Source organism: Mesorhizobium sp. M4B.F.Ca.ET.214.01.1.1 (genome assembly GCF_004791545.1).
Lineage (GTDB): Bacteria > Pseudomonadota > Alphaproteobacteria > Rhizobiales > Rhizobiaceae > Mesorhizobium > Mesorhizobium abyssinicae.
The window spans coordinates 438,443-493,918 of record NZ_SRUX01000002.1; the positions used below are offsets into that span (position 1 = coordinate 438,443).

51 protein-coding genes and 1 pseudogene (2 of these 52 only partly in view) are annotated in these 55,476 nt (G+C 65.3%); 21 read left to right on the top strand and 31 right to left on the bottom strand.

Annotation, left to right across the window (positions count from 1 at the left end):
• Positions 1-652: the end of an aminopeptidase N gene (gene pepN, locus EN857_RS05435; protein ID WP_128346632.1), read on the top strand. Its footprint begins 1,994 nt before the window's first position; only the last 652 of its 2,646 coding nucleotides appear in the window; its start codon lies beyond the left edge, outside the window; it ends in the stop codon at positions 650-652.
• A 177-nt stretch (positions 653-829) separates the two neighbouring features.
• The gene (locus EN857_RS05440) at positions 830-3,151 is read left to right on the top strand and encodes a PAS domain-containing sensor histidine kinase (protein WP_127391059.1); all 2,322 of its coding nucleotides are present in this window, start codon (positions 830-832) and stop codon (positions 3,149-3,151) included.
• A 141-nt stretch (positions 3,152-3,292) separates the two neighbouring features.
• On the opposite strand, the gene EN857_RS05445 is transcribed toward EN857_RS05440, so the two are convergent.
• From EN857_RS05445 to EN857_RS05505, 13 genes are all read right to left on the bottom strand, one after another.
• A complete protein-coding gene (locus tag EN857_RS05445; RefSeq protein WP_127391058.1) occupies positions 3,293-3,772 on the bottom strand; it encodes a hypothetical protein in 480 nt (159 codons plus the stop codon).
• A gap of 143 nt (positions 3,773-3,915) precedes the next feature.
• Positions 3,916-6,885: a bifunctional [glutamine synthetase] adenylyltransferase/[glutamine synthetase]-adenylyl-L-tyrosine phosphorylase gene (locus EN857_RS05450; RefSeq protein WP_187331252.1), complete on the bottom strand. Its 2,970-nt coding sequence runs from the start codon at positions 6,883-6,885 to the stop codon at positions 3,916-3,918.
• On the bottom strand, positions 6,885-8,360 hold the full coding sequence (locus EN857_RS05455) for a HAMP domain-containing sensor histidine kinase (protein WP_127391056.1): 1,476 nt from the start codon (positions 8,358-8,360) through the stop codon (positions 6,885-6,887). Before EN857_RS05455 ends, EN857_RS05450 begins: the two co-directional genes overlap by 1 nt.
• A gap of 8 nt (positions 8,361-8,368) precedes the next feature.
• Complete coding sequence (locus EN857_RS05460; protein WP_187331196.1) at positions 8,369-9,043, bottom strand: response regulator transcription factor; 675 nt, start codon at positions 9,041-9,043, stop codon at positions 8,369-8,371.
• Positions 9,044-9,252: 209 nt separating this feature from the next.
• Positions 9,253-10,803: a Do family serine endopeptidase gene (locus tag EN857_RS05465; RefSeq protein WP_127391055.1), complete on the bottom strand. Its 1,551-nt coding sequence runs from the start codon at positions 10,801-10,803 to the stop codon at positions 9,253-9,255.
• Between the two features lie 119 nt (positions 10,804-10,922).
• Positions 10,923-11,387, bottom strand: coding sequence for a cytochrome c-type biogenesis protein (locus EN857_RS05470; protein WP_127391054.1), 465 nt, complete (start codon positions 11,385-11,387; stop codon positions 10,923-10,925).
• Positions 11,384-13,375: a heme lyase CcmF/NrfE family subunit gene (locus tag EN857_RS05475; protein ID WP_127391053.1), complete on the bottom strand. Its 1,992-nt coding sequence runs from the start codon at positions 13,373-13,375 to the stop codon at positions 11,384-11,386. Before EN857_RS05475 ends, EN857_RS05470 begins: the two co-directional genes overlap by 4 nt.
• Positions 13,375-13,818: a cytochrome c maturation protein CcmE gene (gene ccmE, locus EN857_RS05480; RefSeq protein ID WP_127391052.1), complete on the bottom strand. Its 444-nt coding sequence runs from the start codon at positions 13,816-13,818 to the stop codon at positions 13,375-13,377. The genes EN857_RS05475 and ccmE overlap by 1 nt, the downstream gene beginning before the upstream one ends.
• Positions 13,819-13,821: 3 nt before the next feature.
• Entirely contained in the window at positions 13,822-14,958 is a 1,137-nt protein-coding gene (ccmI, locus tag EN857_RS05485) for a c-type cytochrome biogenesis protein CcmI (RefSeq protein WP_127391051.1), read from the bottom strand.
• A gap of 177 nt (positions 14,959-15,135) precedes the next feature.
• Positions 15,136-15,573, bottom strand: coding sequence for an RT0821/Lpp0805 family surface protein (locus EN857_RS05490; protein WP_127284047.1), 438 nt, complete (start codon positions 15,571-15,573; stop codon positions 15,136-15,138).
• A gap of 175 nt (positions 15,574-15,748) precedes the next feature.
• Positions 15,749-17,170, bottom strand: a complete 1,422-nt coding sequence (locus tag EN857_RS05495) for an ATP-binding protein (protein WP_127391050.1) — start codon at positions 17,168-17,170, stop codon at positions 15,749-15,751.
• Entirely contained in the window at positions 17,154-17,819 is a 666-nt protein-coding gene (locus EN857_RS05500) for a response regulator transcription factor (RefSeq protein ID WP_127284049.1), read from the bottom strand. The genes EN857_RS05495 and EN857_RS05500 overlap by 17 nt, the downstream gene beginning before the upstream one ends.
• A gap of 70 nt (positions 17,820-17,889) precedes the next feature.
• Positions 17,890-18,189 (bottom strand): hypothetical protein, encoded by a 300-nt coding sequence (locus tag EN857_RS05505; RefSeq protein ID WP_127284050.1) that lies wholly within the window; start codon positions 18,187-18,189, stop codon positions 17,890-17,892.
• Positions 18,190-18,414: 225 nt separating this feature from the next.
• Here EN857_RS05505 and EN857_RS05510 point away from each other — a divergent pair, with 225 nt between their 5' ends.
• Positions 18,415-18,801, top strand: a complete 387-nt coding sequence (locus EN857_RS05510) for an ester cyclase (protein ID WP_127284051.1) — start codon at positions 18,415-18,417, stop codon at positions 18,799-18,801.
• A gap of 9 nt (positions 18,802-18,810) precedes the next feature.
• On the opposite strand, the gene EN857_RS05515 is transcribed toward EN857_RS05510, so the two are convergent.
• From EN857_RS05515 to EN857_RS05525, 3 genes and pseudogenes are all read right to left on the bottom strand, one after another.
• Positions 18,811-19,218 carry a DUF3168 domain-containing protein gene (locus EN857_RS05515; protein WP_127284052.1) on the bottom strand — a complete coding sequence of 136 codons (408 nt, stop codon included), beginning with the start codon at positions 19,216-19,218 and terminating at the stop codon, positions 18,811-18,813.
• A gap of 187 nt (positions 19,219-19,405) precedes the next feature.
• The gene (locus EN857_RS05520) at positions 19,406-20,959 is read right to left on the bottom strand and encodes a trimethylamine methyltransferase family protein (protein ID WP_128346657.1); all 1,554 of its coding nucleotides are present in this window, start codon (positions 20,957-20,959) and stop codon (positions 19,406-19,408) included.
• Positions 20,960-21,077: 118 nt separating this feature from the next.
• Positions 21,078-21,440, bottom strand: a pseudogene (locus EN857_RS05525) (glycine cleavage T C-terminal barrel domain-containing protein); the annotation flags it as partial.
• A gap of 124 nt (positions 21,441-21,564) precedes the next feature.
• On the opposite strand from EN857_RS05525, the gene EN857_RS05530 reads away from it, so the two are divergent.
• The 4 genes from EN857_RS05530 to EN857_RS05545 all read left to right on the top strand — a co-directional run bounded on the left by EN857_RS05530 (position 21,565) and on the right by EN857_RS05545 (position 25,750).
• Positions 21,565-22,203: a TetR/AcrR family transcriptional regulator gene (locus EN857_RS05530; protein WP_127284054.1), complete on the top strand. Its 639-nt coding sequence runs from the start codon at positions 21,565-21,567 to the stop codon at positions 22,201-22,203.
• Positions 22,204-22,364: 161 nt separating this feature from the next.
• The gene (locus EN857_RS05535) at positions 22,365-24,521 is read left to right on the top strand and encodes a penicillin-binding protein 1A (protein WP_127391048.1); all 2,157 of its coding nucleotides are present in this window, start codon (positions 22,365-22,367) and stop codon (positions 24,519-24,521) included.
• A gap of 103 nt (positions 24,522-24,624) precedes the next feature.
• The gene (locus EN857_RS05540; protein WP_127391047.1) at positions 24,625-25,209 is read left to right on the top strand and encodes a DUF1214 domain-containing protein; all 585 of its coding nucleotides are present in this window, start codon (positions 24,625-24,627) and stop codon (positions 25,207-25,209) included.
• Positions 25,202-25,750: a DUF1254 domain-containing protein gene (locus EN857_RS05545; protein WP_127283109.1), complete on the top strand. Its 549-nt coding sequence runs from the start codon at positions 25,202-25,204 to the stop codon at positions 25,748-25,750. The genes EN857_RS05540 and EN857_RS05545 overlap by 8 nt, the downstream gene beginning before the upstream one ends.
• 53 nt (positions 25,751-25,803) lie before the next feature.
• Here the strand turns inward: EN857_RS05545 and EN857_RS05550 are convergent, their stop codons facing one another.
• A complete protein-coding gene (locus EN857_RS05550; protein WP_187331197.1) occupies positions 25,804-25,983 on the bottom strand; it encodes a hypothetical protein in 180 nt (59 codons plus the stop codon).
• Positions 25,984-26,171: 188 nt separating this feature from the next.
• Between EN857_RS05550 and EN857_RS05555 the strand changes: the two genes are divergently transcribed.
• Positions 26,172-27,227: a DUF2336 domain-containing protein gene (locus tag EN857_RS05555; protein WP_127391046.1), complete on the top strand. Its 1,056-nt coding sequence runs from the start codon at positions 26,172-26,174 to the stop codon at positions 27,225-27,227.
• Here the strand turns inward: EN857_RS05555 and EN857_RS05560 are convergent.
• The 3 genes from EN857_RS05560 to EN857_RS05570 form a co-directional block, all read right to left on the bottom strand.
• On the bottom strand, positions 27,222-27,572 hold the full coding sequence (locus EN857_RS05560) for a DUF1491 family protein (protein ID WP_127283106.1): 351 nt from the start codon (positions 27,570-27,572) through the stop codon (positions 27,222-27,224). The genes EN857_RS05555 and EN857_RS05560 overlap by 6 nt on opposite strands.
• 83 nt (positions 27,573-27,655) lie before the next feature.
• Positions 27,656-28,426 carry a peptidoglycan-binding protein gene (locus tag EN857_RS05565; protein WP_127391045.1) on the bottom strand — a complete coding sequence of 257 codons (771 nt, stop codon included), beginning with the start codon at positions 28,424-28,426 and terminating at the stop codon, positions 27,656-27,658.
• Positions 28,401-30,143 carry a HAMP domain-containing sensor histidine kinase gene (locus EN857_RS05570; RefSeq protein ID WP_127391044.1) on the bottom strand — a complete coding sequence of 581 codons (1,743 nt, stop codon included), beginning with the start codon at positions 30,141-30,143 and terminating at the stop codon, positions 28,401-28,403. Before EN857_RS05570 ends, EN857_RS05565 begins: the two co-directional genes overlap by 26 nt.
• Before the next feature lie 532 nt (positions 30,144-30,675).
• Between EN857_RS05570 and EN857_RS05575 the strand changes: the two genes are divergently transcribed.
• Both EN857_RS05575 and EN857_RS05580 read left to right on the top strand, forming a co-directional pair.
• Positions 30,676-31,044, top strand: a complete 369-nt coding sequence (locus EN857_RS05575) for a DUF5330 domain-containing protein (protein ID WP_128346432.1) — start codon at positions 30,676-30,678, stop codon at positions 31,042-31,044.
• Positions 31,045-31,154: 110 nt separating this feature from the next.
• Positions 31,155-31,583 carry a SufE family protein gene (locus EN857_RS05580; RefSeq protein ID WP_127393555.1) on the top strand — a complete coding sequence of 143 codons (429 nt, stop codon included), beginning with the start codon at positions 31,155-31,157 and terminating at the stop codon, positions 31,581-31,583.
• 116 nt (positions 31,584-31,699) lie between these two features.
• On the opposite strand, the gene EN857_RS05585 is transcribed toward EN857_RS05580, so the two are convergent.
• Together EN857_RS05585 and EN857_RS05590 are read right to left on the bottom strand one after the other, a co-directional pair.
• Complete coding sequence (locus EN857_RS05585) at positions 31,700-32,125, bottom strand: MucR family transcriptional regulator (RefSeq protein ID WP_127283102.1); 426 nt, start codon at positions 32,123-32,125, stop codon at positions 31,700-31,702.
• A 419-nt stretch (positions 32,126-32,544) separates the two neighbouring features.
• Positions 32,545-32,913, bottom strand: coding sequence for an SH3 domain-containing protein (locus EN857_RS05590; protein ID WP_127393558.1), 369 nt, complete (start codon positions 32,911-32,913; stop codon positions 32,545-32,547).
• A gap of 116 nt (positions 32,914-33,029) precedes the next feature.
• Between EN857_RS05590 and EN857_RS05595 the strand changes: the two genes are divergently transcribed.
• The 3 genes from EN857_RS05595 (at position 33,030) to EN857_RS05605 (ending at position 36,486) form a co-directional block, all read left to right on the top strand.
• Positions 33,030-35,156: a S9 family peptidase gene (locus tag EN857_RS05595; RefSeq protein WP_135858080.1), complete on the top strand. Its 2,127-nt coding sequence runs from the start codon at positions 33,030-33,032 to the stop codon at positions 35,154-35,156.
• A gap of 64 nt (positions 35,157-35,220) precedes the next feature.
• The gene (locus tag EN857_RS05600; protein WP_127393557.1) at positions 35,221-35,847 is read left to right on the top strand and encodes a LysE family translocator; all 627 of its coding nucleotides are present in this window, start codon (positions 35,221-35,223) and stop codon (positions 35,845-35,847) included.
• Between the two features lie 249 nt (positions 35,848-36,096).
• Positions 36,097-36,486 (top strand): SET domain-containing protein-lysine N-methyltransferase, encoded by a 390-nt coding sequence (locus tag EN857_RS05605; RefSeq protein WP_127283099.1) that lies wholly within the window; start codon positions 36,097-36,099, stop codon positions 36,484-36,486.
• A 36-nt stretch (positions 36,487-36,522) separates the two neighbouring features.
• Here EN857_RS05605 and EN857_RS05610 read toward each other — a convergent pair whose 3' ends face one another.
• The 5 genes from EN857_RS05610 to EN857_RS05630 all read right to left on the bottom strand — a co-directional run bounded on the left by EN857_RS05610 (position 36,523) and on the right by EN857_RS05630 (position 42,443).
• Complete coding sequence (locus tag EN857_RS05610) at positions 36,523-39,120, bottom strand: AMP-binding protein (RefSeq protein WP_128346433.1); 2,598 nt, start codon at positions 39,118-39,120, stop codon at positions 36,523-36,525.
• A gap of 123 nt (positions 39,121-39,243) precedes the next feature.
• Complete coding sequence (locus tag EN857_RS05615; protein ID WP_127392297.1) at positions 39,244-40,194, bottom strand: cytochrome c; 951 nt, start codon at positions 40,192-40,194, stop codon at positions 39,244-39,246.
• A gap of 9 nt (positions 40,195-40,203) precedes the next feature.
• Positions 40,204-40,641, bottom strand: coding sequence for a cytochrome c (locus tag EN857_RS05620; protein WP_127392296.1), 438 nt, complete (start codon positions 40,639-40,641; stop codon positions 40,204-40,206).
• Between the two features lie 149 nt (positions 40,642-40,790).
• Positions 40,791-41,393, bottom strand: coding sequence for a superoxide dismutase (locus tag EN857_RS05625; RefSeq protein ID WP_127392295.1), 603 nt, complete (start codon positions 41,391-41,393; stop codon positions 40,791-40,793).
• Positions 41,394-41,564: 171 nt separating this feature from the next.
• Positions 41,565-42,443, bottom strand: coding sequence for a branched-chain amino acid aminotransferase (locus EN857_RS05630; protein WP_127283095.1), 879 nt, complete (start codon positions 42,441-42,443; stop codon positions 41,565-41,567).
• 188 nt (positions 42,444-42,631) lie between these two features.
• On the opposite strand from EN857_RS05630, the gene EN857_RS05635 reads away from it, so the two are divergent.
• On the top strand, positions 42,632-43,291 hold the full coding sequence (locus EN857_RS05635; protein ID WP_127392294.1) for a haloacid dehalogenase type II: 660 nt from the start codon (positions 42,632-42,634) through the stop codon (positions 43,289-43,291).
• A gap of 246 nt (positions 43,292-43,537) precedes the next feature.
• Positions 43,538-44,362 carry a L,D-transpeptidase gene (locus tag EN857_RS05640; RefSeq protein ID WP_127392293.1) on the top strand — a complete coding sequence of 275 codons (825 nt, stop codon included), beginning with the start codon at positions 43,538-43,540 and terminating at the stop codon, positions 44,360-44,362.
• A 13-nt stretch (positions 44,363-44,375) separates the two neighbouring features.
• Here EN857_RS05640 and EN857_RS05645 read toward each other — a convergent pair whose 3' ends face one another.
• Complete coding sequence (locus EN857_RS05645) at positions 44,376-45,881, bottom strand: PLP-dependent aminotransferase family protein (protein ID WP_245493351.1); 1,506 nt, start codon at positions 45,879-45,881, stop codon at positions 44,376-44,378.
• On the opposite strand from EN857_RS05645, the gene EN857_RS05650 reads away from it, so the two are divergent.
• Positions 45,880-46,503 (top strand): FMN-binding negative transcriptional regulator, encoded by a 624-nt coding sequence (locus EN857_RS05650; RefSeq protein WP_135858082.1) that lies wholly within the window; start codon positions 45,880-45,882, stop codon positions 46,501-46,503. The two genes, EN857_RS05645 and EN857_RS05650, sit on opposite strands and share 2 nt — an antisense overlap.
• Before the next feature lie 163 nt (positions 46,504-46,666).
• Here the strand turns inward: EN857_RS05650 and EN857_RS05655 are convergent, their stop codons facing one another.
• Positions 46,667-48,211, bottom strand: a complete 1,545-nt coding sequence (locus tag EN857_RS05655; protein WP_135858084.1) for a helicase HerA-like C-terminal domain-containing protein — start codon at positions 48,209-48,211, stop codon at positions 46,667-46,669.
• 287 nt (positions 48,212-48,498) lie between these two features.
• On the opposite strand from EN857_RS05655, the gene EN857_RS05660 reads away from it, so the two are divergent.
• The 4 genes from EN857_RS05660 (at position 48,499) to EN857_RS05675 (ending at position 52,746) form a co-directional block, all read left to right on the top strand.
• Positions 48,499-49,941 carry a methylmalonyl-CoA mutase subunit beta gene (locus EN857_RS05660; protein WP_128346297.1) on the top strand — a complete coding sequence of 481 codons (1,443 nt, stop codon included), beginning with the start codon at positions 48,499-48,501 and terminating at the stop codon, positions 49,939-49,941.
• Entirely contained in the window at positions 49,938-52,061 is a 2,124-nt protein-coding gene (gene scpA / locus EN857_RS05665) for a methylmalonyl-CoA mutase (RefSeq protein ID WP_127283089.1), read from the top strand. Before EN857_RS05660 ends, scpA begins: the two co-directional genes overlap by 4 nt.
• 71 nt (positions 52,062-52,132) lie before the next feature.
• Entirely contained in the window at positions 52,133-52,363 is a 231-nt protein-coding gene (locus EN857_RS05670; RefSeq protein WP_127283088.1) for an AbrB/MazE/SpoVT family DNA-binding domain-containing protein, read from the top strand.
• Positions 52,360-52,746, top strand: coding sequence for a type II toxin-antitoxin system death-on-curing family toxin (locus EN857_RS05675; RefSeq protein ID WP_127283087.1), 387 nt, complete (start codon positions 52,360-52,362; stop codon positions 52,744-52,746). Before EN857_RS05670 ends, EN857_RS05675 begins: the two co-directional genes overlap by 4 nt.
• On the opposite strand, the gene greA is transcribed toward EN857_RS05675, so the two are convergent.
• Entirely contained in the window at positions 52,743-53,225 is a 483-nt protein-coding gene (gene greA / locus EN857_RS05680) for a transcription elongation factor GreA (RefSeq protein WP_127283086.1), read from the bottom strand. The genes EN857_RS05675 and greA overlap by 4 nt on opposite strands.
• A 103-nt stretch (positions 53,226-53,328) precedes the next feature.
• Between greA and EN857_RS05685 the strand changes: the two genes are divergently transcribed.
• The gene (locus EN857_RS05685; RefSeq protein ID WP_127283085.1) at positions 53,329-54,705 is read left to right on the top strand and encodes a TIGR03808 family TAT-translocated repetitive protein; all 1,377 of its coding nucleotides are present in this window, start codon (positions 53,329-53,331) and stop codon (positions 54,703-54,705) included.
• Here EN857_RS05685 and EN857_RS05690 read toward each other — a convergent pair.
• A protein-coding gene (locus tag EN857_RS05690) for an asparaginase (RefSeq protein WP_127311124.1) crosses the window boundary here: on the bottom strand, positions 54,698-55,476 show its 3' portion. Its footprint extends 226 nt past the window's final position; 779 of the gene's 1,005 nt are visible here — the last part of the coding sequence; its start codon lies beyond the right edge, outside the window; it ends in the stop codon at positions 54,698-54,700. The two genes, EN857_RS05685 and EN857_RS05690, sit on opposite strands and share 8 nt — an antisense overlap.

Below are 55,476 nucleotides of genomic sequence, written 5' to 3' on the forward strand. Positions count from 1 at the left end.
CTTCACCGGCCTCTACGAGCGGCTTGCCGACAAGGGGCCATTCAGCCCCGATGCGGCGAGTGCGGGCCGGCGGGCGCTGCGCAACATCCTGCTCGACTATTTGGCGCTGCTGCCGGAAGGCGCCGCGCTTGCGGCAACTCACTTCCGCTCCGCCAGCAACATGACCGACCGCGCGGCCGCGCTGACCGTGCTGGCGCACCGCCATGCCGGGTCGGCCGAAGCGCAACAGGCGCTGGCCGATTTCGAGGCCAAGTACCGCAACGATGCGCTGGTGATGGACAAATGGTTCCAGATCCAGGCCGGCGTGCCCGGCCCCAAGACCGTCGAGACGGTGCGCGCGCTGACCGGGCATCCGGCCTTCTCGATGGCCAACCCGAACCGTGTGCGCTCGCTCATCGGCACCTTCTCTAGCGCCAACCAGACCGGCTTCCACCGCGCCGACGGCGAAGGCTACCGCTTCTTCACCGAGACCGTGCTCGAGGTCGAGAAACGCAATCCGCAGGTGGCGGCCAGGCTGGCGACCGCGTTGCGCTCCTGGCGATCGCTGGAGCCGGGGCGCCAAGCCAAGGCCAGGGAGGCGCTGCTTGCGATCGCAGGCACGGAAAAGCTGTCGGCGGATCTAAGGGATATCGTCGAGCGGACGCTGGCGTGACTAGCGATCTCCCCCCTCGTGGGGGGAGATTGGCAGTTTCGACGAATTTCAATCAACTTTTAATCTTTTTTGGCCGCGCCTCTGGACAACGCGAATCACCTTTGATTCTTTAATGACGATTCGGACGTGCGGCGTAACCGGATCATCAAGCAGAGGGAATTCGGGGAGTAGCCATTTATGGCCAAGGCGGACGCGTGGGGCGCGCCCGGAGGGAAGGCTTTTGAGCGTCGCAAGGCGCGGCGCGACGGCCTTGCCGGCAATACAAGGCTGATCGCCGAACCCGCCTATCGGCGGCTGCTGGCGGCCGAGCCGTGGCTGCGCCGCTCGATCCCTGCCCTCATCATCATCTTCCTGATCGTCATCGCCGCGCTGCGCGTCCTGTCGCTGATGAACGAGCGCGACGAGGTCGAGCGCGACGCCAAGGCAATCCTTTCGCTGGCGGTGGGCCAGATGGCGAGCGCGATCGCCGCCGACCCGAATGCGGCCACCGTCAGCGCGGCGGACCTGATGGAGAGCACCGGCCGCCAGGGCGCCATGGGCCGCAGCCATGTGCTGGCGATCACCGACGGCAGCTTCAAGATCATCGCCGTGTCGCCGCTGTCGAGCGGCTGGCAGGGGCGTTCGCTGGACAGCCTCGTTCTCGGCGGCCAGCCGCTGTTCATGTTCGGCGAGCGCGCCGGCGTCATGGAGGTCAGCATCGGCGGGCAGGACTGGTACGCGGCGGTGAGCCTGACGGCCAGCCGCAAGAACGCCGCCGCCGCTCTGGTGCCGAAAGACGCAGTCTTCGACAGCTGGCGCAAGACGGTCTCGCTCAACGTCACCCTGTTCGTGCTGACGGCCGGCGTGCTGATTATCATCCTCTACGCCTATTTCGGCCAGGCGGCGCGCGCCCAGGCCGCCGACCGCATTTACCTCGAGGCGCATCAGCGCATCGACATGGCGCTGGTGCGCGGCCGCTGCGGCCTGTGGGACTGGGACATGGTGCGCGGCAAGATGTACTGGTCGCGCTCGATGTACGACATGCTGGGCTACGAGCCCTGCGACACGATGCTGTCCTTCGGCGAGGTCGACGAGATCATCCATCCCGAGGACGGCGACCTGTTCGAACTCGCCAACCGCATCGTCGAGCGCGAGATCGATCATATCGACCAGGTGTTCCGCATGCGGCACGCCGACGGCCAATGGGTATGGATGCGCGCGCGGGCCCAGGTGATCGACCCCGAGGCGCCGGAGATCCAGCTGATCGGCATCGCCGTCGACGTCACCGAGCAGCGGCATCTCGCGCTGCGCTCGGAGGCGGCGGATCTGCGCTTGCGGACCGCCATCGAGAACATCAACGAATCCTTCGTGCTGTGGGATGCCGCCGAGCGGCTGATCATGTGCAATTCCAAATACCAGAAGGACAACGGCCTGTCGGACCGCGACGTGATGCCGGGCGCCGTCCGCGCCGTGCTGGAGGAGCGGATGCTGGCCTTCGCCTCGGAGCGCAGGCTGGCCAACGCCAACGGCCCACAGGGCGGCTCGACGTTCGAGCGCCAGCTTGCCGACGGCCGCTGGCTGCAGGTCAACGAATTGCGCACCAGGGACGGCGGCACCGTCTCGGTCGGCTCCGACATCACCCAGATCAAGCTGCACCAGGAAAAGCTGGTCGACAGCGAACGACGGCTGATGGCGACGATCCACGACCTCAGCCTCGCCCGCCGGGCGGAAGAGGAGCGCGCCAGGGAACTGGTCGAACTCAACCGCAAATACATGAAGGAAACCGAACGCGCCGAGGCGGCGAACCGGGCGAAGTCCGAATTCCTGGCCAACATGTCGCATGAGCTGCGCACGCCGCTCAACGCCATCATCGGCTTCTCCGAATTGATGGAACAGGGCCTGTTCGGGCCGCTCGGCTCGCCGCGCTACGAGGAATATGCCACCGACATCAACGGCAGCGGCAAGTACCTGCTCGGCGTCATCAACGACATACTCGACATGTCGAAGATCGAGGCCGGCCAGTTCTCGATGGACCGCGAGGAGATCGACCTCTGCCCTCTGATCAAGGAGACGGTGCGCGTCATCTCGTTGCAGGCGGCGGAGAAGTCGATCACGGTGGAGACCCGCATCGCCGATGCGATGCGGCTGTTCGCCGACCGCCGCGCCATCAAGCAGATCGCCATAAATCTGCTTTCCAACGCCGTGAAGTTCACCGGTCAGGGCGGGCACATCTCGGTGCGGGCGCGCAGCGCTTCAGGAGCGCTGGTTCTGACGATCGAGGACAATGGCTGCGGCATCCCCAAGTCGGCGCTGAGCAAGCTCGGCCGGCCGTTCGAGCAGGTGCAGAACCAGTTCTCCAAGAACCATGCCGGGTCGGGCCTTGGGCTCGCCATCTCGCGCTCGCTGGCCGAGCTGCAGGGCGGCGCGTTGAAGATCCGCTCGACCGAAGGCGTCGGCACGATCGTGTCGGTGCGCATCCCGCTGAAGAAGGCGACGCCTTCGGTAAAAGCTGCGGCTTAGTTTTTCAGCTTCGCGTGTTTCAGAATCCGGCTATGTCGGCGGGACAGCACCCCCTCTGTCCGGCAGGACAGAGGGGGGCGCGAAAGAACGTGGCCTTTCGAGAGTCCGGCACTCCAGTCGCCGGATCCAGATCATTCAGCCTCACTGCACGCCGTCGTCGCCGTCCCCGCCGTCCCACTGCCGATGACGTCCGAAGCGGCCGCCCTTCGGCAGTTCGCCCTTTTCGATCTTGCCGTCATTGTTCCTGTCCAGCATGGCGAACAGCTTCTTCTGGCGGCTCGTGATGTCGTCTGCGGTCAGCGTGCCGTCGCCCCTGCTGTCGAAGCGCGCGATGATGCGCCTTGCCATGCGCTCGAAGCGCGCCTTCTCCAGCGCGTCGGCGAGCTCGCCGACAGTCAGCCTGCCGCCATTCTCGGCGACGAGCTTCTTCAGCCGCGAGTCCATGGCGTCGGAGAACTGGTCGAAGGTGATGGCGCCGTTGGGGCCCTTCAGCGCCTCGTCGAGGCGCTGCATCATGTCGTCACGCATTTTGGCGCTGGCGTTGTTTTCGGCATAGGCCGTGGTGCCGACAGCGCCCGCGAGCGCCATGAAAGCAAGGGCAAGCTTGGTAGACTTTCTCATGGTCTTCTCCTGTTGCATCGTCACCCCCGATGCCAGGACGGCAACCTCTCAATCAGATTCAGGCCGCCATCCATCTCTTTGTTCGAGCATCGGATTTCCTCCGCATCGGGCCCGACGCTCTCGCCGTAACATTCATCCCTTCGTCATGAGTTCTTAGCACGAAGCAAGAGGTCGAAATCCTGTCTGACCTTTCGCGACGTGTCCTTGAGATGCGCTTCCAGAACAGCGAAATCCGGCAGGTCGGTCACCGCCAGAAGCAGATCCGAGAGCCCCGGCGGCACGTCGTCGCGCTGGAACTCACCGGTGAGGCAGAGCCTGATCATCTGGGTCAGCGCGAGATAGAGCGCGTAGGCATCGCACAGTTGCTGCCTGACATCGGCGCCGGCGAAATCGGGAGAAAGCCGCGCCAGGATGTCGGCCGTCGCGGTCACCCTGCGGCCAGCCTCGACGACATGGCCGGTGAGCACCGCCACCTGGGCGATGAATTCGAGATCGATCAGGCCGCCCGGGATCAGCTTGATGTCCCAGCGGTCGCGCGGCGGCTTTTCCTTCTCGATCAGCGCGCGCATCTCCGACGCCTCGGCCACCACCTTGGGGGCGTCGCGCTGCAGGGCCAGCACGGCGGCCACCTCCGTCTCCACCTCGGCGCAGAGTGCGGCGTCACCGCCTATGGCGCGCGCCCGCGCCAGCGCCATGTGCTCCCAGGTCCAGGCGTCCTGGCGCTGGTACTTCTTGAAGGCATCGACGTGAGTGGCGACCGGCCCCTTGTTGCCGGAGGGGCGCAAGCGAAGGTCCAGCTCGTAGAGCACGCCCTCCGCCGTCGGCGCCGAGACGGCGGCAATCAGGCGCTGCGTCATGCGGGTATAGTAGTGGGAGGGCGCAAGCGGCTTTTCGCCGTCGGACTCCTCTGCGTCCGGATCGTGGTCGTAGAGCAGGATCAGGTCGACATCGGAGCCCGCCGTCAGCTCGCGGCTGCCGAGCTTGCCCATGCCGAGCAGCGCCACCGTGCCGCCGGCGATGCTGCCGTGGCGCAGCGCGAATTCGGCGATGACCGCCTGCAATGCCGCCTCGATGGTGAGATCGGCAAGGTCGGAAAAGGCGCGGCCGGCGCGGGCCGGATCGATGGCGCCGGCAAGCAGCCTGACGCCGATCAGGAATTTTTGTTCCGAGGCAAAGATGCGCAAGCGATCGAGCACGTCCTCGTAGGCGCGGTCGCCCTCGATGAAAGCGGCGAGCCGCGCCGAGAGATAGGCGCGGTCGGGCAGTTCGGCGAGCAGAGCCGGATCGAGCAGGCCGTCGAAGACATGCGGCCGGCGTGTGATGATGGCGGCAAGCCTCGGGGCGGCGCCCATGATCGTCGCCATCAATTTCAGCAGAGCCGGGTTGGACTGCAGCAGCGAGAAAAGCTGGATGCCGGCAGGCAGGCCGGCAAGGAACTCGTCGAAGCGCATCACCGCCTCGTCGGCCCGCCGCGTCTGGCCGAAAGCCTTGAGCAGCGCCGGCGTCAGTTCGGTCAGCCGCTCGCGCGCCTCCGCCGACAGGGTGACGCGGTAGCGGCCGAAATGCCAGCCGCGGATGACGCGGCAGATGTCGCTCGGCCGCTGGAAGCCGAGGCGCTGCAAGGTCTGCAGCGTATCGGGATCGTCGACGTCGCCGGTGAAGACCAGGTTGCCGACGCCGGCCGAAAGTTCCGGCGCGGTCTCGAACAAAGCCGCATAGTGACGCTCGACCTGCTGCAGCGAGGCGCGGAAGGCCTCGGCGAAGCGCGCCTGGTCGACAAAGCCGAGCATGCGGGCGATGCGCTCCAGCCCCTCGTCGCTCTCGGGCAGGATATGGGTCTGCTCGTCCGCGACCATCTGGATGGCATGCTCAACGCGGCGCAGGAACCAGTATTGCCGGGCGAGGGCATCGCGCGCGTCGGCGGTGATCCAGCCGCGCGCGGCAAGCTGGCCGAGCATCGGCACCGTCTCGCGGCCGCGCAGTTCCGGGAAGCGGCCGCCGGCAATCAACTGCTGCGTCTGGACGAAGAACTCGATCTCGCGGATGCCGCCGCGACCGAGCTTGACGTTGTGGCCCTTGACCGCGATCTCGCCGTGGCCCTTGTGCGCATGGATCTGGCGCTTGATTGAGTGGACGTCGGCGATCGCCGCGTAGTCCATGTATTTGCGCCAGACATAAGGCTGCAGCTCTTTCAGGAACGCAGCGCCCGCGGCGAGATCGCCGGCCACGGGACGCGCCTTGATCATGGCGGCGCGCTCCCAGTTCTGACCGCGCCCCTCATAGTAGTGAAGCGCTGCCTCGACCGGTATCGCCAGCGGCGTCGAGCCGGGATCGGGCCGCAGCCTCAAATCGGTGCGGAAGACATAGCCATGCTCGGTGCGGTCCTGGAGGATCCGCACGAGGCGGCGTGTGAGGCGCGCAAACAATTCCGTCGCATCGAGCGGATCGACGATCGCCGGCGCGTCGGGATCGAAGAAGACGACGAGGTCGATGTCGGACGAAAAATTCAGCTCATGCGCGCCGAGCTTGCCCATGCCGAGCAGGATCCAGCCCGACTGGCGCGCCGGGTTTTCGGGGTTGGGCAATCTGAGCTTGCCCTGCCCGTGCGCGTCGCGCAGCAAAAAATCGACGGCGGCGCGGGTGCAGGCGTCGGCGAGGTCGCTGAGGCGCCGCACGGTCAGCGCCGGCTCGGCCTCGCCGGCGAGATCGGCCAAGGCGATCAGGAAATGCGACTCCGTCTTCCATTGCCTGAGCTCCATCATCAGGCTCTGTTCGGAGACCGTCTCGGCCCGCGCCGCCTTGCCTATGGCCTCGCCGATCGCTGCAAGCCGAGCCTTCACATCGGTGTCGAACAAGACATCGAGGATTTGCGGGCGGCGCCGCGCCACATCGCGCAGGAATGGCGACAGGTCGAAGACGGCGGCGAGGAGGTCCTGGTCCACGCCCTCGGCCGCCAGGAATGTTTCCAGGCGGGCAAGGCCTTCTTCCGCGGCCGCCGAAGCGATTTCCGACAATTCGCGTCTTGCGCGATCTGCGTCCAGCGGCAAAAGCGTTGCCGCCGGTTGCAGGCGCCATTCGGTATCAATGCGTTTCGCAGCCATCCTCACCGCCATCATTGGTTCTCCCGTGCGGGAAAACTCATGATAACGGACAATCCGGGATTGGCGGGCAGAAGATCAAGCCTGCCCTTGTGGAAAGTCATGATCGCCTTGGCGAGGCTCAGGCCTAGGCCCGACCCTGGCTGCGAGCGGCTCTTCTCCAGCCGCACGAAGCGCTCGGTCACCCTGGCGCGATCGGCATCGTCGGGAATGCCCTGGCCATTGTCCGTGACCGACAGCCTGACTTCCCTGTCGATGCGCTGCAGCGCCACGCGGACGGACGGCTTCGTCGTCGCGTCGGTCGAATATTTGATGGCATTGTCGACGATGTTCGAAAGCGCCTGGCCGATCAGTTCGCGATTGCCGTTGACGGCGAAATCCTCCTCGACGGAGGTCTCGATCGTCACGCCAGCCTCTTCGGCCACCGGCTCGTAGAGCTCGACGACGTCGCGGACGGCTGCCGCAAGGTCGACCGGGCTGGTGGTCTCCGAGGAATAGCCGGCCTCCAGCCTGGAGATCATCAGGATGGCGTTGAAGGTCTTTATCAGCTGGTCGGATTCGGCAATCGTGCTTTCCAGCGCCTGCCGGTAGTCGGGGGTCTTTTGCCGGCCGGCAAGCGTTGCCTCGGCGCGGTTGCGCAGCCTGGTCAGCGGCGTCTTCAGATCATGCGCGATGTTGTCGGAAACCTGCTTCAGCCCCTCGTTCAGCTTGGCGATCCTGGCCAGCATGGCGTTGAGGTTCTCGGACAGGCGATCGAACTCGTCGCCGGCGCCGGTGACCGGGAGACGACCGGTAAGGTCGCCGCCCATGATGCGGCGGCTGGCCTCGGACACACTGTCGATGCGCTTCAGCGCGGCGCGCCCGACGAAGAACCAGATCAGGAGCCCGCCAAGCCCCATCATGCCCAGCGCCAGCATCAGGGCGCGGCGGATGACGGCGCGGAAGCGCTCGGGCTCGCCGAGGTCGCGGCCGACCAGCATGATCATCTGGTTGGGAAGTCTCAGCACCAGCGCGATCGCGTTGTGGCCCTTTTCGCCCTCGGACTGCGTCTCGTTCTCGCCAGCCGGGGGCGTGGTCTGGTCGGGAGCCTGATTGCGCTGCCGTTCGAGTTCGCCCTCGCCGAAGCGCTGATATGAGAACGGCTCGGTCGTCCAGCCCTCGGTCTCGATCACCCCGGGCGCCAGGCTCTGCACGTTGCCGGTCAGGATCTGGCCGTTAGCGTCGGCGATGAGATAGAGATTGGCGCCGGGCTGGCGGGACCGGGCTTCGACAACGCGGACCAGAACCGGCAGGCCGCCGCGCTGATAGGCGCGGGCAAGCCCCAGTACCTCGTCGTTGATGGTCTCCTGCGTCTGCGCGGTCAGCATGCGCGCCGACAGCGAGGTCATGTAGAAGACCAGCAGCACGGCGCACAGGGCGAAGAGCAGGAAATAGAGCGCCGAGAGCCGCGCTGCCGTCGTCCTCATGATGGCGGGCACGGACAATGCCATGGCAGGTGCTACCCGCCCTTCAGCATATAGCCGGCGCCGCGAACCGTGTGCAGGATCGGCTTGTCGAAACCCTTCTCGATCTTGCCGCGCAGGCGCGAGACGTGGACGTCGATGACGTTGGTCTGCGGATCGAAATGATAGTCCCAGACATTCTCGAGCAGCATGGTCCGCGTCACCACCTGGCCGGCATGGCGCATCAGATATTCGAGCAGGCGGAACTCGCGCGGCTGCAGCGTGATCTCGCGCGCGGCGCGGCGGACCGAATGGGAGAGCCGGTCGAGCTCGAGATCGCCGACCCGGTAGACGGTTTCGGCTTCCCTGGCGCTGGCGCGGCGGTTCAGCACCTCGACGCGGGCGAGCAGTTCGGAAAAGGCATAGGGCTTGGTCAGATAGTCGTCGCCGCCGGCGCGCAGGCCGGTGACGCGATCGTCGACCTCGCCCAGCGCCGACAGGATCAGCACCGGCGTCGTGTTGCCCCTGGAGCGCAGGCCGGCGATCACCGACAGGCCGTCGCGGCGCGGCATCATGCGATCGACAACCATGACGTCATAGTCGCCGGCATCGGCGAGCGCGAAGCCGGTTTCGCCGTCGCCGGCGACATGGGCGGTGTGGCCGGCCTCGGCAAAGGCCTTCTGCAGATAGTCGGCGGCCTCGCGATCGTCTTCTATGACCAGAATCTTCATAGAGCCGTTATACGCAATTTCGCTCTGAGATTGAGTGGCCGGCATGAGCATCAGGGCCTTTGATGGTTGGGAGCGGCAGCGGGCGATGGGAAGCCCGCTGCCGCCGGGGTCGGAACACGGTGACTGACTAACGTATTCGGGCCCCGTGCTTTCCCCTGCGGCGGCTCGGGGGTGTTGAAACCGCCGCTTCGGGAAAAGTTGCGCGATCGTCAGCCCTTGGCGACGGGCAGCGCGACGAAGCGGTTCGCGTCGTCGCGGGTGATCTGCACCAGCACCGCCTTGCGGCCCGACTTCACCGCGTCGGCCATCGCCTTGTCGACATCTGCCGTGCCGCTCACCTCGGTCGAGTTGACCGAGGTGATGACATCGCCGGGCTGGATGCCGCGATCGGCGGCGTCGCTGTCGGGATCGACATCGGTGACCACCAGCCCTTTGCCGTTATCCGACTTGGTGACGGTGAGGCCGAGATCGGCCAGCGTATCGGCCTTTGGCGTCGCCGGCTGCTTGCTGTCATCGTTCGACGCCTGCTTGTCGCCCGCCGGCAGCTTGCCGAGGTCGACCTTGACGTTCTCGCTCTTGCCGTCGCGCCACACGGTGACATCCACCGACTTGCCCGGCGCATAGGCGCCGATCAGACGGGCGAGCTCTTTCGGCGAAGCGACGTCCTTGCCGTCGACCTGGGTGATGACATCGCCGGCGGCAATACCTGCCCTCTTGCCAGGGCCGTCGTCCTGGGCGCTCGACACCAGCGCGCCCTTTTCGGACTTCAGCCCGAGTGACTCGGCGATGTCGGAGGTGACCGGTTGGATCTCGACGCCCAGCCAGCCGCGCTGGACGGAGCCGCTCTTCATCAGGTCCTGCACCACTTCCTTGGCGGTCGAGGCCGGGATGTCGAAGGCGATGCCGACGCTGCCGCCCGAGGGCGAGAAGATCGCGGTGTTGATGCCGACGACCTGGCCGTTGAGGTTGAAGGTCGGGCCGCCCGAATTGCCGCGATTTACCGAGGCGTCGATCTGCAGGAAGTCGTCATAGGGGCCGGCGCCGATATCGCGGCCGCGGGCCGAGACTATGCCGGCGGTCACGGTGCCGCCAAGGCCGAACGGATTGCCGACGGCCACCACCCAGTCACCGACGCGAACCTTGGAATCGTCGGCGAAGTCGACATAGGTGAACTTGCCGTCGCCTTCGACCTTGAGCACGGCGAGATCGGTGCGCGGATCGGTGCCGATCAGCTTGGCGTCGAGCTCCTTGCCGTCGTTCATCACCACGGTGAAAGCGGAGCCCTCTTCGACGACATGGTTGTTGGTGACGAGGTAGCCGTCATCGGAGATGAAGAAGCCGGAGCCCTGAGCGACCGGGCGCGGCTGGCCGTCATTGTGGCCGCGGTGATTGAAACGGCGCATGCCGAACTGGCCGCCCTGATCGCCGAAGCCACGGAATTCCTTGAAGAAGCGGCGCAGCTGCGGATTGTCGGGCAGGTTGTTCATGCCGTCCTGATCGTCGGACTGGTCGGAACCGTCATCGGCGGCGGGCTCGATCTTGGCCTTGACTTTGACGCTGACGACGGCCGGGGAAACGCGCTCGACGACATCGGCGAAGCTTGGAACCTGCGGCGCCTCGACACGCACTGCATCGGCCAGAACGGGGGCGGTTCCGGTGGCGAGCGCGCCGACGCCGAGCGCGCCTATGACAGCCAGCGACGCAACGGTCGCGGTCAGCCGCTTGCGGGTGCCGAAATATGAATTGGGGGCAATATTCATGGGTCTCGTATCCTCTTTCACAAGGGATGCGCTCAGGCTGGCATCCTCCGGCAAGAGGAATAGAGAGCCGCACATTACGGCGCCATTTCCGGTACATGAAAGTTTTGTAATGTTGGTGCTCAGTCGCGCAGCATCTTGTCCAGCGCCGCCTGCTCCTCGGCGGTGAGCGTGTTCGCGGGGGCCGAGCGGCGTGAGCGGGCGCTGAGCAGGATGAACAACCCGCCGGCAAGGAGAAGAATGACCGGCGTGCCCCACAGCAGCGCGTTGCGCAGGCTGAAGCGCGGCTTCAACAGCACGAACTCGCCATAGCGAGAGACGATGTAGTCCATCACCTGCTGGTCGCTGTCGCCGGCAACGAGGCGCTGGCGCACCAGGAGGCGCAGGTCGCGGGCGAGGTCGGCGTCGGATTCGTCGATCGACTGGTTCTGGCAGACCATGCAGCGCAGCCCTTCCGACAGCGCGCGCGCCCTCGCCTCCAGCGCCGGATCGGCGAGCACCTCGTCGGGCTTCACCGCGAAGGCGCTGCCGGCGAAGAGCAGGCCCAGCAGCAACGCCAGCGAGGCGAGCGAAAGCCTGACCTTCATGGCGCGCTCGCGGCAGGCGCGGCGCCGGCCGGCTTGCGGCGGCGCGACGGCGCACCGACGCGCAGGCGGCGGTCCATCAGCGACATCAAAGCGCCCGCCATCATCACCAGGGCGCCGCCCCAGATCAGCGTCACCAGCGGCTTCCACCACAGCCGAACGACGACGGAGCCGTCATTGCCCTCGTCGCCGAGCGAAAGGTAGAGCTGACTGAACCCGATCGTCCTGATGCCGGATTCGGTCGTCGTCGTCTGCCGCACCGGATAGAAGCGCTTTGCCGAGCTGATCTCGCCCTTGGCGTTGCCGTCGGTGCCGATGACGAGGAAGCGGCCACGATCCTCGCTGTAGTTCGGTCCCTGCGCCGGGTAGAGGCCCTCGAAGCGCAGCGTGTTACCGGAAAGCTCCACCGTTTCGCCGGCGTGCATGGTCAGGATCTTCTCGGTGCCGAATGAGACCGTGCCGACGATGCCGAGCAGGGTCAGGCCAAGGCCGAGATGGGCAAGCGCGGTGCCGAACACGGAGCGCGGCAGGCCGGTAAAGCGGCTGAGCACAACCGCCGGCGCAACATTGCCGAGCCCGGACTTGACGGCGAGATCGGTGAGCGCGCCGCAGAGCAGCCAGACGGCGAGACCGACGCCAAGGGCGGCGAACACCGAGGCGCCGTCGATGAACAGCGCCGTCACCAGCACGGCGACGAGCGCTGCGGCGAAGGCCGCCATAAGGCGCTGGGCGGCCGCAAGGACATCGCCGCGCTTCCAGGCAAGCAGCGGCCCGAACGGCACGATCGCCAAGAGCGGCAGCATCAGCGGGCCGAAGGTGAGGTCGAAGAACGGCGCGCCAACCGAGATCTTGCCGCCGGTGACGGCTTCGAGCGCCAGCGGATAGAGCGTGCCGACGAGCACGGTTGCCGTGGCGGTGGTGAGAAACAGATTGTTGAGGACGAGCGCGCCCTCGCGCGAGATCGGATGGAACAGGCCGCCGGCTGTCAGCCTCGAGGCGCGCAGCGCGAACAGCGCCAGCGAACCGCCGATGAACAGCGTCAGGATGCAGAGGATGAAAACGCCGCGCGCCGGGTCAGTGGCAAAGGCATGCACCGAGGTGAGCACGCCGGAGCGCACCAGGAAGGTGCCAAGCAGCGACAGCGAGAAGGTGAGGATGGCGAGCAGCAGCGTCCATATCTTCAGCGCCGAGCGTTTTTCCATGACGATCGCCGAATGGAGCAGCGCCGTGCCTGCGAGCCACGGCATGAAGGAGGCGTTCTCGACCGGGTCCCAGAACCAGAAACCGCCCCAGCCGAGCTCGTAATAGGCCCAGTAGGAGCCCATGGCGATGCCGCCGGTGAGGAACATCCAGGCGACCAGCGTCCATGGCCGCACCCAGCGCGCCCAGGAGGCGTCGATGCGGCCCTCGATGAGCGCGGCGACCGAAAAGGAGAAACAGATCGAGAAGCCGACATAGCCGAGATAGAGCAGCGGCGGATGGATGGCGAGGCCGAGGTCCTGCAGGATGGGGTTGAGATCACGGCCCTCGATCGGCGCCGGATTGAGCCGGATGAAGGGATTGGACGTCGCCAGGATGAACAGGAAGAAGGCGGCGCCGATCGTCCCTTGCACGGCGAGCACATTGGCCCTGAGGGTTGCCGGAAGGTTGGAGCCGAACACGGCGACAAGCGCGCCGAAAAAGGTCAGGATCAGCACCCAGAGCAGCATCGAGCCCTCGTGGTTGCCCCAGGTACCGGTGATCCTGTAGATCAGCGGCTGCAGCGAGTGCGAGTTCTCCCAGACGCTCGCCACCGAGAAGTCGGACCCGGCATAGGCGCTGGCCAGCGCGGCGAAGGACAGCGCGGTGAGCGCGAAGCCGGTGACCGCCACCGGACCGCCAACCGCCATCATTTTCAGGTTGCCGACGCGCGCGCCATAGAGCGGCACCAGCATCTGCACCAATGACAGCGCAAAGGCCAGGACGAGCGCGAAATGTCCGGTTTCGACCATTATTGGCTCTTGCTTTCCTGCCAGACACCCTTGGCCTTCAGCCCGTCGGCGACTTCCTTCGGCATGTAGCGCTCGTCATGCTTGGCAAGCACGCTGTCAGCGACGAAAATGCCGTCCGCGCCAAAGCTGCCTTCTGTGATGACGCCCTGCTCCTCGCGAAACAGGTCGGGCAGGATGCCAGTATAGGTGACCTTGACCGATTTCTGCTTGTCGGTCACCGAAAAGGCGACCGTCGCGCCCTGCCCGCGCACGATCGTGCCCTTTTCGACGAGCCCGCCAAGGCGGATGCGCTGGCCGGGCTGGACAGTCGCTGTTGCCAGATCGCCGGGCATGTAGAAATAGGACGCCTTCTGGCCAAGCGCGTAGAAGGTGAGACCGGTCGCGGCGGCGAGGAATGCCAGCCCGGCCACGATCACCGACAGTCGCTTCTGCTTGCGCGTCATCGTCTACTCCGTCGCCGCCAGGCCGAGCGTGGCGGCAAAGGCGGTGAATTTCTTCGCTTCCTCGCTGTCGGCGCCAAAGGCGGCAATGGCGCGGCCGAGCGCATCGCGCGCCTGGTCGGCCTTGCCCAGCACCGCATAGGAACGAATGAGCCGCATCCATCCTTCCACATCGCGCGGGTTTTGCTTGAGCTTTTCGTCGAGGCTGGCGACCATGGTCTCGATCATCGCTTGCCTGTCCTGGGGCGACATCTGCTGCGCGGCGTCCACGGCTTGCGCATCCGGGCCGTTGGCGGGTGCGCCCGCCGCAGCGGACTTGCTTGCCGTGTCGGCCAGCGCCTGCTCGACCGCGCCGCGCCACGGAGAGTCCGGCGGCAGCGCGGCCAGCATCTTTTGCCAGGCCGCCGTCGCCTCGCCGGTGCGGCCCTCCTGCGCCAAGCCCATCGCCAGATAGAAGCTCGCCTTCGCATTGGCGGGGTCCTGCTTCAGCGCCGCCTCGAAGGCAGCCTGAGCCTCGGCCGACACGATGCCGCCGGCGGCGTTGGCGATCGCCTCGCCGAGACCGGCCTGGCGGGCCGCGCTGTCGCCGTCGAGGCGGATGGCGTTGCGGTAGGCGCTGACCGCGTCGGAATAGCGCTGCAGCCGCAGATAGACCGGCGCCAGCACGTCCCAGCCCCTGCCATCGGACGGGTTGGCGGCAAGATGCGCCTCGGCGCGCGCCACCAGTTCGTCGACCGAGGAGTCGGCGGGGTTCTTGGCGAGCCTCTCCGTCAGAGGCTGCGACGGCAGGTCGGGCGAGCCGAGCTTGATATAGAGGCCCCAGCTGACCAGTGGCACCGCCAGCACGGCCGCCGTCGCGACCAGCCTGGTCGCCATGGATGACCGCCGGGCGGCCGGGCCGGACTGACCAGCAGCGCCCAGGCGCAGGATGCGACGACCGATTTCGGCGCGCGCTTCCTCAGCCTCCGCCGGCTGGATCAGGCCACGCGCCACGTCGCGGTCGAGTTCCGACAACTGGTCGCGATAGACTTCGAGGTCATGCTCGCCGGCGCTGGACGCGCCCTTGGTGCCGCCGGCCAGCGGCAGCAGCACCGCCAGGCTGGCGCCCAGCGTGAGGATCGCGGCTATGACCCAGAACAGCATGGTTCTTCCAATAACGGCAGAGCCCTGCCCTGCCAACACAGGCACGCTGCGACGCTTTGACGGCCAAGCGTCCGCCCGTCATTGATCGACGTCAACCCGACAAGCCTCTGGCCGGTTTCTTCTTGATGCATGTCGTTGTCCCAAAACCGCTTCACACTTTTGGGCGACATGCATTGGTCAGGTCAGCGGCGTCCAGCTGCCGTCGCCGTTGCGGCAGGCGGTACCGCGCGCGGTGGCGCTGGCGGTGCCGGTGAAGACCGTATGGGTGTACTGCCGGCAGTCCTGCGAACCCACCCTATACGGCTGAGCTGCGACGACTTCGCCGGAATGGCCCGTGCTGTCGCCCTTCCAGGTCACCTTCTGGCCGCTCGCCGTGTATTCGAGCGCCTTGTATTCGGCTTCCAGCGCCTTGCGCTTGTCGGTGTCGTCGAGGCCGGAGCCGATCGATCCGCCGACAAGGCCGCCGTGCATGGCCGAAATGATCGTGGTGGCCACCTTGCCGCCGGCCGGCGGCGTAGCGGCCGGCGTGACGCCGGCGTCCGGGCCGCCCCGGCTCAGCGTCGTGCAGCCGGAAACGGCCAGCAGTGCGGAAACGAGCGCGACGCGAATCTTCATGCCAACAACCGGTTTTCTCGAGCAGGATGTGCTGGGGGCGGCGCCATCGGGAAAGTTGGCGTGGCCATAGTGTTGATGTTTGTCGGAAATTTGGCCGCGGCCGCCGACATCGGGAGCAATCGACGTGGCGCATACCATGCTCCGCCCATCGATGTCGACCGGCCCGGGCAAGGCATCACTGAAGGCTCCGCAACCGCACCACCGCCTTCAAGCCGCCCGTGGCGGAGCGTTCCAGCGCCAGCACGCCGCCATATTCGTTGACGAGGTCGGCGACAATGGCGAGGCCGAGCCCGGTGCCGGGCTTGGTTTCGTCGAGGCGCCGGCCCCGCTTCAGCGCCTCGCGCGCCTTGTCCTCGGGAATGCCCGGGCCGTCATCCTCGATCGATATCTCGAACAGGCCGACGCCGGGAACCGGCGCCACCGAGACGGCGACCGCACCCTTCGCCCATTTCAGGGCGTTGTCGAGGAGGTTGCCCAGCAGTTCCTCCAGATCCTCGCGCTCACCGCCGAAGATGATCTCGGCCGCCGGCAGCGACAGTGTAAGCTTGATCTCCGGCTTGAGCTTCTGCAGCACCCGCACCATGCGCTGCACCAGCGGCGTGACCGGCGTGCGGTAGACTACGCTGTCGCGCTGGGCGGCGACGCGCGCCCGCTGCAGATAGTGGTCGACCTGCTTCTGCATCGAGGCGGCCTGTTCGGCGATGAGCTGGCCCTTGGCGCCGCCGAGCGCCCGGCCCTCGTTGAGCAGCACCGCGAGCGGCGTCTTCAGCGAATGGGCGAGGTTGCCGACCTGCGTGCGCGAACGCTCGACGATGCGCTTGTTGTTCTCGATCAGCGCGTTGGTTTCGTTGGCAAGCGGCTCGATCTCGGCCGGGAAGCGGCCGTCGAGCCGCTGCGCAGTGCCCTCGCGCACCATGGCCAGCGCGTTGCGGACACGGCGCAGCGGCTGCAGGCCGATCAGGATGGCAATGGCGTTGATGGCTATCATGCCGACGCCGAACAGCGACAGATAGGTGAGCAGGCGGCGCTGGAAGGTAGCGATCTCCTGTTCCAGCTCGGTCTGATTGCCCATGACGCGGAAGCGCGCGGCGCGGTTCTTGGCGTCGAGGACGAATTCGCTCTCGAACACTTCAAGCTCCTCGCCCTTGATGCCTTCGGCCGAGTAGCTGCGCTGGAAGTTCGCGTTAAAGGGAACCTCGGCGACGGAAGGCGACAGGACCGACGTCGTCATCGAGGAGGAGTGGATCTCGCCGTGGACGCCCTCGGAGGCCGGCTCCACGGACCAGTACCAGCCGGAATTCGGTTCGGAAAAGCGCAGGTCGCCAAGATCCGGCGCGCCGGTGAGCGCCCCGTTGTCGGAAATGCCGACCGACCCGATCAGGTTGAACAGATGCGCCGACAGCAAGCTGTCGAAGCCGCGCTCGCTCGCCTGACGGTAAAGCGTTGTGATCAGGGTGAAGATGACGACCAGCGTCAGGATCGCCCAGAGGGTCGAGAACGCAATGACGCGGAAGGCCAGCGAGCGCGGCCAGAGCCGCGCCGCGAAAGGCTTCCTTGCGATTGTAGCGAGCGGTTCCGCCTTACGCCTCCGGCTCACGCATGCGGTAGCCCATGCCGCGCACGGTTTCGATCATGTCGATGCCCATCTTCTTGCGCAGCCTGCCGACGAAGACTTCGATGGTGTTGGAATCGCGATCGAAATCCTGGTCATAGAGGTGTTCGACCAGTTCGGTGCGCGATACCACCTCGCCCATATGGTGCATGAGATAGGCAAGCAAACGGAATTCGTGCGAGGTCAGCTTCAGCGGCACGCCGTCGACATCAGCTTTGGATGCCTTGGTGTCGAGGCGCAGCGGCCCGCAGGTCAGTTCCGACGAGGCATGGCCGGCGGCGCGCCGGATCAGCGCCCTGACCCGCGCCAGCACCTCCTCGATGTGGAAAGGCTTGGTGACATAGTCGTCGGCGCCGGCATCGATGCCGGCCACCTTGTCGCTCCAGCGGTCACGCGCGGTGAGGATCAGCACCGGCATCTTGCGGCCGCCGCGGCGCCAGCGCTCGACCACGCTGATGCCGTCCATCTGCGGCAGGCCGATATCGAGGACGACGGCGTCGTAAGGCTCGGTGTCGCCGAGGAAATGCCCCTCCTCGCCGTCGAAGGCGCGGTCGACGACATAGCCGGCGTCGACCAGCGCGTCCGACACCTGCCGGTTGAGATCCTTGTCATCTTCGACGACGAGCACACGCATGCCGGAGTTCAAACCTCTTGACGTTCAGGGCGGATATACAGCGATTCCAATAGTTTGGGAAACTTCGATATCAATTCAGCGGAACGACGATCTCGGTGCGGCGCGGGCGCTGCCCATCCTTGCCGGGCACCAGCACGACGATGACGCAGACCGCCTGGCCGCCACGCGTCGCCTGCGAGGCCTTGGCCAGCGTGCCGCCATTCTGCGCCGCCACCTGCTGGCCGATCGCGTAGCAGTCCGATGCGGCGACCACGAACGGCTGCGTGTCGTCAGGCGCGATGGCCGGAGCCGACATTGCCTGCGACGCGAGCAGGCCCGTCGCTGCGAGCGCCAGTGTCGCGGTTCGGAGATGGGAGCGAAACGTATTCATGGCAGGCGTTGTAACGCATCGGTGCTGAACGTGAAATGAACGGTGAACGCCCGAAAAACCATGCCCGCAACACCCCCTGAAACGCAACTGCGATCGCGCCGTTCCCCTCAGGCCCGACCCCAGACTCATAACCGGAAAACGGCGGTGGCGGCTAATGGTTTCGTTGCAGACCTTTCGCCTTGCCCCGGGTAGAGTACGAAGACCCGATGAGGAGAGTAGCAGGCGATGGGACGCGAGGAACTTGCCGAACTTTACCGTGGCTACATCGCGTGTCTCAACGCCCAGGACTGGGCCAATCTCGGCCGGTTCGTCGGCGAGGCGGTGCAGTACAATGGCGAAACGGTTGGACTGTCGGGCTATCGGCGCATGCTCGAAGGCGATTTCCAGGCCATTCCCGATCTCCGTTTCAGCATCGAACTCCTGGTTTGCGAGCCGCCGCGCGTGGCTGCCCGCCTGCATTTCGACTGCACACCCAAAGGCAGGTTGTTCGGATTGCCCGTGAACGGCAAGCGGGTCAGCTTCGCCGAGAACGTGTTTTACGAATTTCGCGACGCGCACATATGCGAGGTCTGGTCGGTCATCGACAAGGCCGAGATCGCGGCTCAGCTTTAATGCGATCCGTCAGGCGTCTTCCCGCGTGACGGCGCGGAAGCGCTGCAGTCCATGATGGACCGCAAGGTCCTCGTCGTAGCGAGCCTCGGCGAACTCCAGCGACAGGCGTGTTTGCCCGCGCGGGCCGATGGACAGCGCCGCTCCCGCAAGGCGCGCCTCGATGCGGTTCATGATGAGGCGCGTTTCAGCCTCGCCATGGGCCTTCGACCAGACATGCAGCGTGACAAGCTGGTCGGCGTCGTTGTCGGCGCCGGTGTCCTGGTCGAACGCGCTGGTGTGGCCGTACGTGACATAAGGAAAGGCGGCGTTCTCGGTTGCCCGCTCGAGCAGGCCGGCGCCGCCCAGCAGCGCCGTCAGCTTCGCGTCACTCTTCAATCTCTGGAACAAGGCCTGCAGCAAATCGTCGGGCGCCGTCATCGTCGTCTCCGCTCGCCAGTCACGCCTTGGACAATCCCTTGCGCCGCCAACAGTCTTCACATGCAGCGTAGCCGCGTCGCAAGACCCGCGCCAGACCGCATGACACTTCCTGTCCGGATATGACTGGCCTGGCGTCAGGAATGCCTTGTCGCCTTGCGGCAGTTCCGCAAGGCTGGACTGATCTCCGTCAAGACACCGGCGCAGCGCCGCCCTCCTCGGTGCGTCGGGCGATGAACTCGTCGAGCACGCCGGCCGTGGCGGCGGCCGAAGCCGGGGGCTGGAAGTCGGCGAGCAGCCGCTTCCAGATGCCGGTAGCGCGCTCGGTGGCACTCTTCGAACCGGCCTGCGTCCAGCTACCGAAGTTCGACCAGTCGGCGACCAGCGGCTCGTAGAAGGCGGTGCGGTAGCGCGCCATGGTGTGACCGGCGGAGAAGAAATGGCCGCCCGGTTGCACCTCCGCGATGGCCTCGAAGCCGATGGAATCCTCGTCGCCGGGTGTCCTCGAGCAAAGCTCGGCGACCGTCTGCAGCGCCTCGATGTCGGTGATCAGCTTCTCGTAGGAGACGCTCAGCCCCCCTTCCAGCCAGCCGGCGGCGTGGATGCAGACGGTGGCGCCGGCCAGTACCGAGCCCCACAGCGCGAACTGCGTCTCATGCGCGGCCTGAGCGTCGGAAATGTTGGCGGCGCTGCCGCCGCCGGAGCGCCAGGGCAGTCCGGTGAAGCGGGCGAGCTGGCCGGCGCCGAGCGTCGCCTTGACGTGCTCCGGCGTGCCGAAGGCCGGCGCGCCCGACTTCATGTCGACATTGGAGGAGAAGGAGCCATAGACGACCGGCGCCCCGGGTCGCACGATCTGTGCCAGCGTCAGCCCTGCCAGCGCCTCGGCATGCTGCAGCGTCAGCGCGCCGGCAACGGTGATCGGCGCCATGGCGCCGGCCAGGCAGAAGGGCGTGATGATCGACACCTGGCCGGCCCTGGCGAAATCGATGATGCCTTGCGCCATCGGGATGTCGAGCTGGCGCGGCGAGTTGGTGTTGATGACGGTGTAGCAATGAGCGCCGGCGCGGAACTCGTCCTCGGAGAGGCCGCGCGCCAGGCGGACCATCTCGAAACTGTCGTCGACCTGCGGAGTGCCGCGCGCGAAGACGAACGGGAACTTGTCCGAGAGCGTCAGCTGCGCCCGGTTGACGGCATAGTGACGGAAGCGATTGTCGACATCCTGCGGCTCGATGCTGGGACAAAGCATGTGCAGCACGTCGAAATGCTGGATGAGCTTGGTCAGTTCCTCGTAGGCGGCCAACGTGCCCGGCCGCCGGCCGCGTTCGAGATCGGTGACGTTGGGCGCGCCGGCCCCGGCGAGGAAGGTCATCGAGCCCAGTTCGAGCATCAGATCGCGATCGCGCGCGCCGCCATGGGCTTTGATCGAGCGCGGCGCCGAGGCCAGTGCCGCCTCGACCAAGTCGCGGCCGATGCGCACCATCTGGCTGTCCTCGTCGACCAGCGCGCCGGCGCCGGCCAAGACATGCCGCGCTTCCGGCAGCAGCACCTTGATGCCGAGTTCCTCCAGCACGCGCAGCGCCGTGTCGTGGATGGCCGCGACCTGGTCCTCCGAGAAGATCGGCTGCGGCAGGAACGGGTTCTTGAGCGACCGGTAGTCCGGCCGGCGGCTTGACTCGCTGCCCGCCTCGCCGGTGCGTCCACGCCGGCGTTCGCGCCTCAGATCGCGGGCGACATCTTCAACCATGTCATATCCTCCTTGGAACAGGATGACTTTTCTTCGAAGCGTCATCCCGTTCCATCTTATCCTCTTGTTTGGGCATGATCTTTTCCGAAAACCGGTTCCCACTTTTCGGGATCATGCTCTATTGCCGCATCGCCTTGCCGTCGGGGTCGTGGGGTGAGGCGGGGATGACGCGCGCCGGCCGTTCGACGCCGACAATGTGCACCGAAAGCTCCGTCCCCTCCCCGGCGAAATCGTCGTCCACCAACGCCAGCGCGACGCTCTTGCGAACCGTGTAGCCAAAGCCGCCGGAGGTGACGAAGCCGACGCGCCGACCCTTGTGCCAGACCGGCTCGAAACCGCTGGCGTCGGCATCGACGGCATCGATCTCCAGCGTCACGATCCGCCGCGAGACGCCGGCGTCACGTTCCTTCAGCGCCGCGTCACGGCCGATGAAGTCGCGCTTGGAGACGGCGATGAAACGGTCGAGGCCGGTCTGCCCCGGCGTACGACTTCACGAGCCTCTCCCTCTCGTTGGAAGCCGTGACCATATACCCACTGTACATATGTGTCTAGACACTTATGTGCAGAGCTTGCGCGAGGCAACTGGCCGTGCCACTTGTGTGTCCATGATCATGATTGCTCCGCAGGACGAGCCGGCGCCCGGCAACATCAAGGTGACGCGCCAGGACTGGATCAAGCTCGCGCTCGAAATCCTGATTTCCGACGGTATCGAGAGCGTGCGCGTGCTGTCGCTCGGCCAGAAGTTGGGCGTGTCGCGATCGAGCTTCTATTGGTATTTCGAAAGCCGGCAGGATCTGCTCGACCAGTTGCTGAAGCATTGGCATGAGACCAACACCAAGGCGATCGTCGAGCGCGCCCGGCGCCCGGCCGCAACCATCATCATGGGCGTGCTCAACGTGTTCGAATGCTGGGCCGACGAGCGCATGTTCGACCCGAGGCTCGATTTCGCCATCCGCGAATGGGCACGCCGTTCCGACGACGTGCGGCGCATGATCGACCAGGCCGACGACGATCGCCTCACCGCCATCCGCGACATGTACCAGCGACACGGCTATGACGCGGAGAATGCCTTCATCCGGGCGCGCGTTCTCTACTACATGCAGATCGGCTACTATGTGCTCGACCTGAAGGAACCGGTCGAGGCGCGCGTCAGCCATCTCGCTGCCTATCTGCGCGCCTTCACCGGCCAGGAGCCGAGCGATGCGGACGTGGCGCATTTCATGCGCTTCATCGCGGCGCGGTGATATCGCTGAGTCCGCATTATCAACCTTAGCGATCAACAAAGCTTGTGTGTGGCTTCGCTGCCCTTGTGAGCGGTGGTAAAATGGTCGAATAGTCGCGCAGGGTGCCACTCTCCGAAACTACCGATGCTGTTTCGGGCAGTGCGCTGGGGCGGAATTCTGCAATGGCAAGTCCTTTGAGACCACGCAAGAGAAGGGGCCGCATCGCCTCGGCGCTGCTTGCCATCGACGCCTGGCTCGATTCCTCGCTCTACGAGATCGGCTTCAAGGCGCGGGAATTCTGGGAATCGGCGACCATCTTTTCCCGCCGCTTCCGCGTCAAGGGCTGGCGGCGCGGCATCATCGAGGTGCTCAGCGAAGGCTTCACCATGGGCGCCGGCGGCGTCGTCGTCCTGCTTGCGCTGGCCATGCCCGCCTTCCAGATCACCGACGGAGACTGGCGCGCCCAGGGCGACTTCGCCGTCACCTTCCTCGACCGCTACGGCAACGAGATCGGCCAGCGCGGCATCATCCAGCGCGATTCCGTGCCGGTCGACGAGATGCCCGACCATGTCATCAAGGCGGTGCTGGCGACCGAGGACCGGCGTTTCTTCGATCATTACGGCATCGACGTGCTCGGCCTGTCGCGCGCCATCTTCGAGAATGTGCGCGCCAATTCGGTCGTGCAGGGCGGCTCCAGCATCACCCAGCAGTTGGCCAAGAACCTGTTCCTGACCAATGAGCGCACCCTGGAGCGCAAGATCAAGGAAGCTTTCCTGTCGCTGTGGCTGGAGGCCAACCTTTCCAAGAAGGAGATCCTGCAGCTCTATCTCGACCGCGCCTATATGGGCGGCGGCACGTTCGGCATCGAGGCGGCGGCGGATTTCTATTTCGGCAAGAGCGTCAAGGATCTGAACCTCGCCGAGGCGGCGATGCTGGCCGGCCTGTTCAAGGCGCCGACCAAATACGCCCCGCACATCAACCTGCCGGCCGCCCGCGCGCGGGCCAATGTGGTGCTGTCCAACCTCGTCGATTCAGGCTTCATGACCGAGGGCCAGGTGCTGCAGGCAAGGCTGCATCCGGCCGACGTCGTCGACCGCGGCGAGCAGAAAAGCCCGGATTACTTCCTCGACTGGGCCTTCGACGAGGTCAAGAAGATCGCCAAGCCCGGCCAGCATTCGCTGGTCGCCCACACCACCTTCGACGCCAACATTCAGAAGGCGGCGGAGGAATCGGTGGAATTCCATCTCCGCCAGTTTGGCAAGGAATACAACGTCACCGAAGGCGCGGTGGTGGTGATCGAGACCAACGGCGCGGTGCGCGCCATCGTCGGCGGCCGCGACTATGGCGCCAGCCAGTTCAACCGCGCCACCAAGGCGCTGCGCCAGACCGGCTCCTCGTTCAAGCCCTATGTCTATGCGACCGCGATGGAGCACGGCTTCACGCCGGACTCGGTCGTCTCCGGCGGCGCGATCAGTTGGGGCGGCTGGTCGCCGCACAACTACAATGGCGGCTCGGCCGGCAATGTGACGCTGATCACGGCGATCGCCAAGTCGATCAACACCGTGCCGGTGCGGCTGGCCAAGGACCATCTCGGCATCGGCCCGATCAAGGCGATGGCCGAATCGATGGGCGTGGAGTCGCCGCTGGAAGGGCACAAGACCATGGTGCTCGGCACGTCGGGCATGACGGTGATGGACCAGGCGACGGGCTACAGCGTCTTCGCGCAGAACGGCCTCGTCGGCTCGAGGCACGGCATCACCCAGCTCGTCACCCGCACCGGCGATGTCGTCTATGACTGGGCCAAGGACGCGCCGCCGCCGCACCGGGTGCTGTCGGAGCAGGCGCTGAAATACATGAACACGATGCTGGCGGCGGTACCGGTGATCGGCACGGCACGGCGCGCCCAGCTTCCCAACATCGTCGTCGCCGGCAAGACCGGCACGACGCAATCCTATCGCGATGCCTGGTTCGTCGGTTTCACCGGCAACTACACGGCCGCCGTCTGGCTTGGCAATGACGACTTCACGCCGACCAACAAGATGACCGGCGGCACGCTGCCGGCGATGGTGTGGCAGCGGCTGATGGTCTATGCGCACCAGAACATCGACCTGAAGCCGATCCCCGGCCTCGACCACCCGTTCGTCGATCCGGAAGTCGCGGCCAAGGCCGAGGAGGCCGCCAAGAAGAACGTCGAGGCGGCCGAAGCGCAGGCCGCGGCCGAGCGGCCGCCGGTGTTGTCCAGCCAGACCACCCAGATGCTGCGCGAGATGACCAAGGCGTTCCAGACAGCCCCAGTGCTCGACGCGCCCAAGGCGCCGGAAACGCTGTCGGCGCTCTGAGCTGCGCTCTGCTCCCACTAGGGGAGAAGGGGGAAGTCCCGCTTGCCACGAGGCCCCTGCCCGCGATATCCCCGAACGGCAAGTTCTCCTGTTTTGGCTGTTCATGCTCAAGACCGCCCTCCTGACGCTGCTTTCGCTTGCCATTGCCGTCGGCGTCGGCGGCGGTAGCGTCTGGTATGCGCTGCAGGCGCAGGACGGCGTCGGCGCGATCAGGATCGGCCAATGGACGGCCTTTCCCGAGATCGGCACGCAAGGCGCCGATCCCTATTCGAAAGCGCGCGTGGCGCGCGAGGGCGTGCTGGCGCTGGGCAAGGCCGAGGGCCTGTCCTTCATCGCCGAGCGCGATGCCGCAGGCGAGCCGTTGAGGCGCGAATGCGCCTATACGATCGAAGGCGGATTCCCGACCGCCCGCTTCTGGACGCTCTATGCCGCCGACCAGTCGCTGGGCGTGGTCGACACCGGCAAGCCGAGGCTGGCCGCGCTTCAGTCCTACCAGGTGCTGCGCCAGCCCGACAATGCGGTGACGATTGCCGTCGGCAACCGCCCCGCCCCCGGCAACTGGCTGCTGACCGACGGCTTCGGCAAGATGTATTTCGTGCTCACCTTCTACGACACGCCGATCGCCAGCAGCACCGGGCTTTCCGACGTGGCGCTGCCCAGCATCGTGAAAGTGGGCTGCAATGCGTAGGCTCTTCCACGCCGTGCTGCTCGGCCTGATCGGCGCCGGCATCGTCCATATCGTGGTGCTGATGCTGGTGCCGGATTTTTCCGAGCGCGATGCCTGGTCGCGGCTGGCGATGGCCTCGGACCTTTACAGGATGACCAGGCTCGACGCCGAGGCCGGCGGCGCGCCGGTGGTGAAGTCGGTCGATCCGCTGTTCTACGCGGCCGCGTGCCGCTTCGACCTCGCCGAAGGCCTGGTGCGCATCAAGGCGCCGGGCCACGTGCCGTTCTGGTCGGTCTCGGTCTATGACCGCAACGGCCACAATTTCTATTCCTTCAACGACCACACCGCGACCGGTGGCGTGCTCGATACGGTGGTGCTGACGCCGGCGCAGATGATCGATGTGCGCCGGGAACTTCCGGAGGAGCTCCAGGGCGCGATCTTCGTCGAGGCGCCGATCGAGGAAGGCATCTTCGTCATCCGCGCCTTCGTGCCGGACGACAGCTGGAAACCGATCGTGTCACGCTTCCTGGAGCAGAGCTCCTGCGAGCTGCAGGAGTACTGACCGGCCGGCCCCGCCTGCGCTATCCCCAAGTGCTGGAGCGTCCTTGCCGCCCTCTAGTGATGCGGCACGGGCGTCGGCGGCTTGTCCGGGCCAGCCGGCCGCGTCTCGCCGGCCACTGGCGGCTGTTCGTAGCGGACGCCGGGGAAGATGATCACCGCCGCCGGCGTGCCGGTGTTCTGAACTGCTCGATTTACTGGTGCCGGTCGCGGCACGAAAGACAGTACCATGCCCATGGTTCGCGTATTCCTCTCGGTTGCACCGGAGCAGAACGCAACGCCTCCAAAGTTGATTAAGGCGGGCAGAGGGTTAACGGAGCGCTAACGGATCGCCGCTAATTTGATCTTTGTTTCTGGCGGACGCGAAACCGGCACGGTTCGGTCGAGCAAAGCCAGGCTTGTGTCGAGTATCGGGCGTATCCTCCGTGTCATCTTCGGATTTCAGGCAAATCGCTATTCGGACGGAGGCGGGAAAGGCCGAAAGGCTGTTCCGCGCATCGGTATCGGCATTCTGCTCGCTCACGCGCCCATCGCGGCGCGAGATCGGCCAGCTCGAGGACCTGACGCTGCCGCTGTTCGAAGAGGTGTCGGTCGAATCGCGCCGCTACGTCGCCGCCGCGCTTTCCGAATGCGAATACGCGCCAGGCGCCCTGGTCCGGCGGCTGGCTGAGGAGCCGGTCGACATCGCCGCTCCCTTGCTGACCCGCTCGCGGGCGCTGAGCGACATCGACCTCATCGCGCTGATCGGCCGCCACGGCCTGCCGCATGCGCGCGCCATTGCGCGCCGCAAGGAACTGAACCCGACCATCGCTGATCTGATCAGGGCGCTCGAGAAGCCGACGCTGGTCAGGGTGCGGCCGCCGCAGCCGATCGCGCAGCCAGTGTCCGCGAAGGCCGAAGCGGCGTCGGCCAAAGCCGAAGCGACACCGGCCGCGGAATCGCTCGCCATCGCCAGCGACGATGACGCGCGGCAACCGCCAGGCATGGCTGCCGAAAATGCCAGGCGCCGGCTGCGCGCGATGATGCGTCCTGAAACTGGAAGCGAGAGTGTCAATCCGTTCGTCGGCCAGGCGAGCTATGTGAAGCTGCGCGAGACGGCGCTGACCGGCAATGCGGCGTTCTTCCAGACCGCGCTGGCGGACGCACTCGACATCGATTTCCAGACGGCGCGCTCGCTGACCGAACAGGCCAGCTATGCCGCGCTGCTCGCGGCCTTGCGCTCGCTCGACCTCAGCGAGGATCGCGCCTTCCTGATCGCCGTCGCCGTCTACCCCCGGGAGTTTCCCCATCCGCAGGCGATCCGCCTGTTCCTCGACCGCTACCGCCTGCTGCATCGCGAGGCGGCGCTCGACAAGGTGCGCAACTGGAAGGCCGAGACGCTGTCGCGGGCGATCCGCGGCAACGCCGCCGATACGGCGAATGACGAGGAGCGCCGGGCCTCTAACAGCGGCGACGCGGCCGCCAGCCTCAAGGCGTCATGAGTCCGTCCTGACGGACAAAAGCTCCTCGACCGGAACGGCGCCGGCCTCGATCTCGACCACCCATATATCGGGATCGAACTTCTTCTCGCGCTCCAGCCTGGCGTCGAACGGCGCGGCATCGTCGCCGGAGCCGAGCAGGCTGAAGAAGCGCTCGTCGGGCTTGGCCGAATCGTAGCTGGTCTGCGGCGCCGGCCCGAACAGGGCGACCTCGCCCAGCCGGCCGCGCGACAGCACGAAGATCGCGCCCGCCTCGGCCGCGCCGCGCGTGACCACGGCGGCAAAACCGCCAGCGGCGAACACCCGGCGCAACAGGGCCGACACCCACAGGTCGGTGGTCACGCGCATGGCAAGGTTCCGGACGACATGCGCGGCTCCTTACAGCATCAAGCCGGAAACCAAAACAGATCGCTCCAGCTATCGGCCGACGCTCAGTTGGTCAGGCCGATCTCGCGCATCTTGACGTAGACGATCTCGTCGGGCTCGCCGGTCTGCGGCAGGCCGAACAGCGACTGGAATTCCTTGATCGCCGCCTTGGTTCGCGCGCCGACGACGCCGTCGAGCTGCATGTCGTCATTGCCGAAGGCCTTCAGCCCGGCCTGGATCTTGACGATGCGGGCATCGGGCGCCGGCGCGGCGGCATCGGCCGGCGCGGAGACCGGGATCGGCGCCGGCGCGACGGCCGGAGCGGCGACGCTGTCCACCGGCCTCGGCACCGGATGCGGGATGGCCGCCGTCGTCTGCCTGGCGCCCAGCTGGTCGAGCAGCACGGCATCGATCTCGCCGGTCGCCGGCAGCCCGACCTTCTGCTGATAGGCCTGGATGGCCTTGCGCGTGTTGGGGCCGGAGATGCCGTCGACGGTGCCGGAATAGAAATCGAGATCCTTCAATATGCCCTGGACCTGCTCGACGGTGGGGTCGGTCTTGACCGGCGGACGCACGATGTTGATCGTCGTCTCGGGCTCGTCAGCCGCGCGCGGAAAGTCCTCGATACTTCGGGTGGCGAAGAAGGCGCCGGCGTGCGGGAACGGCTGGTACCAGAGCGCGTTGGCCGACACGTAGAACAGCGTCACCAGGAAAGCGGTCGAGCCGCCGACCAGCACCGGATTGCGCGAGATCATGCCGCCGAGCGCGAGCGCGCCCTCCTCGAAGGCGCTGCTTTGGCGCTTGACCGCCCTAGGCTGTCTTGCGGAGCGAGCCATTCCTGTCCCCTTTCGCATGCCCCTTGGTCTTCACCGCTGGTATCGCCAGCACGCCGCTATCCTTGTCCCGCGAATGGCCCTTCGGCCCGTTCACCGGCAGGCTGATCGTCACCGTGGTGCCCTCGCCCGGCATGCTTTCGATCGACATGGTGCCGTCGTGCAGCGCCACCAGGCCCTTGACCAGCGACAGGCCGAGCCCGGTTCCCTCGAAGCGGCGCGTGTAGTCGTTCTGGATCTGCATGAACGGCTTGCCGAGATTGGCGAAATCCTCCTCGGCGATGCCGATGCCGGTATCGCTGACCCAGAAATGCAGCCGCGAGCCGACGCGCTTGGCGCCGACCACGACATTGCCGCCATCCGGCGTGAACTTGATGGCGTTGGAAACGAGGTTGATCAGGATCTGCTGCACAGCGCGGCGGTCGGCATTGATCTCGCCCGCATCCGGCGCGATCTGCGCGGCAAGGCCGATGTTCTTGGCCGCGGCCTGCAGCCGCATCATCGACCGGCACATATCGACCGCCTCGACGAAGCGGAACGGCTCCGGCTCGGTCGAATAGGCGCCGGCCTCGATGCGGGAGACGTCGAGGATCGAGCTGACGACGCCCAGAAGATGCTGGCCTGAGTCCCTGACCAGGCTGACATATTCCTTCTGGCGCGGATCCTTGAAGGGGCCGAACATCTCATGCAGCAGCATGTCGGAGAAGCCGATGATGGCGTTGAGCGGCGTGCGAAGCTCGTGGCTGACCACGGCCAGGAAGCGCCCCTTCGCCACCTCGGCCTCGGCTGCGGTCTCGTTGGCGGCGGCGAGCTCTTCGCGCAGCGCCGCGACATCGTCGTTCTCGCTGAGCAACAGCGTGAACGCGTCCTGCTGTTCGCCCCGCATCAGCTGAAGGCGAAACGGCTGGAAATTGTCGGCGGCTGCCGAGCCATCACGCGGCAGCCGGATGCGCAGATCGATCCGGCGCATGGCGGCGCCGTCGCGCATGTCGGCGAGCGCCGAGAGATAGCCGACGCGGTCGGCGAGATGTATGCGCTCGAACAGGCCGGTGCCGAACAGGAGTTCCGGCTGCAGCCGCAGGATGGTGCGCGCCTTGGCCGAGGCGTCAAGCACCTCGCCATGCCGGCCGAGGCGCAGGACCACGGCATCGATTATATCCTCCAGCCGGTCGCCGGCAAGCGACGCCGGCTGGGTGCCAGCCGGGTTGCGCAGCGAATTCAGGCGCGGGATCAGCGTCGACGCCCAGGCCAGGGGCAGGAGCCAGTGCCAGGCAGCGATGCCGGCCGGGGCGAGCGGTGGCAGCGAGCCGGCGAAAGGTTGCAGCAGGACCGCGCCGAGCGCGGACAGCGCGCCCCAATAGACTGCGCGTCGCGAGCCGCCGATCCACCAGGTTTCGAACGGCAGCGCAAGCGCAAGCAGCGCGACGGGCGAGGCCAGCCCGCCCGCGGCGAAGATCGCGGTGCCGAGGGCAAGACCGCCGAGCACGAGCGCCGCCTGGCCGGCAAGCGCCATCCGGCCCGAGGCCGCCACCAGCAGCGCGGCGAACCAGCAGAAACCGAAGGCGGCGAAGATCGCGGCAATCGTCACGGCGGCGCCGAGGCTCGATGTGACCAGCGTCACCGCGGCGCCGGCGGCGAGGAAGGGGGCCGCCAGCATGACACCGATGAAGCGGCGCTGGCGCAGGCGCTCGCCCGCGGCGGTAATGGTCGGATGGACCATACGGTCGCAGCCGGCAGCCATCGCGCCAGGCAATTCAACGTATCTGGCCGTAATCGAACTCAACGCACTCGCACCCGATCGTGAACTGCCCTGCTTTTCGCAGATCGCTGTTGTTGTCCTGAAACTCTCATTCAGCGTTTAAGGAATGGATAAGGCGGACCCGGTCGACGCCCGGCCCGCGGCAAATATTGGGACGCCGTCACGGCGAAACCCGGCGATCTCGCGCCATGGTAAACGGAGGGTTATGCAAAACCGGTGGAGGCAAGCTGCGCAGAACCGAGCGTCAATCGCCCTCGTGTTTCAAAATACAATTTAATAACAACAAGATACATGGTTATCGTAAAGTTAATGCAAGCGATGAGATTTAAGTGAAATCGGTTGCAAAACCAATCCTTTCGAATTTGCCTAAAATTTGAGGAAAATTCTCTGTTTGCTTACAAGCCGGTCTTTGCGCGTGTGTGCCACTATGCAGCCCATAAAAGAGGTCATGCCGAAGGATGCGTGATCCGGTCACGGACGAGAGGGCATTGAGATGGGCTTTCTTATTAGAATGGCTTTCTGGTTTTCGCTGGTGCTGCTGGCCCTGCCGCTGAATGTCGGCAGCGACGAGGCCGGCCAGGACAGCGTCGGGCCGATCCAGGCGCTGTTTGCGGCGCGCGAGGCGGTCGGCGACATTGCCGGCATCTGCGAGCGCAAGCCCGATGTCTGCGAGACCGGCAAATCCGCCATGCACACGATCGGCGTCCGCGCCAGGGAGACCGCCAAGATCGCCGCCGCCATGATGGATGACACCGGCGACAAGCCGGCGAACGGGCTCGACACGTCCGTCGCCACCGGCAGCGTCGACATCGTCCTGCCGGCGACCGTCAACATCCCGGCGAAGGCGCCGACGAAGAATTGAGTTTTCAGCCGCTGATTGGCGACACCGCAGGCCCGTCCGACCTCTCGACGCCTGCGGTGTTTTCTTCTTTTTCCGTGACGCGAGGACGCCGGATGACTATATCCGGCACAATGACAACGACGATCCAAACGATCCGCGACGACTTTTCCCTGCTCGACGAGTGGGAGGACCGCTATCGCTATGTGATCGAACTGGGCGAAGCGCTGCCGCCGTTTCCGGAAGCCGAGCGCACCCCCGCCAACAAGGTGCCGGGCTGCGTCAGCCAGGTGTGGCTCACCACCGAGCACGGACCGGGCGCCGATCCGGTCATCGCCTTCAGGGGCGATTCGGACGCTCATATCGTGCGCGGCCTGGTCGCCATCATGCTGGCGCTGTATTCCGGGCGGCCGGCGAGCGAGATCCAGAAGACCGACGCGGAAGCGACGCTGAAGGCGCTCGGCCTAGACGAGCACCTGTCGCCGCAGCGCGCTAACGGCCTGCGCTCGATGGTCAAGCGCATCAAGCGCGACGCCGAAGCGGCGCTGACGCAGGCCGCCTGACCTGACAAATCGGATTTTTGGGAACGATTGGCGCGGCGACCGGCCGGCGCGCCGGCGAGTGCTCAAAGCAAGACGGCGCCCGAAGGCGCCGTCCGGCATCGAAGTGAAGATTGCCTTCAGCGGCCCTTGCGCTTGCGGCCGAGGCCCATCTTCTTGGCAAGCTGCGAGCGGGCGGCGGCGTAATTGGGAGCCACCATCGGGTAGCTTGCGTCGAGACCCCACTTCTCACGGTATTCATCGGGCGTCAGATTGTAGTGGGTCATCAGGTGGCGCTTCAGCGACTTGAACTTCTTGCCGTCCTCAAGACAGACGATGTAGTCGTCATGGACGGAGCGCTTCGGATTGACTGCAGGCTTCTGCTTGTCGGCGGGCGGCGCTTCGGTGGCACCGCCCACGCGGCCAAGGGCTGCATGGACATCGGCGATCAGGTTCGGCAGTTCGCCGACGGGTACGGGATTGTTGCTGACATAAGCTGCGACCACATCGGCGGTCAGCTCGATCAGCGCGTCGCTGTTTCGGGAAGGTGTTTCGGCGATATCCATTGTGTTCAGGCCCCAACGAGAGTTGTTTCTAACTGCGCCCATTTTTTGGCTGGGCTTCGCGCGAATTTCATGCAGGAAAGAGCCTCTGCGATTCGCGTCGCATGATCTTAATGATCCCAATAGTCAAGTAAGTCAATTCGCCTAACGTGCTATATTCAGCGATATTAATCAAATATTCCCCGTTCAGCTTCAACCTTTCGTGCATCGCGTAACTTAGCGAGATTTTTCTGGTCAGACCAGCACCACCTGACGCGGCGTCACGTCGCAATTACATCGGCAAAAGCAGCTAAAATGAGCGAAATGCTTCGCCTATGCTTGATCCGCGACAGGTCGCAAGGTTTCCGCATCCTAATGAAATCACGGGTTGCAAGGCATTATTGCTGCGCGCGGTCGGAGATAAGCGGAGCATATCGGGCCGCTCAATAGGGCGCGATATACTTGCCATAGACCCAGCCGGTGACGAAATCGCCGTCCCGTGCCGGGTCGTGCCAGATCTCGCACCAGCGATAGCGCACCGCCTGGCGCTGCTTCCAGTGCGGCTGGCCTGCGATGTCGAGCAGATTTATCCCGCCGGTGCAGCGGCCGGTCATCTGCAGCACGGCACCGTTGGGATAGGCGGCCTGCTTCTGCGAGCTGCCCGATGGATATTTGCGCGCGTTGAGCGTGTCGCCGTAGGGCACGCCCGACACTTGCCAAGCGGCGAAGGCGGTTGCATGAGACTGGCCGGCGGAGGCCAGAACAGTCGAAGCGACGGCAAGAGCCGCGGCGGTGCGAATACAGTAATTCATCATCTTCCCTCTCTCCGGCCTATCGTGGAGCCGTCGCAACAATGCCGGCCGGCTCTTGAACCGACGCTGATCGGCGTGTTCATTTGCCATTCAAGCAATTTCCGCAGCGAGACCTAATGACCAGATCTTCCGCCTTTCCGACCGCCACCCCGCCGCAGACCGAGAAACGGTCCATCTTCGACACGCATTACGGCTTCACCCGCACAGACGACTACGCGTGGCTGCGGGCCGACAACTGGCAGGCCATGTTCAGGGATCCTTCCCTGCTCGACAGCCGGATCCGCGCGCATCTCGAAGCCGAGAATGCCTATCAGGCAGTGCTGATGGCCGACACCGCGGAACTGCGCAAGCAGCTCTTCGCCGAGATGAAGGGGCGCATCAAGGAGGACGATTCCACCGTGCCGATGAAAGACGGCCCCTATGCCTATGGCTCGTCCTACAGGCTGGGCGGCGAGCAGCCGCGCTATTTCCGCACGCCGCGCGATGACGGCACGGACGAGATCCTGCTCGACGGCGATGCGGAAGCCGAAGGCAAGCCCTATTTCCGCCTCGGCGGCGTCGACCATTCGGCCGACCACAAGAAGCTCTTGTGGGCATTCGACGACAAGGGGTCCGAGTTCTTCACGCTCCGCGTGCGCGACCTCGGCAACGGCCACGAACTGGCGGACAGGATCCCCGATACCGGTGGCGGCGGCGTCTGGAATGCCGGCGATGACGGGTTCTTCTATACCCGCCTCGACGACAATCATCGTCCCTCAAAGGTGTTGTTCCACGCGCTTGGCGACAGCGCCGAAAACGATCGGCTGATCTATGAGGAAACCGATCCGGGCTTTTTCATGGATGTCGGCGGGACGCGTTCCAACGAGTGGATCATGATCGGCATCAACGATCACGAGACCTCGGAATACCGGCTGATGCGCGCCGATGACCCGCTTGCCGAGCCGAAGCTGGTCGCCGTGCGCGAAACCGGCCTGCAATACGACCTCGAGGAAGGCGGCAACATCTTCTTCATCCTCACCAACGCCGACGGCGCCAAGGATTTCAAGATCATGACGGCACCGGTCGAAAATCCGGTGCGCGCCAACTGGCGCGAGCTGGTTCCGTACGAGCCCGGACGGCTGATCCTCTCGGTCCTGGGCTTCAGCAACTACATGGTCCGCCTGGAGCGCAGGGAGGGCCTGCCGCGCATCGTCGTGCGCGATCGCGAAAGCGGCGAGGAGCACCTGATCTCGTTCGACGAGGAAGCGTTCTCGCTCGGCCTGTCGGGTTCTTACGAATACGATACCGAGATCATGCGCTTCACCTATTCGTCGATGACGACGCCGGCGCAGGTCTTCGACTACAACATGCGCACACGCGAGCGCGTGCTGTTGAAGACCCAGGAAGTCCCTTCGGGTCACGATCCCGACCACTATGTGACGCGCCGGCTGATGGCGCCCGCCAGCGACGGCGAACTGGTGCCGATCTCGCTCATCCACCACCGCGACACGCCACTCGACGGCTCGGCACCTTGCCTGCTCTACGGCTACGGCTCCTACGGCATCACCGTGCCGGCGTCCTTCAACACCAATTGCCTGTCGCTGGTCGACCGTGGCTTCGTCTATGCCATCGCCCATGTCCGCGGCGGCAAGGACAAGGGCTACGGCTGGTACGATGACGGCAAGCGTGCGCAAAAGATGAACACGTTCACCGACTTCATCGCCTGCGCGCGCCATCTGGTGACCGAGCGCTACACGGCGCATGACCGCATCGTCGCGCAAGGCGGCTCGGCCGGCGGCATGCTGATGGGGGCGATCGCCAACATGGCGCCGGAGTGTTTTGGCGGCATCGTCGCCGAAGTGCCGTTCGTCGACGTGCTGACCACGATGCTCGACGCGACCTTGCCGCTGACGCCGCCGGAATGGCCCGAGTGGGGCAATCCGATCGCCTCGGCCGACGACTACGGCACGATCGCGGCCTACTCACCCTACGACAATGTGGCGGCGCTCGACTATCCGCCGATCCTGGCGCAGGCCGGGCTCACCGATCCGCGCGTCACTTACTGGGAGCCGGCCAAATGGGTGGCGAGGCTGCGCGAGCGCAAGAGCGGCGACAACCCGGTGCTGTTCAAGATCAACATGGAGTCCGGCCATGCCGGCGCCTCTGGCCGTTTCTCCAGGCTGGAGGAGATCGCCTACACCTATGCCTTCGCGTTGAAGGTGGCGGGCAAGGCCGATTCAGTCTCGGCGGCGGCGAGCGGGTGAGAAGGCCATTGCGTCGCGAGCCACGGCGTGGCTTTGATTGGGCGAAGTCGCGGAGGACCCTGGAATGATCGACTTGGCCACATTGGCGACCTATGTCGCGGTCGTGCTCGGCTTTGTATTCATTCCCGGCCCCGCCACGCTGCTGACCGTCGCGCGGGCGACGAGTTCGGGAACGAAAGTGGGCATCGCCACCGGCGCCGGGATCGCGGCCGGCGATATATTCCACACCGTCATGGCGATGGTCGGCATCTCGGCGATCATCGCCACATCGGCGATGCTGTTCAGCATCGTCCAATATGTCGGCGCGGCCTATCTCGTTTATCTTGGCATACGTGCGATCATCGAGAAGACATCGACCGATCCAGCCGCCGGTGCGCTTGCGATCCGGGCGGGCAAGGCTTTCCGCCAGGCGGTGCTAACCGAGATGCTCAACCCCAAGACCGCGCTGTTCTTCCTCGCCTTCCTGCCGCAATTCGTGCGGCCGGAAAACGGATCGGTGATGCTTCAGCTGGCGGCACTGGGAATCATCTTCGTCCTGATAGGCCTGTTCAGCACGGTCGTCTTCGCGGTGAGCGCGGGTGGGCTGGGTGCCTTCCTGCGCCGGAATCCCGCGGTGCTGAAATGGCAAGGCAAGGTCGTCGGCGCGATCTACTGCGCGCTCGGTGTGCGCCTGGCGTTGCAGCAGCGCTGAGCGGTGCGCACCTGCTGTTCAGAGCAGCGCAAAACGGCCGCCCAACGGCCAATAGGGGGACCTGCCGGCATCGCTCCCAAACTGATGCGTCCGGTCATAAATTTTTGATTTGCGCATGACGTTTTCAGAGGCTTCATTTCGCGCTCATGCGCGGCGATTTTGTGCTCGCAATTGCCGCTGTCGCGCGCTACCCAATGCCCGGCTTTTTTCGAGCCGCGCCTGCCAGTCACCGTCTTGCAAGGGTCCGCCATGCTGCTCGTCGACGTCTATCTCGACAAATCGCCCATCCAGGGCATCGGCGTCTTCGCCAAGAACCACATCCCCCAGGGCACGCTGATCTGGAAGCTCGACCCCAGATTCGACCGGGTGATCGAGGTCGACACCTATGAGAACGAGACCGGCCCGGTGAAATCCTATCTCGACCGCTATTCCTATCCCGACCGCCGCGATCCGGCCTACATCGTCTTCGAGGCCGATGACGCCCGCTACATGAACCATGACGACGACCCGAATTGCGACGTCTCCTCGCCGGAGGAAACCTACACGCTCCGAGATATTGCGCCTGGCGAAGAGCTGACCTGCAACTACAATCACTTCTTCGAAAGCGGCTTCGATTTCCTCGGCGACCGCCACCCGTAGCCCGAGCGGCTCAAGCACGACCGCGGACTAGGCGTCTCACGCAGAGAGCAATTCCGGCTGGCGTCCTACCGCCAATCTGCCGCGCAGGTTTCGAACGGCGGCCAAGGCTTTGCCGGCGATGATGCCTAGGGTGACGCCGCCAGCCATCGCAAGCAATTGGAAGCCCGGAGCCGGCAACCGGCCCGCGACGGGCGCCATCAAAAGCTCCGGGACGAAGCGGTGAAACAAATAGATCGGGAAAGCCGCGACGGCGACCTGCATAACCAGCCGCCCCACCCCGGCTGGCAGGCGAAGACGCGGTAGATAAAGAAGAGCCGAAAGCGCCGCGAAAATCATCAAATACTTGACCGTGGTGCCCAGCCAGACCGACTCCCAAAAGGCCAGATACCCCAGCACAAAGGCGGCAGACGCGGTCACGACGATTTTCCTGACGGGCGTGTCGGCCAACCCGGCGCACCAGCCGAAGACAGCAAGGTGGAAGACCCAGTAGATCGCGAATATCTGGCGGTTGCCTAGCTCGACGAACAACGGGACCGAAAAGCGCGCGGCAGCGGCAAATACCAAAAGGCCCAGCGAGAAGGCGAAGGGTCGAGCTCTGGCCAGCCGGCGTAGAATGGGAATGGCGAAGATGAGAGCGAAGACCAGAAGCGTCTGCGCGTAGGCCTCGATGAACCAGTAGAGATAAGGGATCATCTCGTGACGTTCCGGTTCGGCATAGCCGAAGTTGCCGGTAAGGGTCATCGAGGCCCAAGGCGCCGCCTGCCAGGCGACGGCGTAAGCGGCGACAATGAAGAAATACGGGATCAGCACGTCGATCGCAGGTTTCAGCGCGTGCCGAATTCGCCCGGCAAGCAAATGGGCCGACTGGAAACGCGCAAGACTGTAGCCGACAAGCAGCATCATGACCCCGGAACCGCCGGGGATAGGCCACAGCGTCTCGTGATGCACGACCACCAGAAGGATCGCGATGACCCTCAGCACCAGATCGACCGGCAGTTCGGTTGCCTGCATGCGTGCGAGAGGCCGCGCCGCCGCATGACGATGTGTCAGTTCCGCGACGCTTAGCCGTTCCCAGCCGTCCGGCAGCTCCAAGCCGAGCCGTTCGAGTTCCAGAGCCAGTTGCAGGAAGCGAAGGGAATCGCCGCCGAGGGAGACAAAGCTGTCGTTGCGACCGACGCGGAGCGGGTAGAACACGCGAGCATAGGCATCGGGCACGCCGCCCCTTTCGGAGCGGGCCCCCGCCCGTCCTTCCAACATCTCGCGCTGAAGGCAGCCATAGTCGACCTTGCCGGATGCAAGCCTTGGAAAGTCGCCGCGCGTCGCAACCCGAACCAGATTGGCGGGCAAGCGGCTGACTTCGGCCAGGATACGGTGTGCCCTCCCCGCCGAGCCGGCGCCGACCACATAGGCATGCAACCCTCGATCGTCGCCGAGCACGGCGGCGGCAATACCTTGCCGCTGCAGCGCCTGCTCCATGACATCGAAGCCGATCCTGAGGCCGGCAATCTTGGCAAAGCGGCTCTTGCGCCCGACGATGCGGAAGAAACCATGCTCGTCCTGCACGGCAATGTCGCCGGTGTTCAGGGTCTCGACCTCGGCACCCCGCAGCAGATCGCAACGCTTCGCGCCGTAACCCATCATTACGTTAGGACCGCGATAGACGAGTTCTCCGGGAATGTCCGCTCGCCTGATCGGCTCTCCTTCGGCGTCGACGATGCAAAGGCTGCCGCCCGGGATGGCGACGCCGATCCGCTCCTCCCTGTCGGAAAGGCTCTCAGGCGGCACGAAAGCGATGCGCGCCGTGGCCTCGGTCTGGCCGTACATGACGAAGAAGCCGCCGCTCCGGGCGCGCATGTGATCCCTGTAGAGGCGGATAAGGTCGGGGCGGAGCTGTCCGCCCGCCACCGTCATCATCCGCAGTGTGCTGAACTCGACCTCGCGAAAACGCGCTCTTTCCAAGAGCTCGTAGGAATACGGTACGCCAGACAGATTCGTGCAGCCGCCGTCGGCGATTGTCGTGAGGAAATCGCCGTCCATAATGGAGGCGCCGGGAAAGAGGACGCTGGCGCCCGCGATCAGATGCGAGTTGAGGACCGACAGCCCGTAGGAATAATGCAGCGGCAGCACGAGAGCGGCCCGGTCGTCCGAAGAGAGTTCGAGATAGGCCGCAATCGAGCGCGCATTGGCTTCGAGATTGCCATAGGACAGCCTGACGGCCTTGGCTGCGCCCGAGCTGCCGGACGTCATCAGGAGCAGTGCGAGATCGGGGTGCAGCGGCTCGGCGTCCCGTGCACACCGAGCCTCCCTGACCAGACGCCATCGGCCGTCGAGTGGCCGATAGGTGAAGTCCGGCTGGAAGGCCGCCAGGAAATCATCCCAAAGTCGGTTGTCGCATGGCGGCAGCATGGCCACCGCATGGCCCGCCCGCAAGGCTCCAAGATAGGCGACGATCGCATGCTCGGAGGCTTCCGCCGCGATGGCCACCAACTGCTTTTCTGCTTGCCCCAGCCTCGCTGAGAAGCGCTGCGCAAGGCTGTCCAGCTCCGCGTAGCAGAGCGTTCGTCCATCAGCGAGGAGAAGCGCCGTGCGCTGCCCGCCAAGGCTAACTCCGGACACAAGATCGATCGAGGGCATGGCAACTTCGGTTAGCCGGAAAACTGGCCGAAGCGCCTATAATACATGAGTATTGAAGTCAACTAATATGCATCGCGAGACCAATTGCGTGGATGGTGCCACGCACGGGCGACATGCAGGCGGTCAACTCGCCGGCTTTTTGCGCGCCGGATAGCCGTTGGGATGCGGCGGCACGGCCTTGAGATAGGCGGCGATCGCGGCACGGTCGTCGGCAGTCAGTTCGGCCATGTTCTTCTGCACGTCGACCATGGCGCCGCCGACGGAATCGAAATCCGGCGTAAAGCCGGTCTCGAGATAGTTGGCGATATCGCCCTCCGACCACTCGCCGATGCCGCCCTCGCCCGCCGTGATGTTGGGCACGATGCCCGAGCCTTCGGCGGCCGTGGCGCCGGCCAGCCATTCGCTCTTCCTGGTGCCGCCGGCAAGGTCGCGCGGCGTGTGGCATTCGCCGCAATGGCCGGGGCCTTCGACGAGATAGCGACCGGCCGCGACCTTGTCCGGCGCGCCGTCGGCCACGGCGATCACCTGCTCGGGGTTGAGATAAAGCCGCTTCCACAGCCCGATGCCGCGGCGGATGTTGAAGGGGAAGGCAAGCTTGTGATCAGGCGCCTTGCCGGCGACTGCCGGCAGCGTCTTCATGAACGCGTAAAGGTCGGCGACATCGGACGGCTTCATGCGCGCGTAGGAGGCGTAGGGAAAGGCCGGGTAGAAATGCTCGCCCGCCGGCGAGACGCCCCTCAGCATGGCGTTGGCGAAGTCTTCCTCGCTCCAGGCGCCGATCCCGTCCTTGGCATCCTGCGAGATGTTGGGCGGCACGAAGGTGCCGAAAGGCGTCTTCAGTTCGAGGCCGCCCGCAAGTTCAAGGCGGACTTCGCCCTTCGCGCCGGGCCTGGCGTGGCAGGAGGTGCAGCCGCCGGCATAGAAGATGCGCTTGCCCTTGGCGGCATCGCCGGGGCCAAGCTGCGCGACGGTCGCGGCATCGAGCCTGACCGGCGCCGACAACACCCATCCGGCAACCGCGCCGACGCCGCCCAGAACGAGGGCGGCGCCGACGAGTTTCCTCAGCCAGGGCATTGACCGCGATCAGCCCTTCTTGATCCTGTAGTTCTGGTGGCAGGTGCCGCAGTCGCCGCCGATCGTGTTGAGCTGCGCCTTCAAGGCATCGACATCGGCTGGCGGAGCCGCGACTGCGGCCTTGACGTCGGCCAGGAACTTGTCCTCGGCCGCGTTGAAGCCGGCCGTATCTTCCCAGATCTTCGGCGCGGCGGTGGTGTCGCCCTTGTCGCTGCCGGCCGGAAAGAACTTCTCGGTGTCCCATTTCTCGCCATTGGCCTGCAGCGCCTGCAGCGCGGTCAGCACGGCGGCGGCGTCGAAAGCCTCCTCGCCCTTGACGACCTTCGACAATTGTCCGGCGAGCTTGCCGCGCTCCTTCATCAGGGCCTGGCGATCCTTGATCGGATCAGCGAAGGCGGCCGAACCGGCAATGGCGAGCATAGAGATGGCGAGAACAAGCTTTCTCATTCAGTGGCTCCTTGGTGAAGAGAGTTCGCGACTGGACGTTAACGGACGTCGCAAGGGAAATATTCCGTCCACTCAGCAACGATTTTCGCTTTCCGTTGCCGGCAGAAAAGAAAAAGCCCCGGTCGTGCCGGGGCTTTTTCTCCAATCAATCAGCCATTGGCCTTTTCATAGAGCTCAAGGACATGATCCCAGTTGATCAGGCTGTCGACGAAGGCTTCGAGGTATTTCGGGCGGGCGTTGCGGTAGTCGATGTAGTAGGAGTGCTCCCAGACGTCGACGCCGAGGATCGGCGAGGCGCCATGCACCAGCGGATTCTCGCCGTTCGGCGTCTTCGAGATCGCGAGCTTGCCGTCCTTGACCGAAATCCAGGCCCAGCCGGAACCGAACTGGGTGGTGCCGGCGGCGATGAAGTCTGCCTTGAACTTGTCATAGCCGCCGAGGTCGTTGTCGAAGGCCTTCTGCAGGGCCCCAGGGAGCTTGGAGCCGCCGCCGCCCTTCTTCATCCACTTCCAGAAGTGGATGTGGTTGTAGTGCTGAGCGGCGTTGTTGAAGAGGCCGGCGTTCTTGCCGAAGGACTGCTTCACCACCTCCTCGACCGAAAGGTCTCCCAGGCCGGCTTCCGCGGCGAGCTTGTTGCCGTTGTCGACATAGGCCTTGTGGTGCTTGTCGTGGTGATACTCCAGCGTCTCCTTCGACATGTAAGGCTGCAAGGCCTCGTAGTCGTAGGGCAAAGCGGGCAGCTCAAAAGCCATGGATGGTACTCCCTCATGGAAAATCCGGTGTCGATACCGGACTAAGATAGGTCTGGAATGGTTGGGGACAACTCCGGAATGAAGCGCCGGTTCCCTTTCTAGAGAGGTTCCGGAAGAGTGTCACATGGTTTTGCAGCAGGTGGCCGCGTGAAAGGAAAGCCCGGCCGCGGATCAGGCGGCGGACGCCGAATGCGCCCAGTCCCAGTAGAGCTCGCGCGCCTTCTTGGCGACCGGCCCGGGCTGGAGGTTGCGCTCCTCGATGCGGGTGATCGGCACGATCTTGGAGTGGTTGCCGGTGGAGAAGATCTCGTCCGCTTCGAGGAATTCGCGCACCGAGAGCGTCCTTTCGGTGGTCTTGAAGCCGTAGTCGCCGAGCAGGTTTATCGTGCGCGAACGGGTGATGCCGGACAGGAAGGTGCCGTTCGCCGCCGGCGTCAGCACATGGCCGTCCTTGACCAGGAAGATGTTCGAGGTTCCGGTCTCGGCGACGTTGCCCAGCATGTCCAGCACCAGCGCATTGTCGAAGCCGCGCATCTTGGCCTCGAGGATGGCGCGGCCGTTGTTGGGATAGAGGCAGCCGGCCTTGGCGTTGGTCGGCATGGTCTCGATGCTCGGCCGCCGGAACGGCGACAAGGTGATCGAAAAGCCAGCCGGCGAGATCATCGGCGATTCGTAGAGGCAAAGGCAGAAGCGGGTCGAGGCCGGATCGGCCGGCACGCCCATGTAGCCGCCATGCTCGGCCCAGTACATCGGCCTGATATAGACCGCCGTCTTGCCGTCGAACTTCTTCAGGCCATCCCAGGTCAGCCCGACGATCTTGTCGGTGGTCATGGTGGGTTTCAGGCCGAGCGCGATGGCCGAGGCGTTCACCCGGGCGGCGTGAAGCTCGAGGTCGGGCGCCACGCCCTCGAACCAGCGGGCGCCGTCGAAGACGCTGGTGCCGAGCCACATGGCGTGGCTGCGGGGGCCGAGAATGGCGACATTGCCTTCATGCCAGTCGCCGTCGACGAAGGTCCATGTCGCGGATTGCGCCGCTGCCGCCAGTGTCATTGCTCGTTCCGTCCAGATGCTTTTCGCGAAGCGGGCATAGGAAGATGCTTTGAAGGCCGCAGTCAACCGGTATCGCGGAGATTTGTTGAGGCCTGCGGCTCTTGGCCTGGCGGCTATCCGCAAGCATCGATTGGCGCTGGCCGCAATCAACGCTTGCGCTCCGCCTGCCCTCGCCTCACAACTGTCGCATGCACCATGCGGCTTATGTTTTCGACGCCTACGGCACGTTGTTCGACGTGCATGCCGCCGTGCGCCGCCATGCCGGCGAGATCGGGCCGGACGGCCAGCTGCTCTCCGACATCTGGCGCGCCAAGCAGCTCGAATATTCCTGGGTCAGGACGCTGATGGGCGCCTATGCCGACTTCTGGCAATTGACCGAGCAGGCGCTGGATTTCGCCCTGCGCAAGGTACCCTCGGTCGACAGGGGGCTGCGGGCCAAGCTGCTTGAGGCTTACTGGCGGCTCGACTGCTATCCGGAGGTGCCGGCCGTGCTCAAGGCGCTCAAGGCGTCCGGCGCTCGGCTGGCAATCCTCTCCAACGGCTCGCCCGAGATGCTCGAAGCTGCGGTCAAGTCGGCCGCGCTCGACCAGGTGCTGGACGACATCTTTTCCGTCGATCAAGTCAGGCGCTTCAAGACCGACCCCTCGACCTACGACATGGTGACCACCGGCTGGCGCCTCTATCCGGATGCGGTGTCGTTCCAATCGTCCAACCGCTGGGACGTGGCGGGGGCCGCCAAGTTCGGCTTCCGCACGGTGTGGATCAACCGCGCCAACCAGCCTGACGAATACCGCGATTTCATGCCGGGATTGATCCTGCCGTCGCTCGAAGGCCTGCTGACCGCTTGAGGTAGGTTGGTATTCAGGGGATGCCGACTTGACCTGGATCTCAACATAGCTTGGGGTCGCCAGGCCGCATGTGGCCGTGGCGCAACAGGCCGGATGCGGTCACAGCTTTGCCTTTGTTTGTCCACCCTGAGGCCAGAATCGGAACCGCCTATCGCCGCCAACTGTTAAAGGCGAGAGTGCTCCCGTTAACAGTCCGCACCGGCGCATTTATGCTTTGTTGCGACTTGAGACCTAAAAAAGGCAACCATGTTCACATCCGATCCGTCCTCCCTTCGCCTCAGCCGCCGCGGCTTTCTCAATGCCGCGGCGCTCGGCGCCGCCTCGGTCGCCGTTTCGGCTTGCGCCACGACGAGGCCGGAACCAGTCGAGCCGCCGCCGCCGGCCTATGTCGAGCCGCCGCTGGGCGACTATGCGACGATGTACGGCCCGATCTCGGACAGCGGTTTCGAAGTGCCGGCCATACCGTTCCAGAAGATCGATCCGCAATTCCTGCGCCAGATCGTTCCCGATCCGACTGGCCAGAAGCCGGGCACCATCGTCGTCGATACGACCGGCCATCACCTCTATCTGGTGCGTGAGGGCGGCCAGGCGATCCGCTACGGCGTCGGCCTCGGCCGTGCCGGCTTCGAATGGGCGGGCGACGCGGTGGTGCAGTGGAAGCAGAAGTGGCCAAAATGGACGCCGCCGGACGAGATGGTCGCCCGCCAGCCGGAGCTGAGGGAGTACAGCGCCGACAATGGCGGCATGCCCGGCGGGCTGAAGAACCCGCTCGGCGCGCGCGCGCTCTATCTGTTCCAGGGGAATGTGGACACGCTCTACCGCCTGCACGGCTCGCCGGAATGGAACTCGATCGGCAAGTCGGTGTCGTCGGGCTGCGTTCGCCTGATCAACCAGGACATCATCGATCTCTACGATCGCGTGCCCTCGAAGACGCCGGTGATCGTTACCGCCGATGTCGGCCAGCCGATGGTGGCGAGCGCCAATCGCAAAGCCATTCCGATCGACGCCGGCGTGCCCGATGGATCGATCCTGCTTGGGCCGATCAGGCGCGATACCGACGAGCTCTTCTGAAGCCTGAATCTCGTCAGCGGTGCGCGGCCAGCACAGTCGCCAGCATTGCAACACCGCGTCTCAGTACCTCCACGTCGAGCCCTGCATAGCCGAGGATGAAGCCGGCCGTTTCAGGTCGCGGCTCGGTTGGGTCATAGAGCGGCGATACCGGATAGAGGCCGATCCCGGCGGCGCGCGCAGCCGCGATGATCGCCGGCTCGCGTTCGGCATCGATGCCGTTCATCCAGGCGACGACATGCAGTCCGGTGTCGGCTCCCGCGACGGAGACTCCTGCACCCAGATGTTCGGACAACGCCTGCAGCAGGGCCTCCCTGCGCTCGGCGTTCTTCCTGCGTATGCTGCGGACGTGACGCTCATAAGCGCCGCTCGCCAGCAGGTCGCCCAGTATGTCTTGTTCCAGCATCGGAGCATGCCGGTCGGTCAGCCGTTTCGCCTCGCTAAACGCCCGGGTGAGGCTGGCGGGAACGACGAGATAGCCGAGCCTCAGGGTCGGCGAAAGCGTCTTGGACAGCGTGCCGATATAGATGACGGAGTCAGGATCGAGGGCCTGCAGCGGCGGGATGGGGGAGATGTCGTGACGGTATTCGCCATCATAATCGTCCTCGACGATGTAGGCGCCTGTGGCCTTGGCCCAGGCCAGGAGGGCGCGCCGGCGCGTCGCGGAAAGCACGCTACCGAGCGGAAACTGATGCGACGGCGTCACGCAAGCAAGGCGGGCCGGCGGCAAGGCATCCGTCCTCAGCCCGTCGGCGTCGACCGCAACGGGCACGGCGATGCCGCCTGCCGCCGCGAAGGCATTGCGGGCCAGCAGATAGCCCGGGTTCTCGATCACAAACGGGTCGCCGGGGTCAAGCAGCAGCCGCGCGCAGAGGTCGAGCCCTTGCTGGGAGCCGTTGACGATGACGATCTGGTCCGGCGTGCAATTGATGCCGCGAGCGCGCCAGAGATAGCCCTGAAGCGCGCCGCGGGCGGCAAGGGACCCCTGAGGGTCGCCATAGCGCAGCCGAGCGGGGCGTCGCAAAATGGCTTTGTTCGACGCCCGCCGCCAGGCCAGCACCGGGAAGTCCGCCCCGGACAGGTCGCCATAGCGGAAATCGGCAAGCTTGGCCGGCTGCATTTCCGCCGGCGCAGGCAGGGCCACGAGGCGGCGGGCGAATGCCGACAGGTTGCGGGGCTGAGCGGCCTCGAGGGGCGTCTCCATCGACGGCGCCTCCAGCCCCGAGGCCACGATCGCGCGTGCTCCCGGCCGGATGATCAGATAGCCTTCGGCGTCGAGCTGGCTATAGGCGGCCGTCACCGTGGTGCGTGAGGCGCCCCATTCGGCGGCAAAGACCCGCGTCGACGGCAGGCGGTCGCCAGGCCGATAGGCGCCGCTGTGCACCTGCGCCTTGATCGCCGCGATGATCCGGCGCGCGACGCCATCCTTCTCCAACTGGACCACAGAGAACCTGCGAAACTGGATATTTCCACCAAGCCAGACTTGCGGCATCGTCGCCTGCAACGCAAGGAGTTTTGCCATGTACATACCGCCCGCCTTCCGTGATGACGACAAGGAGAGCCTGAGAGCAACGATCCGCGCGGCGCGTCTGGCGACGCTGGTCACCGCCACGGCGGAAGGACCGCAGGCGACGCCGTTGCCACTTCTTCTCGACGAGAACGAGGGCGAGCACGGCGTGATCTACGGCCATGTCGCGAAGGCAAATCCGCAGTGGCGCGCACCGGTATTGGGCGACGGCCTGGCGATCTTCATGGGACCGGACGCCTATGTGACGCCGGCGTGGTATCAGGCCAAGCAGGAAACCGGGAAGGTCGTGCCGACCTGGAACTATGTCGCCGTCCATGCCTATGGACCGATTGAATTCTTCGACGATGCCGACAGGCTGCTCGACGTGGTGACGCGTCTCACCACCCTCCACGAAGGCGGCCGCGCCTCGCCCTGGGCCGTATCGGATGCGCCGCCGGATTTCATCCAGGCGCAACTGAAGGGGATTATTGGCCTGCGCATGCCGATCACGCGGCTCGAAGGCAAGCGCAAGATGAGCCAGAACCGCAACGCTGCCGATCGTGCCGGTGTGCTGGCTGGCCTCGCGGCGAGCGACCGGCCATCGGACCGTGAGGTGGCTCCGCTCATCCCGGTGTGAGGTCGCTCCGCTCATCCCGGTGTGAATCCGTCATCGCGAATCTGAGCCAGTTCGCCTGGTACTTCGCCGCGGCTTCCTGCTCGCCATAACGCAGGAAGGATTGATCACGGCAGCGCTCTGTCACCGCGCTTGAAGCGACCTCCGCCCTTCTCGTGCAGACATCCTACCGCCCCCTGGCCAGGCTCCCCAGGATCCCGCGCACGATCGCGCGGCCGACAGACGAGCCGACCGAGCGCACCACCGACTTGATCGCCGCTTCGGCCACCGTCTGGCGGTTCGAGGGGCGTGGCGCCGGGGCGCGGCGGCCGCCGGACTGCGGAGCGGGATCGTCGCCAAAACCGGGAATCGTCCAGCGCGAGCGGCCGCTGTCGGCCTGTTGCGCCTGCTCTTCGGCCTCCTGCGCCTCTTTCGCCTTCTTCTGCAACAGCTCGAAGGCCGATTCGCGGTCGATCACCTGGTCGTATTGGCCCGAGACCGGGCTTTCCCCGATCAACTGGCGGCGCTCGTCCGGCGTGATCGGGCCGAGCCGCGACGACGGCGGCCGGATCAGCGTGCGCTGGACCATGGAGGGCACGCCCTTGGCCTCCAGCGTCGAAACCAGCGCCTCGCCGGTGCCGAGCTGGGTGATCGCGGTCATGCAGTCGAAATCGGGATTGGGGCGGAACGTCTCGGCCGCCGTCCTCACCGCCTGCTGTTCGCGCGGAGTGTAGGCGCGCAGGGCATGCTGGACGCGGTTGCCGAGCTGGGCCAGAACCTTCTCGGGAATATCCAGCGGGTTCTGGGTGACGAAATAGACGCCGACACCCTTGGAGCGGATCAGCCGCACCACCTGCTCGACGCGGTCGACCAGCACCTTCGGCGCGTCCTCGAACAACAGATGCGCCTCGTCGAAGAAGAAGACCAGCTTCGGCTTGTCCGGATCGCCGACCTCGGGCAATTCCTCGAACAGCTCCGACATCAGCCAGAGCAGGAAGGTGGCGTAGAGGCGCGGGTTCATCATCAGCTTGTCGGCGGCCAGCACGCTGATGGCGCCACGGCCGTCGCGGGTGGTGCGCATGATGTCGGCGATGCGCAGCGCCGGCTCGCCGAAGAAATTCGCCGCGCCCTGCTGTTCCAGCACCAGCAGCGTGCGCTGGATGGCGCCGACGGACGGCTTGGTGACATTGCCGTAGCGGGCGCTGAGCTCATCGGCGCGCTCGGCGATGTTGGCGAGCAGCGCCTGCAGATCCTTGAGGTCGAGCAGAAGCAGGCCTTCCTCGTCGGCGATGCGGAAGGCGATGTTCATGATGCCTTCCTGCGCTTCGGTTAGGTTCATCAGCCGCGACAGCAAGAGCGGTCCCATCTCCGAAGTCGTGGCGCGAATCGGGTGGCCCTGTTCGCCGAACAGGTCCCAGAAGATGACCGGGAATTCCTGGAAGTCGTAAGGGTCGAGCTTGATCTGCTCGGCGCGCTTGACCAGGAAATCCTTGGCCTCGCCCATCATGGCGATGCCGGAAAGATCGCCCTTGATGTCGGCGCAGAAGACCGGCACGCCGGCGTTGGAAAAACCCTCGGCGAGGATTTGCAGGCTGACCGTCTTGCCGGTGCCGGTGGCGCCGGTGACCAGGCCGTGGCGGTTGCCATATCGCAGCAGAAGCTGCTCGGGGCGCTGATAGCTGTCGTCGGGCTTGCGGCTGGCGCCGATGAAAATGCTCTTGTCGTCAGCCATATGTCCGGTCTCCGCAACCTGATGAAGTTAAAAGCAAAGGGCCCTCGCTGAGGTATAGTGAGGCGACACGGCAGCGACAATGCTCCAATCGCGAATCGGGCTTTCAGTCGGAGTTGGAACCGAACGCAAATCCCGACTTGCCGGGCTTCCTGCAGCTTGCGGACTTTGCGCATGTTTGGCAATCGGTCGGTGGTTCACCCGGCCGCATGCGTGGCGCATTGTGATATCGGACAGGGAACCTTAGACTGACGGTTCGAATTGATGCGGCAGAAAAATCAGGAGTGCGGATGGGCGCCGGCGCCTTGACCAGGGAAGTCGACCTTCAGAACGCTGACCGCCAGCGCTGGCTGGCGCTCGCCGAAAAGGCGCTTGCCGGCGGCTCCTTCGAGGACAGGCTGGTTTCCCACAGCGACGACGGCATCCGCATCGAGCCGCTCTATGAGCGCTCGGCCACGGCCGAACCGATGGTCAGGGCAAATCCGGGAGCGCCCTGGATCGTCAGCCAGCGCGTCGACGATCCGGATATTGGCCGCGCCAAGGCGCAGGCACTGGACGATGTCGCGCAAGGGGCGACCGGTCTGTCACTGGTTTTCGAGGGCGCGCCGAACGCTTTCGGCTATGGCCTGCCGCGAACGGCCGAGGCGCTGGAAGCGGTGCTCGACGGCGTGCCGCTCAACCGCGTCCAGGTCCGCATCGATGCCCATCCCTGGAGCCGTGCGGTGGCCGACTGGCTGGTGGCATTCCTGGGCAAGCGCCGCTCCGATCCGGCCAAGCTCAACCTTTCCTTCGGCATCGATCCGGCGGCGATCTTCGCCGGCACCGGCCGGCTGCGCATGTCGATCGAGGCGCTGCAGGAATCGATGCCGCAGTCGATGGCGCATTTCTTCTCGATGGGAGTGCCCGGCGTGCTGCTCGAGGCCGACGGGCGCGTCTTCCACAATGCCGGCGCCACCGAGGCCCAGGAGCTCGGCACGATGATGGCGTCGGCGGTCTCCTATCTCAGGATGTTCGAGAAGGCGCGCCAGCCGCTGGTCTATGCCGCACCCCATATCGGCTTCGCGCTCAGCGTCGACCAGGACCAGTTGCTGTCGATGGCCAAGGTGCGCGCCTTGCGCCGGCTGTGGGCGCGGATCCAGGAAGCCTGCTCGATCCCGGCCTCGACGGCCAGCATCCACGCCGAGACGTCCTATCGCATGATGACGGCGGCGGACCCGGAGACCAACATATTGCGCACGGCGATCGCCTGTTTCGCGGCCGCCGCCGGCGGGGCCGATTCGATCTCCATCCTGCCACACACAATCGCGCATGGGCTGCCGGCCGGCTTTGCCCGCCGCGTCGCCCGCAACGCGCAGCTGATCATGGCCGAGGAAAGCCACGTCGATCACGTCGCCGACCCCGCTGGCGGATCGGGCGCCGTCGAGGCGCTGACCAATGATCTCTGCGCGGTCGCCTGGCAAGAATTCCAGCGCATCGAGGCCGAAGGCGGCGTGCTGGCGAGCCTGCAGCAAGGCTACATCCAGAACCGCGTCCAGACCGCCGCTGCGAAGCGCAACGCCGAATACCGGACGGGCGCGCGCGCTATCGTCGGCACGACACTGTTCCGCGCGGGCAGCGAACGCCCGGTCGAAACACTGGCGGCGGAGCGGCGACCGGCGCTGACGGAAGGCGTCGCGACCTGCGAGCCGCTGTTTCCGGTGCGCATCGATCAGTCGATCGGAGCCGGCGCATGATCCCCGATTTCAGCCAGATCGGCTGGTCTGCTCCGCGCCGCGCGCCGGTCGAGCTCAAGGGCCAGCGGATGACGCCGGAAGGCATCGCCGTGAAGCATCTCTACATGCAGGGCGATCTCAAGGGCCTCGCCAATCTCGATACCTATCCCGGCTTGGCGCCCTTCGTGCGCGGCCCCTACCCGACAATGTACGTCCAGCAGCCCTGGACGATCCGGCAATATGCCGGCTTCTCAACGGCGGAAGAGTCGAACGCCTTCTACCGGCGCAACCTGGCGGCCGGGCAGAAGGGCCTGTCGGTCGCTTTCGATCTCGCCACGCATCGCGGTTATGACAGCGACCATCCTCGCGTCGCAGGCGATGTCGGCATGGCGGGAGTCGCCATCGATTCCATCCTCGACATGCGCCAGCTGTTCGACGGCATTCCGCTCGGCGAAATGACGGTGTCGATGACCATGAACGGCGCGGTGCTGCCGGTCATGGCGCTCTACATCGTGGCGGCGGAGGAACAGGGAGTTGCGCAAAAGGATCTCGCTGGGACCATTCAGAACGACATTCTGAAGGAGTTCATGGTCCGCAACACCTACATCTACCCGCCGAAACCCTCGATGCGGATCGTGTCGGACATCTTCGCCTACACGTCGCGCAACATGCCGAAGTTCAACTCGATCTCGATCTCGGGCTACCATATGCAGGAGGCCGGCGCGACGGCGGACCTCGAGCTCGCCTACACCATCGCCGACGGCATCGAATATGCCCGCGCCGGCGTCGCTGCCGGGCTCGACATCGACCGCTTCGCGCCGCGGCTTTCCTTCTTCTGGGCCGTCGGCATGGACTTCTTCATGGAGGTCGCCAAGCTCAGGGCCGCGCGCCTGCTGTGGTCGAGCCTGATGAAGAAGAATTTTGCGCCCAAGGACGAGCGCTCGCTGTCGCTGCGCACGCACTGCCAGACGTCAGGCTGGTCACTGACGGCGCAGGATCCCTACAACAACATCACCCGCACGATGATCGAGGCGATGGCGGCGACGCAGGGGCATACGCAGTCGCTGCATACCAATTCCTTCGACGAGGCGATGGCGCTGCCGACCGACCATTCGGCCCGCATCGCCCGCAACACGCAGCTCATCCTGCAGAAGGAATCCGGCACCACGCGCATCGTCGACCCGTGGGGCGGCTCGGCCTTCGTCGAGCGGCTGACGCAGGATCTGGCGGCGCGCGCGCTCGCTCACATCGAGGAGGTCGAGAGCCTCGGCGGCATGGCGGCGGCGATCGAGAAAGGCATTCCGAAGCTGCGCATCGAGGAGGCCGCGGCCCGCACCCAGGCACGCATCGATTCCGGCGAGCAGACGCTGGTCGGCGTCAACGCGCATCGGCCGCAAACCGACATCGAGGTCGACGTGCTGAAGATCGACAATGCCGAGGTCAAGGCCAGGCAGTTGGCGAAGCTGCAGCGGCTGAAGGGCACGCGCGACGTCGGCGCGGTCGAGGGCGCGCTTGCCGCGTTGACGCGGGCGGCCGAGGACGACGAGAACCTGCTTGAATTCGCCATCCGCGCGGCGCGCGCCAAAGCGACCGTCGGCGAGATTTCGCTGGCGCTGGAAAAGGTTTTTGGGCGTCATGTCGCCTCGGTGCAGACGATCTCCGGCGTCTACCGCGATGCGCTCGGCGACAATCCGGCGGTCGACAGGCTGCAGGACAAGATCGCGACGTTTGAGGAGAAATCCGGTGGCAAGCCACGTATCCTGGTTGCCAAGATGGGTCAGGACGGCCATGACCGCGGGCAGAAGGTGATCGCCACCGCCTTTGCCGATCTCGGCTTCGACGTCACCGTCGGTCCGATGTTCCAGACGCCCGAGGAGATCGCGAAACTGGCGGTCCAGCACGACGTCGACATCATCGGCGCCTCCTCGCTCGCGGCCGGACATTTGACGCTCATTCCTGAGCTCAAGGAAGCGCTGAAGAAGCTCGGCCATGGCGACATGCTGATCGTCGCCGGCGGCGTGATCCCGCCGCAGGACTATGATGCGGTGCTGAAGGCGGGTGCGGCGGAAATCTTCCCGCCGGGCACGGTCATTCCAGAAGCGGCGGACAGGCTTATGGACCGCTTGCTGGCGGCGGCATGAGGCCGTTATAATTCCTGTTGCAACAATCGGCGTCTGGCGTTATAATCGGCGTTGCAACAGGATGATCCGTCATGAACACGACCATTCGCAAAATCGGCAATTCCGAAGGGCTGATCCTGCCGAAGGAACTTCTCGACCGGGTGAACCTGAAGGCGGGCGACAATGTGGTCGTCGTCCAGGAGGGTCAGGAGCTTCGCTTGCGCCGCCTTGAGGACTCTGCCGAAGAATTCGAACGCAAGATGAAGATCGCGCGTGAGCGGATGAAGAAATACGAGGTTGCCTACCGCGCGCTCGCGAAATGACCGCGCATCATTCGCGAGAATTCGTGGAGGCGATGCACGCCGAGCAGTTGCGCCTTCACGGCGGTGCGCCGGGCATTCGTGACGAAGGCATGCTGGAATCAGCGCTTGCTAGGCCTCAGCAGAAGGAGGCCTATGGAGAGCCCGATCTTTGCGAACTGGCGGCCGCTTATCTCTTTGGCATCGCAAAGAACCACCCATTCGTCGACGGCAACAAGCGCACCGCTTTTGCCGCAGCCGATTTGTTTCTCTACTTCAATGGATTGAGTGTCGAGGCCGAGCAGGAGGACGTCATCCAAATGGTGATGATGGTTGCAGCGGGTGAAATCGACGAAGCCGGGGCCGCGGCATTCTTCCGCGACCATGTCGTCAGGCTGGAAGACTAGCTCTCAGCCTTGTCCGAAAGCTTGGTGATCTCCCACTCCTTGCCGTTGACCGACGCGATGTCGCCAAGCTTCTTGCCGAACAGCGCCACTGCCATCGGCGAGACATGGGAAATGCTGCCCTTTGAGGGATCGGCCTCGTCCTCGCCGACGATCTTCCAGTGCACTTTCTTGCCGTCATCGCCTTCCAGCGTGACGCCCATGCCGAAGCGGACCACGTCGCTGCCGGGCTCGGGCACGGAAAGCTCCGCACTCTCGCGCCTGGCGGTCCAGTAGCGCAGGTCGCGCGACACGAGCGCGATGCGCTCGCGGTCGGCTCGCCTCTCGGCCTTGCCCAATTCGTCGCGCAGTCCTTCGAGTTCCTGATCGATCATTGCCAAGCCACGCTCCGTCACCAGGTTGCGGTGCTGGCTGATCGGACGCTCGCCAATGCCGGCGATGGCGTTTTCGCTGTCTTCTTCGCGGGTAAAAGCTCTGCTCATGCAATGAACTTAGGCCCGGTGCCGCCTCTGTACAAGCTGTAGTCCGACGGCAGGCCTGGCACGATTCCTGCGACAGGGATGGCAAACGCCAGGACCTGTGCCGATGTTGAACAGACGAATGCTGCTCGCCCAGACCGCCGGCTTTGCCATTGCGGGCCTTTGCGCTGGCAAAGTCTCGGCCAAGGTGCTGCCCGGCATCGCGAAAGCCTCGATGCGCGGTTCGATCAACGCCACCGAGCTCGGCGTGCAACCAGGCACGCTTGACGACCAGAGCAAGGCCTTCACCAAGCTCCTCAACGACGCCAGCGAGCGCGACGCGCCGGTGTTTTTGCCGCAGGGCACCTATGTCGTGTCCAACCTCAAGCTGCCAGCGCGCCTGCGCCTGAGCGGCGTGCCGGGCGCCACGCGCATCGTCTATGGCGGCAACGGCCATCTGATGATGGTCGAGCAGGCCGAGCATATCGAACTCGGCGGGCTGGTGTTCGACGGCTCGAACCGCTGGCTGGCCGACTATGCGCAAGGCCTGCTCGACCTGCGTCGCGTCGGCCATCTCGTCATCGACAATTGCCAGGTCACCGGCAGCGGCAAGAACGGGCTGGCGCTGGAGCATGTTTCGGGCCGCGTCGGGCGTTGCGACATTTCCGGCGCGGCGGACGCCGGCATCTATTCGGTCGAAGCCGGCGGGCTGGAGATCTCCGGCAATACGGTTTCCGACTGCGCCAATGGCGGCATCCTCGTGCATCGCTGGCAGCAGGCGGAAGACGGCACCCTCGTCAGTGGCAACCGCGTCGAGCGCATCGGCGCCAGGAGCGGCGGCACCGGCCAGAACGGCAACGGCATCAACGCCTTCCGCGCCGGCAATGTCGTGATCTCGGGCAACATCGTCTCGGACTGCGCCTTCTCGGCGATCCGCGCCAACAGCTCCAGCAATCTGCAGGTCACCGGCAACACCTGCTCGCGCTCGGGCGAGACGGCGCTCTATTCGGAATTCTCCTTCGAAGGCGCGGTCATCGGCAACAACATCATCGACGGCGCCGCCAACGGCATCTCGATCGTCAATTTCAACGAAGGCGGCCGCATGGGCGTGTGCGCGAACAACATCGTGCGCAACCTGTCGACGGTCGGCCCCTACCCCGCCGACGCGCCCGGCTTCGGCGTCGGCATCAGCGTCGAGGCCGACACCACCGTGTCGGGCAATGTCGTCGAGAACGCGCCGCTCTATGGCATGCAGATCGGCTGGGGGCCTTATCTGCGCAATGTCGTTGCCACCGGCAACATCATCCGCAAGGCCGGGACCGGCATTGCGGTGTCGGTGGTCGAGGGCGCAGAAACGGCCATCATCTCGGACAATGTCATCGATGGCGCGCTGAACGGCGCTATCGTCGGCCAGCGCTGGGCCGATCCGGCGACCGCCGACCTCGCCCAGTCAGGCAATGCCGGCTATGCGCATCTGACCGTTGAGCGCAACCACGTCAGTTGAGCGCAGCCGTCGGCCGTAGCGTGCCAACCTTGGCGCCAATCCGGCTTTCGACGGGGCGATGGGCGAGCTCCATCAGTTTTGCGGCGAGGCCTTCGTCGCCACGCAGCAGCCTGGCCAGCACCGCGGCGATCATCACCTCGGCGGCGCGGCCGGCGCCGTCGTCGCATTTCAGCGCAATGCCGAGGCCAAGCTCGGGAACGGCGGCGCAATAGACGCCCTCTGCACCGGTCTTGACGAAGATGCGGCCGGGCGCCGCCTGCATCAGCGCGACATCGGCGCCGCCGCTGCCGGAGACCAGGAAGGGCTCGGCCATGCAGGCGGACAAGAGCCGCTTCGCCGCCCTGGCCCGCTCCGGCGCAAAGCCCCTGCCCGTCGCCATGCGGGCAAAGCCGAGCGCGAAGCTCTTTAGCGGCACGGCATAGGTCGGGATGGAACAGCCGTCGGTGCCGCAGTGGTCGACGTCATGGGCGGCACCGGTCACGGACTGCATGGCATCGCGAACCATCTCCTGCTGGGCGTGGCCGGCCTTGACGTAGCCGCGATGGGCGATGCCCGCATGCACGCAGGTGCATAGGAAGCCGGCATGCTTGCCGGAGCAGTTGTTGTGCAGCGCGTTCGGCACGCCGCCGGCACGGGCAAGCGCTATGGTGGCGTCATGGTTCGACGGCCAATGCGCGCCGCATTCGAGCGCGGTTTTGTCGAGACCGGCTTTCGCCAGCATGGCTTGCGCCAGTTCGACATGCGCGGCCTCGCCGGTATGCGAGGCGCAGG

What these genes read in the sequence shown, in the direction of transcription:
- EN857_RS05440 (WP_127391059.1), top strand. Translation starts at nt 830, where the DNA reads ATGGCCAAGGCGGACGCGTGGGGCGCGCCCGGAGGGAAGGCTTTTGAG.
- EN857_RS05445 (WP_127391058.1), bottom strand. Translation starts at nt 3,772, where the DNA reads ATGAGAAAGTCTACCAAGCTTGCCCTTGCTTTCATGGCGCTCGCGGGC.
- EN857_RS05450 (WP_187331252.1), bottom strand. Translation starts at nt 6,885, where the DNA reads ATGGCGGTGAGGATGGCTGCGAAACGCATTGATACCGAATGGCGCCTG.
- EN857_RS05455 (WP_127391056.1), bottom strand. Translation starts at nt 8,360, where the DNA reads ATGGCATTGTCCGTGCCCGCCATCATGAGGACGACGGCAGCGCGGCTC.
- EN857_RS05460 (WP_187331196.1), bottom strand. Translation starts at nt 9,043, where the DNA reads ATGAAGATTCTGGTCATAGAAGACGATCGCGAGGCCGCCGACTATCTG.
- EN857_RS05465 (WP_127391055.1), bottom strand. Translation starts at nt 10,803, where the DNA reads ATGAATATTGCCCCCAATTCATATTTCGGCACCCGCAAGCGGCTGACC.
- EN857_RS05470 (WP_127391054.1), bottom strand. Translation starts at nt 11,387, where the DNA reads ATGAAGGTCAGGCTTTCGCTCGCCTCGCTGGCGTTGCTGCTGGGCCTG.
- EN857_RS05475 (WP_127391053.1), bottom strand. Translation starts at nt 13,375, where the DNA reads ATGGTCGAAACCGGACATTTCGCGCTCGTCCTGGCCTTTGCGCTGTCA.
- ccmE (WP_127391052.1), bottom strand. Translation starts at nt 13,818, where the DNA reads ATGACGCGCAAGCAGAAGCGACTGTCGGTGATCGTGGCCGGGCTGGCA.
- ccmI (WP_127391051.1), bottom strand. Translation starts at nt 14,958, where the DNA reads ATGCTGTTCTGGGTCATAGCCGCGATCCTCACGCTGGGCGCCAGCCTG.
- EN857_RS05490 (WP_127284047.1), bottom strand. Translation starts at nt 15,573, where the DNA reads ATGAAGATTCGCGTCGCGCTCGTTTCCGCACTGCTGGCCGTTTCCGGC.
- EN857_RS05500 (WP_127284049.1), bottom strand. Translation starts at nt 17,819, where the DNA reads ATGCGTGTGCTCGTCGTCGAAGATGACAAGGATCTCAACCGGCAGGTG.
- EN857_RS05505 (WP_127284050.1), bottom strand. Translation starts at nt 18,189, where the DNA reads ATGAATACGTTTCGCTCCCATCTCCGAACCGCGACACTGGCGCTCGCA.
- EN857_RS05510 (WP_127284051.1), top strand. Translation starts at nt 18,415, where the DNA reads ATGGGACGCGAGGAACTTGCCGAACTTTACCGTGGCTACATCGCGTGT.
- EN857_RS05515 (WP_127284052.1), bottom strand. Translation starts at nt 19,218, where the DNA reads ATGACGGCGCCCGACGATTTGCTGCAGGCCTTGTTCCAGAGATTGAAG.
- EN857_RS05520 (WP_128346657.1), bottom strand. Translation starts at nt 20,959, where the DNA reads ATGGTTGAAGATGTCGCCCGCGATCTGAGGCGCGAACGCCGGCGTGGA.
- EN857_RS05530 (WP_127284054.1), top strand. Translation starts at nt 21,565, where the DNA reads ATGATCATGATTGCTCCGCAGGACGAGCCGGCGCCCGGCAACATCAAG.
- EN857_RS05535 (WP_127391048.1), top strand. Translation starts at nt 22,365, where the DNA reads ATGGCAAGTCCTTTGAGACCACGCAAGAGAAGGGGCCGCATCGCCTCG.
- EN857_RS05540 (WP_127391047.1), top strand. Translation starts at nt 24,625, where the DNA reads ATGCTCAAGACCGCCCTCCTGACGCTGCTTTCGCTTGCCATTGCCGTC.
- EN857_RS05545 (WP_127283109.1), top strand. Translation starts at nt 25,202, where the DNA reads ATGCGTAGGCTCTTCCACGCCGTGCTGCTCGGCCTGATCGGCGCCGGC.
- EN857_RS05550 (WP_187331197.1), bottom strand. Translation starts at nt 25,983, where the DNA reads ATGGGCATGGTACTGTCTTTCGTGCCGCGACCGGCACCAGTAAATCGA.
- EN857_RS05560 (WP_127283106.1), bottom strand. Translation starts at nt 27,572, where the DNA reads ATGCGCGTGACCACCGACCTGTGGGTGTCGGCCCTGTTGCGCCGGGTG.
- EN857_RS05565 (WP_127391045.1), bottom strand. Translation starts at nt 28,426, where the DNA reads ATGGCTCGCTCCGCAAGACAGCCTAGGGCGGTCAAGCGCCAAAGCAGC.
- EN857_RS05570 (WP_127391044.1), bottom strand. Translation starts at nt 30,143, where the DNA reads ATGGTCCATCCGACCATTACCGCCGCGGGCGAGCGCCTGCGCCAGCGC.
- EN857_RS05575 (WP_128346432.1), top strand. Translation starts at nt 30,676, where the DNA reads ATGGGCTTTCTTATTAGAATGGCTTTCTGGTTTTCGCTGGTGCTGCTG.
- EN857_RS05580 (WP_127393555.1), top strand. Translation starts at nt 31,155, where the DNA reads ATGACAACGACGATCCAAACGATCCGCGACGACTTTTCCCTGCTCGAC.
- EN857_RS05585 (WP_127283102.1), bottom strand. Translation starts at nt 32,125, where the DNA reads ATGGATATCGCCGAAACACCTTCCCGAAACAGCGACGCGCTGATCGAG.
- EN857_RS05590 (WP_127393558.1), bottom strand. Translation starts at nt 32,913, where the DNA reads ATGAATTACTGTATTCGCACCGCCGCGGCTCTTGCCGTCGCTTCGACT.
- EN857_RS05595 (WP_135858080.1), top strand. Translation starts at nt 33,030, where the DNA reads ATGACCAGATCTTCCGCCTTTCCGACCGCCACCCCGCCGCAGACCGAG.
- EN857_RS05600 (WP_127393557.1), top strand. Translation starts at nt 35,221, where the DNA reads ATGATCGACTTGGCCACATTGGCGACCTATGTCGCGGTCGTGCTCGGC.
- EN857_RS05605 (WP_127283099.1), top strand. Translation starts at nt 36,097, where the DNA reads ATGCTGCTCGTCGACGTCTATCTCGACAAATCGCCCATCCAGGGCATC.
- EN857_RS05610 (WP_128346433.1), bottom strand. Translation starts at nt 39,120, where the DNA reads ATGCCCTCGATCGATCTTGTGTCCGGAGTTAGCCTTGGCGGGCAGCGC.
- EN857_RS05615 (WP_127392297.1), bottom strand. Translation starts at nt 40,194, where the DNA reads ATGCCCTGGCTGAGGAAACTCGTCGGCGCCGCCCTCGTTCTGGGCGGC.
- EN857_RS05620 (WP_127392296.1), bottom strand. Translation starts at nt 40,641, where the DNA reads ATGAGAAAGCTTGTTCTCGCCATCTCTATGCTCGCCATTGCCGGTTCG.
- EN857_RS05625 (WP_127392295.1), bottom strand. Translation starts at nt 41,393, where the DNA reads ATGGCTTTTGAGCTGCCCGCTTTGCCCTACGACTACGAGGCCTTGCAG.
- EN857_RS05630 (WP_127283095.1), bottom strand. Translation starts at nt 42,443, where the DNA reads ATGACACTGGCGGCAGCGGCGCAATCCGCGACATGGACCTTCGTCGAC.
- EN857_RS05635 (WP_127392294.1), top strand. Translation starts at nt 42,632, where the DNA reads ATGCACCATGCGGCTTATGTTTTCGACGCCTACGGCACGTTGTTCGAC.
- EN857_RS05640 (WP_127392293.1), top strand. Translation starts at nt 43,538, where the DNA reads ATGTTCACATCCGATCCGTCCTCCCTTCGCCTCAGCCGCCGCGGCTTT.
- EN857_RS05650 (WP_135858082.1), top strand. Translation starts at nt 45,880, where the DNA reads ATGTACATACCGCCCGCCTTCCGTGATGACGACAAGGAGAGCCTGAGA.
- EN857_RS05645 (WP_245493351.1), bottom strand. Translation starts at nt 45,881, where the DNA reads ATGGCAAAACTCCTTGCGTTGCAGGCGACGATGCCGCAAGTCTGGCTT.
- EN857_RS05655 (WP_135858084.1), bottom strand. Translation starts at nt 48,211, where the DNA reads ATGGCTGACGACAAGAGCATTTTCATCGGCGCCAGCCGCAAGCCCGAC.
- EN857_RS05660 (WP_128346297.1), top strand. Translation starts at nt 48,499, where the DNA reads ATGGGCGCCGGCGCCTTGACCAGGGAAGTCGACCTTCAGAACGCTGAC.
- scpA (WP_127283089.1), top strand. Translation starts at nt 49,938, where the DNA reads ATGATCCCCGATTTCAGCCAGATCGGCTGGTCTGCTCCGCGCCGCGCG.
- EN857_RS05670 (WP_127283088.1), top strand. Translation starts at nt 52,133, where the DNA reads ATGAACACGACCATTCGCAAAATCGGCAATTCCGAAGGGCTGATCCTG.
- EN857_RS05675 (WP_127283087.1), top strand. Translation starts at nt 52,360, where the DNA reads ATGACCGCGCATCATTCGCGAGAATTCGTGGAGGCGATGCACGCCGAG.
- greA (WP_127283086.1), bottom strand. Translation starts at nt 53,225, where the DNA reads ATGAGCAGAGCTTTTACCCGCGAAGAAGACAGCGAAAACGCCATCGCC.
- EN857_RS05685 (WP_127283085.1), top strand. Translation starts at nt 53,329, where the DNA reads ATGTTGAACAGACGAATGCTGCTCGCCCAGACCGCCGGCTTTGCCATT.